Genomic DNA, 57,671 nt, shown 5'->3' on the forward strand with positions numbered 1-57,671 from the left:
TTGGGCATGTCGAGGGGGGAGTGGGATTCGGCGGCGTGGGGCATGGCGGGTCCGATGGCGACGGCCTGGTTGTGGCCTTCGAACCAGGCGAGGAAGGCGGCCTGGCCGGAGCCGGGGAGGCGCTGCTGGTCGATCCATTGATACCAGGCGCCCATGTCGCCGTCGAGGAGAGAGCCGGTGGGATCAGTTTCGGCTTCCGACTGCTTGCCGGCGATCAGCTCGTTCATGGGGCGCTGGCGCTGGCGCGGGGCGTAGCGGACGAGAAGGGTGAGGGCCTGGGCGCGGCGCAGGATTTCGCGGGCGGTCCACTGGGCAAAGGTGGTGCTGTAGATCTGGGTGCCTGAGCCTTCTGTGAAGAGACGGATCTGGAAGCGGCTGAGGACGGGGTCGGCGGCGTTGCCCATGTCGAGATCGGCGGGAGTGATGCGGGCGAGACGGGTGCGCAGCTCTTCGGGGCCCATGCCGGGGCGGGCGATGTCGGACTGCATTTTCTTGAGCAGGGTTCCGCGAAGGGGCGCGAGGGCGTCGTACGAGACAGACGTGATGCCGGGGGGGTGCGGCAAGGAAGGGCCGCCATCGACGTACCAGTGCGCGAAGGGGAGGGGGTGGGCGAGGGCGCGCTGCTCGACGGTAGCGAGCAGGGATTGGAGTGCGCCGTCGAAGCTGACCTGGGTGAACCAGGTTCCCTGCTTGCGGAGATTACGGAAGAGGGGGGCGTCGCATTGGGTGACGCCTTTGCCGATGACGGCGATGCCGAGGCGCTGGAGGGGGGGAGGGGGGGGCTGGGTTTGTTTGGCCAGCTTGTCTCCATAATCGACGGCGGCTTTGCGGAAGGCGTCAAGCTGGTGCGTGGACCAGAGCCAGGCGGCCTGCTGTTCGACGAACTGGGCGGGCTGGTTGATCCAATCGGATTCCTGGAGGGGGGTGGGGGTGGAGATGGCGGTAAAGGCACTGAACCACTGGTCGCGCTGCGCGGGGGTGAGGGTGGCGAGGGCGCGCAGTTCCCTTTCGAGGACGGCGCGCTCGGCCGGGAAACTGTAGTCGTAATCGATGAGCTGGCGGAGGAGGCTGGGGACGAAGGCGAGGGGGAGGGGGCGGACGCCGTCGAGTTGCGAGGTGATGAGCGCCCGGGCCTCGTGGGGCCAGGCGGCGAAGCTTTCGGGTTTGAGATCGACTGGCAACATTGGCTACACCAGATCCCGCACGAGTTGTCCGCTGGATTGCGCGGCGGAGAAGCCCATCATGGCGCCGATGGTGGGGACGAGATCGACGGATTGGACGGGATCGTTATAGACGACGCCGTGGCGGGCGCCGGCGCCGAGGACCATCATCCAGGTGGTGCGGCTGGCGGGGTCGCCGGTGCGGTGGTGCTGGAATCCGTTGCCGCCGGGCTCGAAGTCAGAGTCGCGGCCGAAGTCGGGGAGGACGAACATGGTGGTGTTGCCGGCGTATTCGGGGTCGGTCTCGATGGTCTTCCATAGCTCGGCGCAGAGGCGGTCGGTGCGGCGGATGCCCTCTATATAGAGGGAGTAAGCGCCGGAGTGGGCGACATCGATGTCGTGCATGGTGATCCAGAGGAGGCTGGGAGCTTCTTCGCGCATGAGGCGTTTGGCGATGTAGAGGGAGAGCTCGTCGGGGCTGGAGAGGGTGCGGGCGTGGGCTGCGAAGTCGTCAACGGAAAGCTTGAGGATGGATTCGAGCTGCTGGAGTTCGACTTCACCGCCGGCGAGGGCGGGGGTGTAGAGGGGGGTCTCGTAGTTGTCGTGGAGGAGGTGGTCGAAATCCGCGGTGGAGCCGGAGCTGGCGAGACCGAGGAGGCGCTTGGGAAGGAGCACGCGCGCACCGAGGCCGGGGCCGAAGCCGCGGACGGTGCTTTCACCGATGTGGTTGAAGCCATTGCTGGGGGCGACGACCCAGGCATCGGAAGAGGGGCGGCGGAGGTCTTTGCGGAAGTACTCGAAGACGGTGGGGTGCTCGGGGGCGACCGCGGCGAAGTTGTTGAGGGTCTCATAGACGCCGGTGGCGAGGCTGGCGGTGGCGACGTAGTGGCCGAGGATTCCCCCGTTGGTGACGTGGGTGAAGAAGCTCGACTGGGGGGCGAGCTCGTTGAGCATGTGAGGGATGTTTTCCTGGCCTTCGGGGGCGAAGGTTTCCTGATCGCGGGCTCCGCCGCCGAAGGTGACGACGACGACTTTGCGTTTTTTGCGGGCGGACTCAGCGTGGATGAAGGGGCTGGCGGCGGCGAGGCTGCTGCCGAGGGCGAGGCCGGCGGCAGAGCGGAGGAAGTCGCGGCGGGAGCGGCTGACGTGCAAGGCGGTTTGGTGCTGTGGGTTCACGGTCAGGGCCTTTCCGTGTTGCCGGATTGCGCGGAGATGACGAACTGGCGGACCTGGTCGTGTTCCTTCTGGACCTCTGCCAGCTGGTCGGCGCGGAGCTTCTGGTAGATGGCGAACTCCTTCTGGGCGGTATCTTTCCGGCCGGTGTGCACGAGGTCCGTCGCGAGGCGGTAGTGGGCGTCGGTGAGATTCGGGTTTAGCTCGAGGGCGCGCTGGAGTTCAGGGATGGATTTGTCGTACTGGTGCTGATCGGCGTAGAGGGTTCCGAGTTGCACGTGGGCGTCAGCGAGGGAGCCGTCAAGGGCGATGGCTTTCTGGAAGAGGGCTTCGATGATGTGGGGATCGATGGAGGAGTTCTGGATGCGCTTGCCTTTCCAGAGGCTAACGGCATAGTAGTACTGCGCGAGGGCGTTTTTGGGCTCGAGCTCGGCGTAGCGCCTGAAGCGTTCGACGACTTCATCGGCCTGGAGGGGCGAGCTGTTGTAGGCCTTGGAGAGGAAGAGATAGCAGCGGGCGTCCTGAGGGTTGAGGTCGGCTGCCTGGATGAGGGCGTTGACGGCTTTGTCATAAATGCCGCGGGAATAAAGAGCGAGGCCGAGGCCGATGAGGATGCGGGGAGATTTGGGGTAGAGCTCCGCGGCCTTCTGGAAGATGGCGATGGCGGGCTCGTAGGTGCGGTGGAGGAGCATCTCGCTGCCCCAGGCGAAGAGGTTGTCGTCGCTGGGTTCGAGGTGAGCGGCGGCTTCGAAGTCGTTGGCGGCGGCAACGAACTGGCCGTCCTTCTCGTCGATCTGGCCGAGGAGGTTGTGCAGCTCGCCGGTGTTTTTCTGCTGGAGCAGGGCATTGACGACGGTGCGCGCGGCGGCGAGGTTACCGAGGAGGAAGTGGGACATGGCGAGATCGTAGCCGTTGTCGTACGCGGCGGGATTGATCTGCCAGGCCTTTTCGAGCCGGGGCTGGGCGTCGGCGACTTTGCCGGTCTGGATGAAGTATTCGCCCAGGTTGTGATTGGCGTTGTAGCTGTTGGGCTCAAGGGCGACGGCTTTGCGGAGCTGCTCGCCGGCGGCGTCGAGTTTGCCGAAGCGGAGGAGGGTGGCGGCGAGATTGTTGCGGGCTTCAGGGGAGTCGGGCTTGAGATGGACGGCGAGGTTGAGGTGCTCGATGGCCTTGTCGCCGTTGGGGAGGGAGGCGTAAGTCATGCCGAGGAGCTCGTGGATTTCGAAGCTGTTGGGAGCGAAGGGAAGGAGGGGCTCGAGGCGTGCCGCGGCCTGCGCGTAACGTCCGGCATCGTAATCAGCTACGGCGGACTGGTACTGCTGGTCGAGCTTTTGTTTTTGCGTATCTTGCCCGGCACAGCAGATCCACGCCGTGAGGACGGGGATCAACAGGGAACGCCGGAACTTCATGCTCACAGATCGCCTCCGCGTGAGCGGGATGCGCAGAATGAAAAGCACCCCGGCCCGGTTAGGCCGGGGTGCTTTTCATGTTAGCTCAGTAGTACAGCTTGAGGGCGAACTGGATCTGACGCGGGTCGTAAGGATTGTCGCGTGTGGATCCGACTTCGCCGAAGTGCGAATCGGTGTAGTTGCCCGAACCGCCGATGGCGACTACGCCGTTGCCGCCGAAGTTGGGAGCGTTGAAGTTGGGATGGTTGAGGATGTTGAAGAACTCCGACCGGAATTCCATGCGGAAGCGCTCGCTGATGGGGAACTGCTTGAAGACGGAGAAGTCGAAGCGGTGGAAGCCGGGTCCGACGACCTGTCCTGGCTTGGAGCCGAGGGCTGCCGCGCCGTTCAGCGGGATGCAACCGGAGATTGATGCGGGATCGGGGGCGATGGCACCGGAGACGTCAGACAGCTTGCAAGGCTGGCTGAAGGCGCCGGGGTTGTTGATCCAGAACGGCCGCGGAGAACCGTCAATGGACTTGGTTTTGATGCCGAGTTGCGGACTCTGCCCGGCGACCAGAACGTCGTTGCAGCCTGTGCCCTGGGTGGTTCCCGTGGGGCAGCCGAAGTTGAGTGGCTGGCCGCCCTGAAGGGTGACGATCCAGTTGGTGGCCCATCCGCCCAGAACGGCGTTGGCGATGCCACCGGTGTTCATGTATTTCATCCCCTTGCCGACGGGGAGCTGGTATCCGCCGCTGAAGTGGAAGACGTTGCGGATGTCGAAGTTGGCCGGGGCCCAATCGAACCTCGGTCCAAGACCGGGGACGTTATAGGCACGGAGGCTGCCGGTGGTGCCGCCATTGAGGAGGTCGCCGGCGTCCGACATGGCTTTGGACCAGGTATAGGTGAGGAGGAAGGTGAGGCCATTGGACATCTGATCTTCGAGCTTTGTCTGCAGGCCGTGATAGGTGCTGTCGCCATAGGTGGCCTGATAGCTGCCGCCGCCGAAGTCCGGGAAGGGCACACAACTGTCGTCCGGGAAGACGCCGTAGTCGTGGGTGCTTGTCTGGCAGCCGCTCTTGGTGCTGCTGACGTTGTTGGGGAGGATTTGGGTAACGTTCTGGTAGCCGACGCCGCCCTGGAGGTTGGAACCCTGGGTGAAGACGTAGGCGACCTGGCCGGAGATGGTGCGGGTGATGGAGTACTGGACGCTGAGGTTGGCACTGTAGGTGCGCGGCGTCTGGTAGTTGAACTGCAGTCCCTGGAGGCCCAGACCGAGAGCGTTAAACGTGCTGGGGTCGAGGCTGAAGCAGGAGAAGCCGGCTTCGAAGCTGGCGGTGCCGTGGCCTGAAGCGGGATCGCCACCTGCGGAGGGACAGTGAGCGTAAGCGGTGTTGTAACTGGTGGGGGCGACTCCGCCCGAAGGTCCCTTGAATCCCGGAGGGGCCTGGGTGCTGGGAGTCAGGTTGAAGACGAAGGGATAGTTTTCGCCGATGTTGGGGCCGTATCCCTGGTTCTCAAAGGAGTTGTAGAACAGGCCGAGTCCGCCGCGCACCACCAGCTTGTGATTGACCTGGTAAGCGAAGCCGATGCGGGGAGCGATGTTGGTTTTCTGTGTCTGCAAGAGACCCTTGCCCCAACGATCGGTCTCGAGCAGGGCGATGCCGTCCTGGGCGAGCAGGTCAAGGAATCCGGTACAGCTGGCGAAGACCGTCAGGCAGTCGGCGGTGGTGGACAGGGTTCGATTGTCCTTGCCGTGTGCGGGAAGGAGGAAGGTGGGAGCGCCGATCGCGGTTCCCGGGACGGGGTAAGGAACGAAGTTGGCCTGCCCGCCGTTGGTTTCGTTGATGGGACCGAAGTAATCCCAGCGCAGGCCGAGGTTCAACGTAAGGCTTGGAGTCATTTTCCAGTCATCCTGGAAGTATCCGGCGTAGTAGACCTTCTGGTCGTAGGTTTTGTTGATGTTGGAGGCGTAGGTCTGATTGGAGCCGCCGGAGTAATCGAATCCGCCTTGTGCCGCCGTGATGGGAGTTCCGGAGGTGGTCATGGCGGCAGTGGGAGGCAGGAGCATCTGGGCGATGCCGCCGCCGGTCTGGCTCTGGTTGGGAATGTCGGTGAATGTGCCGTTGTAGTCGAACTGACCGTGAGACCAGGCCGGCTGCAGCGTGGAGAACTTCACGTTCTGAATCTCGACGCCCATTTTGAAGGCGTGCTTGCCGTAGACCTTGGTGAAGTCATCGGTGACCTGGAGGGTCTGGCTGATTTCGTCAGAGGGCAGGAACGAGTTGCTGCCGAGCTGGGCAAGGTTGGCAACGCTGAAGGCGGGGAGGCCGCCGTTTTCCGGGCCATCTGTAGGGGGCTGAGGAATACCGGTGATGTTGTACTGATCCGGAATTCCAGCGGTTGTAGCTTCCGGTCCGAAGCGCGTGGTGTGGAGATGGGCAAAGCCGGCGCGGACCTGGTTGATGGTGTTGGGGGTAAAGATGTGGGTATAGCCAGCGACCATCTGGTGGGACCGGGCGGTCTGGTCACCCTGATCGAACGAGCCGCCGTCAGCGATGCCGCCGAAGATGCCCGGGATAAAGATGGGATCGTCGGAGAAGCTGTAGCGGGCGAAGATCTGGTCTTTGTCAGTGGGGTTGACATCGCCGCGGATGTCGTACTGGTTGCGGTGCTCAAAGAGGGCCGGGCTGCTGCCGAAGACCTGCAGGCCGGAGTTGGGCGCCGGGAAGAGATTCAGGATGTTGACCGCATTCGGATCGATCCGATTTGCGGGGAGCTGGTTGAGACCGTTGCACGAGGCGGCGGTGATGTTGTTGGCCGACGAGCAGGTGGAGTAGCCGAAGGGATCGCGGACGTAGCTATCCGAGCCTGAGTTGTTGGCCAGTCCGGTGACGGGATCGATGTGTCCGGCAGCCACGTAGCGAGTGGTGGCCGGATCAAGGACCGTACCTTTCTGGATGGCGCGGTTGAGGGCGTCGGTCCGGGTGGTGCCGTCGTTGAGCGCGAGCTCATCGGAGAGGTCGGTGTAATTGCTGCTGCGCATCAGGGCGGTAGGCACGTTGCCGCTCTCGGGGGTGCCCTGGACGCGGCGGAAGCCTTCGTAGTCGCCGAAGATGAATGCCTTGTTTTTGATGATGGGCCCGCCGAAGGAGGCGCCGAACTGGTTCTGACGCAGCTTGCCGCGTCCGATGCCGGTGTTGTTTTCGAAGTAGTCGGCGGCGTCGAGTTTATCGTTCCGGAAGAACTCCCATACTGCGCCGTGAATGGAGTTGGTGCCGGACTTGATGGTGGCGTTGAGGACAGCGCCGGCGGCGCGGCCGAGTTCGGCGCTGAAGTCGGCGGTCTGGACTTTGAATTCCTGGATGGCGTCGACTGGTGGGAGGATCACGTAGTTGGTGCCGTTGAGGAAGTCGACTGCGTTGGAGTTGTTGTCAATGCCGTCGAGGAGGTAGTTGTTCTGGGCGGGGCGCAAGCCATTGGCGGAGAAGGCGCCCGAGGCGGCGTTGCCACGGGTGTCAGCCTGGGGCGTTTGCATGCCGGCGCCGAGCTGGGCGAGGAAGGTGAAGTTTCGGCCATTGAGCGGCAGGTTGTTGACCTGTGCTTCGCCGATGACCTGGCCGACGGAAGCTTCTTCGGTTTGGAGCACCGGAGGCGCGGTGTTCACCTCGATGGTTTCAGTAGCGCCGCCGGGCTTGAGGGAGACGTTGACCAACAGGGTCTGTGCGACCTGGAGGGTCAGGTTGGTCTGGGTGGTTTTCACGAAGCCTCGTGCGGTCACGGTGACGGTATAGTGGCCGATGCGCACGGGAGAAAACCGGTATGAACCGCTGGGGTCACTTTTGGTTTGCAGGGTGAATCCCTGGTCAGTGTTTGTGAGTGTGACGTCGGCATTGGGCACGACAGCGCCGGTTGTGTCTTGAACCGTGCCGGTGATTGCTCCTTCGTCGACCTGGCCATAAGCGAATCTGCTTTGGGCGAGCAGAATGCACGAGCATGCCAGAACTGCGTATCTGAGTGCTCTTAGCAACTGCGATTTCCTGATAACACGCCCCATGAGAATAACCTCCGATGCTTTCTTTCTTTCGGGTTGCGTCACACTTCTCGTATGGGTACAGCAGCTTGAAAGGGACCCGGGGAAAAAGGGGGTTCGTTGCGGTTCTGTAAACGATTTCAGGTTCGGCCTGCAAAGTACGCGATTCGCAAATCGTTTGTCAACCAAAAGTTGTAGTTCCATCTAAGACGGGGCTGAAGCGGCAGCGATGAAGCGATTTAGGAGTGGGTTGTGCCCGAGGGGAGGATATACGTTTAAGTCCTTTCTTTATAGGTTGTTAGACATAAGTTTGAGGGAAGATTAGCGAGGCGCTGCGGTTTTTTACGGGAAAGCAAACAACTTCCATCCCATCGACAAATCCGGTCGACTTGTCAGCTCATAAAGGGATTGCACTATGATTCGGAGCAATGACGCCGCCCCATCAAAAAACTGCGCCGCTGCCGGTGTCCCGGCGAGCGGTTTTGAAGGGGCTGAGCTTCGCCCCGCTTTTGCTCAGGCCGGCCCCGATGCTGGGGCTCCGGGGATTCGGGCCTGGGGGGGAGAAGGCCGGGGATTTGTCACTGGCCGACGTGCACCTTTCGCCTCACTACCCGTCGCAGTCACCCCTGGTCGACATCTTCAAGCTGGTGCAGCCCGGCTCGGATGAATTTCCGCTGGAGAAGCAGGCAGTGGAAATTGAAGGGGTATTGAACCGGTGGGGGGAGGGGCTGCGACGTTCCGTCGAGAACCTGAGGGGTGTGGTGGAGTTTGCTGCGCCTTCGATCGAGTATTCAGGGACGGAAGGGGTCGCTGAAAAGGCGGTGCGCAAGGGTTTCGGGATCGATACATACAAACGCAGTTATGGGGCTGGGGGGTCGGGAGGGCCGAAGCGAAGCCGGGAGCAGTTCCTGCGGGGGATGGGGGAGTGGCTGAAGACGGCGGCGACGGTGGAGACTGCGGAATTCGAGATTTTTGGGATCGAGCCGCTGGATGCTTTGGCGTCGACGCTGCGGGTGGAGATTCGATACGACGTGGTTTCGACTATGGCGGGCGGTCATCGGGAGGAACGGGTGGGGACGTGGCATACGGAATGGTCGCGGGACGAGGCGCAAGGGTGGCAAGCGCGCGTGTGGCGATTTGGCGAAGAGACCAGTTCGATTCTCCAGGGGCCGGGATTTGCGGATGTGACTTTGCAGGCGTTGGGCGGGATTGAATCTTACCGGTCGCAACTGAGCCATGGCGCGGACTACTGGCGCACGGTGATGGACGGCGCTGTGGGCGTGGATGTGTATGGGAACAACGGCGTGGCTGTGGGGGACTTTGATGGGGACGGCCGGGACGACATTTACATCTGCCAAGCTGCGGGGCTGCCGAACCTGCTGTATCGCAACCGCGGGGATGGCACGTTTGAGGATGTAACGGAGAAGGCCGGTGTGGGTGTGCTGGACCGGACGGCGTGTGCCCTGTTTGCGGATTTTTTGAACCGCGGACGACAGGATCTGCTGGTGGTGGGCGGTACGGGTCCCATGCTCTTCCTCAATCAGGGGGACGGTCGCTTTGCGCTGAAGCGCGACGCGTTCAAGTTTGCGCGGCCGCCGCAGGGGTCGTTTACGCACGCGGCCATTGCCGATTATGACAACGATGGCCGGCTGGATGTGTATTTCTGTCTTTATATGTATTACCTGGGATTGGAGCAGTACAACTATCCGGTTCCTTACTATGACGCGCGGAACGGGCCGCCTAACTACTTATTCCGGAACCAGGGGGATGGCACGTTTGTGGAGACGACGGAGGCCGCGGGGCTGAACGTGAGCAATGATCGCTATAGCTTTGCGTGCGCGTGGGGGGACTCGACTGGCAATGGGTCGCCGGATCTGTTTGTCGCCAACGATTTTGGGAGTTCGCAGTTGTACAGGAACAATGGGGATGGCACGTTCAAGGACGCGTCAAAAGAAGCGCACGTGGAGAGTGTGGGCGCAGGCATGGGGTGCTGCTGGGCCGATTTCGACAATGACGGACATCAGGATGTGTATGTGCCGAGCATGTGGGAGGCCGCCGGGCAGAGGGTTTCCGAGCAGGCGCAGTTTCATGCGGATGCGAAGGAGAACGTGCGCGCGTTGTATCAGCGCCATGCGCGCGGAAATGCGTTGTATCGGAACCAGGGGGACGGCACGTTCAAGAATGTGGGTCAGGCTGCGGCGGTGGAGATGGGGCGGTGGTCGTGGTCGTCTGATTTCTGGGATTGGGACCACGATGGATATAGCGACCTGTATGTTTCGAATGGCTATTTGACCGGGCCAATGGAAGATGAGCTGGCGGGTTTTTTCTGGCGGCAGGTGGTGGCGAAGTCGCCGGAGGATACGACTCCCCTGCTGGCGTACGAACGCGGGTGGAACGCGATTAACGAGTTGGTGCGGGCGGACCACACCTGGCATGGGCTGGCGCGGAGTGTGGCGTTTGTCAACAATCGGGATGGGACTTTTACGGAGGCTTCAGGCACGCTGCTGCTGGATTTCAAGGATGATGCGCGCGCGTTTGCGCTGGCTGACCTGGATGGAGATGGGCGTTTGGAAGTGATCCTCAAGAACCGAAACGCGCCGCAGGTGCGGGTGCTGCACAATGCGTTGCACGCGATTGGAAATTCGATTTCATTTCGGCTGCGGGGGACGCGTAGCAATCGCGATGCGATTGGTGCGTGCGTGAGTATCACAGCAGGTGGCACGACGCAGACGAAGTATCTGCAGGCCGGGTCAGGATTTCTTTCACAGCATGCGAAGGAGATCTTCTTCGGAGTTGGAGCGGAGCAGGGGAAGCTGCAGGCGACGGTTCGCTGGCCCTCCGGGCTGAAGCAAACGTTCGAGAATCTGCCGGTGGGCCATCGGATTGAGATTCAGGAGGGCGATGCGGCGTTTCGAGCGGTTGTGTTTGGGGAGACGCACTATGTGCAGAATGCGGGCGCGAAGGCAACCGAACGAGAGCCTCTGCCGCTGCAGGCAGAGACGTGGCTGGTTCAGCCGCTGAAGACGCCTGCGTTCAAGCTTGCGGATCTCGACGGAGTGGAGCACGAGATAAACTCCTGGAGCGGCAGACCGGCGCTGCTGACGTTCTGGGGGACGCGTTCTGCGGAGAGTGTACGGCAGCTGAATGAGTGGAAGGCGAACGCAGCTGAGTTGCAGCGCAGCAAGGTGAAGGTGGTCGCCATCAACGTGGATGAGCCAGAAGACGTGGCGGCCGCGCGCAGGGTGGGTGCGCAGTTCAAGCTGACTGCGACGGTTCTGTTTGCAACGGAGGAAGTGGCGGGAATTTATAACCTTCTTTATCGGCATCTGCTGGATCGGCGCCGCGATCTGCCGGTTCCCTGTTCGCTGCTGGTGGACGACGATGGCATGATCGTGAAGCTGTATCAGGGGTACGCGCGGGCGTCGCGTGTTGCCGAGGACAGCCAGTCACTTCCTGCAGACCAGAAGGCACGCATGCGGATGGCGTTGCCATTTGCAGGCACGCTTGTGCAGGACGCGTTTGAACGCAATGATTTCAGTTATGGAGTGGCGCTGTATCAGCACGGTTTTTTGGAGCAGGCGGATGAGTCGTTCAGGCAGGTGGTTGCCGCGAAGCCGGACAACGCAAATGCTTATTACAATCTGGGCTCGTTGAATCTGCGACGGAACCGACTGGATGAAGCGAAGAAGTATCTCGAAAAGACAGTGGAGCTGCGACCGGACTTTGCGGAGGCGTGGAACAACCTGGGTATGTTGGCTGCGCAGGGCGGGAACGCAGACGAGGCTATCCGTGACTTTCAGCACTCGATCAGCATTCGGCCGGGCTACTACACCGCGCATCTGAACCTGGGCAACGTGTATCGCCGGCAGGGCGCCCTGGACAAAGCGGAGGATTCACTCAGGCGAGCGCTGGCGCTGCGACCGGACGATCCGGAGATTCAATACAGCCTGGGGATGCTGTTTGTGCGGAAGAATGACTTTGACCGCGCTGCGGAGTATCTGGAGAAGGCAATCACATTGCGGCCTGACTATCCTGAAGCGCTCAACAACCTGGGCGTGATCTATGTACGCCGGCAGGATTACGGCAGAGCTGAAGATAAGTTCCTCACGGGAATCAAAGTGGCGCCCAAGTTTGATCAGTCGTATCTGAACCTGGCGCGGCTTTACGCAATGCGGAATGATCGAGAAAAGGCGCGCGACGTGCTTCAGCAACTGCTGCAACTGGAGCCAGACAATGCCAACGCGAAGCAAGCTTTGGAAGTGCTACAATGAGCGCCTCTACGGATCACAATGCAGTTACAGGTGTCGAGACGATGGTTCCCCGCGTCGCATCACAGTCTATGCTCGCGATGGTCAGGGCTTTCGCTCGCCGGTGTGCGGCGGTGTTGTGTTTAGGCAGCGCGGCAGTCTGTTGGGTTTGTGCACAGCAGAAGCCGGCCACTTCGCCGTATCACGACGCGCAGGCGCTGCTTGCGCAGCATAGGCTTGCGGAGGCTCGGACAGAGGCGCTTGAGCAGTTGAAGCAGCACCCGAGTGTGGAAGGATACAACCTGCTGGGCATCATTGAATCGAACCGCCAGAACTATGACGGCGCGATTCAAGCATTCGAACACGCGCTGAGCCTGAGCCCGCGTTCAACCAAGACGCTCAACAATCTGGGTGACGCATACGCAGCGCAGAAGAGCTGGGATCTGGCGCAGAGCGAGTTTCGCAGCGTGCTGCGCATTGAACCGGGCAACTCCGATGCGAATTACAACCTAGGTGTCCTGCTGATGATGAAGGGCGCGGCGGGGGAGGCTATTCCTCACTTCCAGCGAGTGCACTCGGCGCAAGCTCAGCTGAACCTGGTGCGCGCCTATTTCCAGACACACCACGCAGCGGAGGCACTGCGGACCGCGGATGCGCTTGCCGAGAGCAAGAAGGACGACGTGCAGGTGCAGTTTTCCTTGGGCGTGCTGCTAGCCGCGGAGCACCAGTACAAGCCGGGGCAGCGCCTGCTGGAGCGGGCAGACGCGCTGCAGCCTGAGAACTTCGAAATTCTTTTCAATTTGGGGCAGGTGCTTTTGCGCACGGGCGACAATGCGCGCGCAGAACTGACGCTGAATCGAGCAGTCAAGCTGCAGCCTGACAGCCATGAAGCGCTATATCTTCTGGCGCAGAGTTATAACGCGCAGTCGCGACCGCTGGATGCGCTTGATGTGTTGATGCGGGCGCATAAGCTTGCGCCCCGCGACGCGGACATCATCTTCCTGATGGCGCGGGTGACGATGTCGCAGAACTATTACGAGGATGCGATCCCGCTGCTGGAGTCGGGGCTGGAGATCGCTCCGCAGCGGCCGGATCTTCTGGCGGCATTGGGCGAAAGTTACTTCATGGCGGGAAAGACCGAGAAGGCGATTGATAAGTTCAACGCGTTACTCGATGTGGATAAGTCAGGCCGCCCGTACGCGTTTCTCGGACTGTCTTATCGCAATCTTGGACGGTTCGATGAGGCGACAACGTATTTTCAAAAGGGACTCGCGATTGACCCGCGGAACAGCACATGCCTTTTCAACCTTGGTTTTATCGCCGAACGGCAGGGCCAGGCGGAGGCGGCGGAACATTACTTTGAGCAAACACTGCAATATGTTCCTGATTTCAGTGACGCATTGCTGGAGTTAGCCAATTTACGCATTGCAGCGAAGAGGTTGCCGGAAGCAGAGGAGTTATTGCGCCGCTATGTGAAGTCGGCGCATGACCCTTCCAACGGCTATTACAAACTGGCGATGGTGGAGCGCAGCCTGCATGAGACGGAAGCAGCGAATCGCGATCTGAACGTCTTCAAGACGATGTCAAAGAACGCGTCTTCCGGACCCTACCCGTATGAACATTTGTTTGACTATCTGGATAGTCGTTCGCAATTGGCTGCGGGTGCCCGCCAGCAGTCGGATATCGAAGAACTGAAGAACGAGATCAAGAGGCATCCAAATCAGCCTGAAAACCTGTACATGCTTGCGGAGGCGTATCTCAAGGCGAACAAGACGGATGAAGCTCGAGATGCGGTTCAGCAGCTGGATACGCTGAGCGCCAATGATTTCCGCACGTTGAACGGGGCTGGCGTATTGCTGGCGCGTTATCACCTGTATGACGATGCGATCAGGCAGTTCCAGTCTGCCATGCAGGCGAATCCCGGGTCCGACGAGGTGAAGTTCAACCTGGCGAATGCATTGCTGAGGAAAGGCAGTTATGCCCAGGCGCTCGAGATCGCCGGACAGATATCCGAAGCAGGACGCAAGGATGATGCGTGCCTCACGCTGATGGGAGATATCCTGGGACACACGGGGGATGCGACACAGGCAGCGGGTATCTTCCGCGATGCGATTGCGCGCAATCCCGATGATGATCAGAACTATCTCTCCCTGGCGCTGATCGATCTACGGTCGAATGATGTGGCGGCGGCCCAGCAGACGCTGGCGAAGGGGCAATCGCGCATTCCTTCGTCCGGCAAGATTTACTGGGGCCTTGGGCTAGCGTCCGCCCTGGCAGGAAACATCGACCAGGCAACGGCGCGCTTTGAGCGCGCCGTCGACTTGCTGCCGGAGTGGCCGGGAGCTTATTCGACACTGGGGGTTTTCTACTTCCAGATTGGCCAGGTGGACAAGGCACGCGAGGTTCTTAAGCGATTCAGAGATAGCAGCGTGGGCCCGAGTCTGGATATCAGCCGCATTGAGCAGGTGCTTGATCGGGCGCCTGCATCCGAAGCGCAGACTACCGGGACATTGAGTGCCGAGAACAAGCAGCAACTGCTGCAGTTCGCGATTGCGCTGGCGGATAGAACGCTATGAGGTTGCGGTGTGCCGCACTGCTGCTGGCGCTGTGTGGGCCGGGATCCAGGTTCACCGCGCGCGCCCAACAGGCGGCGCATGCACCGAAAGCACAGGCTGATGTACCCGCGGCGGCCGCGGTGAAGTTCAGCGATATACGGAAAGCTGCGGGCATCACGTTCGTTCAGGACTCGACGCAGACGGAAGAGAAGTATTACCTGGAAACGATGGGGACGGGGGTGGCGTGGGTTGACTATAACCAGGACGGACTGATGGATTTGTATTTCGTGCAATCCGGCGCGACAGATGCTTACAAGCCTCAGCACCCTCTGCGTTCCGCGCTCTATCGAAATAACGGGGACGGCACGTTCACCGATGTTACCGAGAAGGCCGGCGTTGGCGGCGAGGGACATTACGGGCAGGGCGTGGCTGTGGGCGACTTCAATAACGATGGCTATCCCGACCTGTATGTGACGGGGTATGGCCGCGCGATTCTTTATCGAAACAAGGGGGACGGCACATTCACCGACGTGACGACCCAGGCGGGCTTGAGCGATGAAGGCAACTGGTCTACAAGCGCCGGGTGGTTTGATTACGACAAGGACGGCTGGCTCGACCTGGTGGTGACTAACTACATTGACTGGTCGTCGAAGAACAATATGTGGTGCGGGGATCGGAAGCCAGGGTATCGGTCGTACTGCAATCCCAACAACTACCGGGGGCAGAAGACGAAGCTTTACCACAACAACCGCGATGGCACGTTCACCGACGTAAGCGATAAGTCCGGCGTGGGGACTCCTGAATCGAAGGGCATGGGTGTGGTGCTTGCCGATCTGAACGGCGACGGCTGGCCGGATATCGCGGTGGCTAATGACACATGGCCTAACTTCCTGTTCCTGAATAATCATGACGGAACGTTTACGGATGCGTCGCTTATCTCCGGGCTCGCCGCCAGCGAGGATGGGCGGTACGAGGCCGGGATGGGCATTGATGCTGCCGATGTGGATGGAGACGGGATACTGGACATCTACATTACGCATTTGGATTTCGAGTTGAACCGGCTCTACCACAACAATGGCGATGATACGTTTACCGACGCCACTTACACGGCGGGTATTGGAAACAAAGCGTATCTGCTCAGTGGGGTCGCTGCCAAGTTTATGGATTATGACAATGACGGGTGGCCGGACATTCTGCAGGCGAATGGAGCGATGGTGGATAACGTGCAGCTCTATCATAGCCTGGTGAGTTACAAGGAACCGCTGCTGATGTTTCATAATCTGGGCCACGGCAAGTTCGAGAAGGTATCAGAATCGCTTGGTCCCGACTTCAATCGTCCCATGGCCGGGCGCGGGCTTGCTACCGCCGATTTCTTTAATGATGGGCAGGTGGGGATGGCAGTGAATTGCCGCGGCGAAGCACCCGTGATTTTGCGCAACGAGGGAACTGCGAATCATTGGGTGGAGGTGCTGCTGATCGGCACGAAGTCCAACCGCGACGGCACGGGCGCGGTTCTCAAGCTGACATCGGAGGGCGTGGTGCAGGTGGATCAGGCGAAAGGCGGGACGAGCTACATGTCGGCCAGCGATCCACGGATTCATTTCGGGCTGGGGAAACGAAGCAAGATCGATTCGCTGCAGATCACGTGGCCGAGCGGCCAGGTGGACAAGCTGGCGAATGTACCTGTGGATGCGATTATCGCAGTCAAAGAGGGTGCGGGGATTGTGCCTCGCATGTTTCCCAAGGTCAAGGCGCGATGATCTTTGTTTATAACTGTTCGAATCACCCGTGCAGTTCTTATAATCACTGAATCCTATGCTCATACCTCGTCGGCGCTTTCTCGGATCTGGTTTGTTTGTGCTCGGCACTTCCCTGCTCGACCGGTTAACGACGCCGGTGTGGAAGCTGGGGGCATTCGCCCAGGTGAAGCCGGCGGTCGCGTATACGCCTGCGAGCGCGGTGCAGTTTATCGATGTGGCGGAGCAGGCCGGACTGAAGGTGGCGAACGTGTGGGGCGGCGTGGAGCACAAGCGGCTGATTATCGAGACGAAGGGCAGCGGCATTGCGTTCTTCGACTACGACAATGACGGATGGCTGGATATCTATATCACCAACGGCAGCCGGCTGGACGCGCATTGGGCTCCGGGGACGGCGCCGACTACGCATCTGTTCAAGAACAACCGCGATGGAACGTTCAGCGACGTAACGGAGAAGTCAGGGCTGGGCCGCAGGGGATGGCAAACCGGCATATGCGTGGGCGACTACGACAATGATGGATGGGACGATTTGTTCTGCACGTTCTGGGGACATAACATTCTGTTTCACAATAATGGGAACGGGACGTTCGAGGATGTGACGAAGAAGGCGGGGCTCACGCAGAGCAAGGGGCGATGGGGGACCGGGTGCAGCTTTGTCGATTATGACCGTGACGGGCATCTTGACCTGTTTGTGTGTAACTTCGTCAAGCTTGATCCGGACAATCCGCCGTCGATCAATGATGCCAGTTTCTGCCAGTGGAAGGGCGTACCGACAATGTGCGGTCCGCGCGGGCTGGCGGGCGACACGAACATTCTGTATCACAACAATGGGGACGGCACGTTTACCGATGTTTCAGAGAAGGCGGGCATTCTGAAGCCGGGGCCGCGGTATTCGATAACATCCGTGTGCTGCGATTTCGACAATGATGGCTGGCCGGATATCTATGTTGCGGTCGATTCGATGCCGAGCATTCTTTTTCAAAACAATCATGACGGAACGTTTACCGACGTTGCGATCATGGCGGGGTGCGCCTACAACGCGGATGGGCACGAGCAGGCAGGGATGGGCCTGGGGGTTGCGGATTATGACTGCGACGGGTGGTTCGATATTTTCAAGACTAACTTCGCGGATGATACGAGCAATCTATATCACAACAACGGTGACGGTACGTTCAGCGATTTGTCATTTAACTCAGGGGTAGGCATTAACAACACCTATGTGGGATGGGGATGCGGGTTCATCGATTATGACAACGATGGATGGGCCGACATTGTGCAGATCAACGGGCATGTGTATCCCGAGATCGATAAGTACAATTTTGGCGAGACATTCAAGAATCCGCGGCTGGTGTACAAGAATCTGGGCAATGGGAGCTTCAAGGATGTTTCAGCTTCCATGGGGCCGGGCGTGACGGCGCGCTTTTCAAGCCGGGGCGCGGCGTTTGGCGATTATGACAACGACGGCGCGATGGACATGCTGATTCTTAACATGAATGAGCCGCCGTCGCTTTTGCGGAATGTGGGCGGAAACAAGCAGAACTGGATCAAGCTGAAGCTGATTGGGACTAAGTGCAATCGCACGGCGATTGGCGCACGCGCGCGGGTGATCACGGGCAAGCACGTGCAGATGGCCGAAGTGATGAGCGGGGCCAGCGTGATGTCGCAGAACGATCTGCGGCTTCACTTCGGGATTGGCGGCAGCGCGACAGTGGATGCGATTGAGGTGAAGTGGCCGACGACGCAGAAGGTGGAGCGGTTCACGAATGTGAAGGCGAATCAGATTTTGAAGATTCGGGAAGGCGAAGGGATTGTGCGGGGGTGAAGGCGGAAGGGTCGGGGGTTAGCTGGTTAGGGTTAGCCTTCGGTTTCAGGGTGGATGGGCGGGAGGGGAAAGCGAAAAGCGGGTCCTTCGCTGCGCTCAGGATGACAAGGGGTTAGTGGAGCGGGGCCTGCGCTGCGCTCAGGATGACAAGGGGTGGGGTGGGTGTGCGTCGCGATGGTTGGGTGGGTGTGGGTTGCTATGGTTGGGCGGGTTTGTCCTGTTCGCCCACCTGCACCAGGAACTGTTTCACTTCGCGGCGCTGGCGGTCGACGGCGGCGGCCTGCTGCTTTTCGAGTTCGTCATGCAGCCTGAACTCCTCGGCGGCTTTGTCTTTTTCGCCGAGGCGGTCGTAGGCGACGCCGAGTCGGTAGTGGGCTTCCGTGGAGAGGGCGTCGGCCGCGATGGCCTTGCGGTAGAACCCGGATGCCTGCTGGTAATCCGACCGGGAGGCCTGCAGGATGCCGAGTTGCAGATACGCGCTGCTGCATTGGGGGTCGGCCCGTACGGCTTTGTCGAGTAGTGCCTGGACCTGGGTGAATGTGTCGGGGTCGGTGGTCTTGCCGTGCTGCTTCCAGTAGGCCATGGCGTAGTAGTAATTGGCGAGGGCGTTGGCCGGCTGCTGATCGACGAAGCGCTTCAGCCTGGTTTCGACACAGGGTAGGGGATTGGGCGCGGCGATCTCGACTTTGCCCATGAAGAGGTAGGGCTCGGGATCGTTGGGGCTGAGGTCGGATGCTTGGCAGAGGCGTTCTGCGGCCTGCTCGTAGAGGGCGCCGCTGAAGAGAGCCGTGCCGAGGGCCGTCAGCAGGCGAGTGGAGTGCGGGTGCGCCTTGATGCCGGCTTCGAGAACATCCCTGGCTTGCCAGATGGCGCGATGGGCGAGCAGTTCGGTTCCCCAAGCGAAGTAGTTTTCTTCGCTGGGATCCTGCTTGACGGCCTGCTCGAAGGCGCGAACCGCGGCCAGTGAGTCGCCGAGCTTTTCTTCGAGCTCGCCGGCGAGGCGGTGGTATTCGGGGCGATCGTTCCCCGCGAGGAGGCGGTCGAGGTGTTCACGGGCCTGGCCTGGGTCGCCACTGCGGACGAGAGCCAGGGCGAGCGCGTATTCGTTGGCCTGGTTTGAGGGGTCGAGGGCATAAGCCGCCGCCAGCGGGGGGACCGCGTCGGTGTAGCGTCCGGCATTCAGATAGAAGCGGCCCAGGCCGGCGTTGGCATTGACGTCCTGCGGCGATTGAGCGAGGACTTGCTTCAGGCGGCGCTCGGTGGCGTCGGTGTCGTGGGACGCCGAGCCGTTCGGCTCGGCTTTGAGGCGGAGGGTGTCGCGGGTGAGGGATTCGCTGGTGCGAAGGCTTACGTCGGAGCCGTGGCCGCCGGCGGCGGTCCAGTCGGTGACGGCGGCGACGGTGAAATTCGGGGTATCGGAGAACTGCATGTCCGTGGCGTTGCCGGTTCCTGCGGCAGCCGTTTCGAGGGTGAGTTCGACGCGTTGTACCGTGCCGGCGGATCCCTGGACTGAGGCCGCGGGGCTGCGTTGATCGAGCCGGGTGGCGGTAATGACGTAGGTGCCTGGCTTCAATCCTGAGAAGGCGAATTCGCCGGTGGAGCCGGTTCTGTGCTGGTCAGCGCGGTCGGCGCCCTGAGACTGGAGCCGCACGGTCGCATCGGCGGCAGGGTGGCCGGCGCGGTCGCGGACTGCTCCGACGATCTGGAACGTGTCTGGCTGGGTCGCGGCTGTCAGGGGGTACACGAGCGACAGAGCCAGGCTCAAGATCAGGAATCTGATTCTCATCAGAAATCGATGATAACGCGGACCGTATGGGGTGGGTGGGGTCATCGTTCGTGGCTTCCCTGGTCTCAAAATCGAGACCGGGGGCACCCGGCGTGGCGGAACGGGCACGAGGGCTGGGTGGGGTTCGTGCTTTCCACCCTAGCGACAAGAACAAAGACGTCGCGAGGATGGGGCACCCGGGTTCGTGGAGGAGCGTTCGGGGGGCGCGAGCGCGAGTACCCAGCGGATTATTTCTTGTAGCGTTGCTGGTGCCAGGTCCAGGCGGTGCGGAGGATGTCGTCGAGTTGGGTGTAGCGGGGTTTCCAGCCGAGGTCGCGGATGGCTTTTTCGCTTCCTGCTACGAGGACGGCGGGATCGCCGGGTCGGCGGGGGTGGAGCTCGGCGGGGATGGGGTGGCCGGTGATGCGGCGGGCGGAGTCGATGACCTCTTTCACGCTGAAGCCTTTGCCGTTGCCGAGGTTGAAGATGAGGCGGCTGGCGGACTCGAGGGCGCCGAGGGCGAGGAGATGGGCCTCGGCGAGATCCGATACATGTATATAGTCGCGGATGCAGGTGCCGTCGGGGGTGGAGTAGTCGTCGCCATAGATGCGGATGGACTGGCGGCGGCCGAGGGCGACGTCAAGGATGAGGGGGATGAGGTGCGATTCGGGCTCGTGTGCCTCGCCGCGGGTGATGCCGCTGGGACCTTCGGGGGCTCCGGCCACGTTGAAGTAGCGGAGCGATGCGTAGCGCAGACCGTGGATCTGGTTCATCCAGCGCAACATGTGCTCTACCAATAACTTGGACTCTCCGTAGGCATTGGTGGGCTGGAGGCGGGCGTCTTCCGGGATGGGCACGGCCTCGGGCTCGCCGTAGACGGCGGCGGTGGAGGAGAACACGAGCCGTCGCGGGCCATGGGAGAGCATGGCTTCAAACAGGCTCAGGGTGGAGGCGGTGTTGTTGCGGAAGTAAATTTCGGGCCTGACCATCGATTCGCCGGCTTCAATAAGGGCGGCGAAATGGAGGACGCCATCGAAGGGTTTTCCCTTTTCTTTCGCTTCCGTGAAGGTGCGTTCGAGGAGCGGGCGGTCGGCGAGGTCGCCTTCGATAAGTTCAACACCCTGAGGCAGAAGGTCGCGGGTGCTGTGGCAGAAGTTATCGAAAATGACGGGCTGGTGACCGCGCTCTGCGAGGAGGCCGGCGACGGTACCTCCGATGTACCCTGCACCGCCTGTAACGAGAATCTTCACGAAAACCTCTCCCCCGGTTGAGCAATTTTGCGTTAATCTGAGTCTATTAAACCAAACAGGCCGGCTACCAGGACCCTAGTGTCCGCTTCGTTTATACCTCGTTGACAGAATACGAAGTGAAGGCCGGCCTTTGATGCCTTTTTGCAACACTGTTGCTCTTGCCCCTCAGACGCCTTGGACGAACGAAAGCGGAGCGCCTGATGTTTGTTGAACTTGCCCGGACCGCCTTAAGGCATGGCGGGCGCAAAAGTCGGTTCTACAACTATTTGGTTAGGCGCACCCGTGACTATTTAGGGACGCGCAAAGGGCTTCCCCGAATCTACACTGGGTACAACAAATTTCCCGGTTTACCACTCAAAACTTGTTGGGGAAGTGTCGGACATCGGACGCGGCGACCCGGTTTGCTGACCGAGGCGGGCCACCCGGTGCAGGACAGCAGTATAATGCAAGTTTCGAACTGGGGTAGACACAGGAAGTTTTATATATTGCTGCCGGTTGACCGGCTGCATTCTGTAGCTACCGCTTTCGGTTTCCGAGCCAGCGGGTGTCAACTGCACGCGAGAATGCATTCACCGGTGACCGGGTTTTCTGCCGCAGAGCGGGGATATCGCTCTGTTGCCAAGATTGAATACCAAGAGGATTAGAACGATGTCCACCAATGGCTACCCCATCCGGGCTGATTTTGGTCTTTTGCCTGAACCGCAAAAGAGCCCGGCATCATTTGTAACGAGTGCGGCTATCAACCTTTCGATTCTGGGAGCTCTTCTTTACGTTGGCATAACGACGAAGCGGGTGATGGAGACGCACAAATATGAGCAGACGGAGTTGATATTCCCTACGACGCCTCCGCCGGCTCCGATGAAGCTGAAGATTCCGCCTCCGCCGAAGATTGAGCAGCCGAAGATGCCGGAAGTTAAGTTGGAGGCGCCCAAGATCCATGTTCCCAAGCCGGAGCCGAAGCCGGAGGTGAAGCCGATCCAGATGGAGGCCAAGGTGGCGCTGCCGGTGGTGAAGCAGGCCAAGCCGGCGATTATTCTGGCGCCCCAACCCAAAGCGGCGTTGACGGCGGCAGCGCCGGCACAGGTGGCGCAGGCTCACCCCTCTACGACGCCGGTTCACCTGGGCGAGACGTTCGGAGTGACGCCGAATCCGAACGCGACCCGGCCGGCAACGGTGGCCGCGATCGGGAACCCTTATGGCGGAATGAACGGTCCGGCGGTTGCGCCGCGCGGGGTGGTGGGTTCAGCGGGCATCGGGAACGGAACCAAGTCCGGGTCGAACGCGGGGGTGGTGGGACATGTCGCCTCGGCGGGCATTCCGGGAGCGACCGGCACCGGGACAGGCAATACCTATGGCGGAGGCAAAGTCGCCTCGGCAGGAATTCCGGCGGTGCAGCAAGCGGCTACAGTGACGCCGGCGCCCAATGCCGTGCCCAAGTCGACCAACCTGGAAGTGCTTTCGAAGCCGGCGGTGCAGTATACGGCGGAGGCGCGGCAACTGCGGGTACAGGGAGACGTGGTGTTACGGGTGACCTTTACGGCCGCGGGCCAGGTGATCATTCAGGGGGTGGTGCACGGTCTCGGCCATGGTCTGGATGAGGAGGCGCGACGCGTAGCTCAACTGATCCGGTTCCGGCCGGCGACCCGCAACGGGCAGGCCGTCGATCTGACCACAAACATTACGATCACATTCCAACTTGCTTGATATCATTTGGATACAGAAAACAGCCGGGCCGCATGGCAGGCCGTCGGGACGCTGCGGCGCCACGGGCTACGGCAGGAGCATGAAATGACATTTCGGAAGTTCCCCCTTGCCTTCCTTGTTCTCGCGCTGTGCACTTCTTCTGCGTTTGCGAAGAAGCAGCCCAAGTACGAGCAGGCGCACCAACTGACGGCCGAGCAGGCCGCGCTGGTGCAGCGTGCGATTGCACGCGAGAAGGTTCTGATCAAGAGCATCCAGCAGCACACACCGCTGGTGGAGACCTACATTCAGGACACGCGGCCGGATCAGAAGCTGTACACGATTCCCGTCAGCGACACCTACATGCTGAGCCGAGTGGACTTTGGCAAGGGGTTCTTCGATCGTTCCTACGAGCCTCGCGAGAACAAGAAGAAGGGGGGCTTCTTCAAGAACTCGATCGGCTCCATTGCGGGACTCTCAAAGGCGCTGGGGCTGGACACGAAGTTTACTTACAATTCGCTGGGCTTTACCGAGATGATGTTCCTCGACCCGAGCGGCTTTGACCAGCAGCACTATCAATTTAACTATGTGCGCCGTGAATTTCTGGGTACTGTGCGGACCTGGGTGTTTGACGTTCACCCCAAGACGAACGGACAGGGCCGCTTCTACGGCCGGGTATGGATTGAGGACGAAGAAGGCAACATCGTCCGGTTTAACGGCACATTTACGCCGCCCACCAATGAGGACTCTTCGAAGTATTACTTCCACTTCGATAGCTGGCGCATGAACCTGCAGCCGGGCATCTGGCTGCCGGTGGCGGTGTATGTAGAAGAGTCGCAGCGGACGGAGGGCGACAAGGCGGTTGGTCTGAAAGCGCAGACGCACTTCTGGGGCTACAGCCTGAAGCTGCCGACGCGCGACAGCGAGAACGTGAGCGTGAAGGTGGATGAGGCCGAGGACAAGAGCGACGACTCGCAGGATGTGAGTCCGCTGCAGGCGCAGCGCGAGTGGGTTCTGCAGGCGGAGAACAACGTTCTTGATCGTCTGACGCAAGCCGGACTGCTGGCGCCTCCGACGCAGGGTGGTTATGAGCAGACGGTGCTGGAGCAGATTGTGACGAACCTCGCGGTTCCGAACAACCTGGCATTCACGACGCCGGTGCGTTGCCGGGTGATGCTGACCGACACGGTGGAAATGACCACGGTGGGCAACACGATCATTGTGAGCAAAGGGCTGATCGATTCCATGCCCAACGAGCCCACCATCGCGTCAGTGATTGCGATGGAGATGGCGCACATCGTGATGGGTCACCACATCGACACGCGGTATGCATTCAACGACCGACTGCTCTTTCCGGACGAGTCGACGTTCCAGCGCATTAACATGTATCACACCGATCACGACAACGAAGAGGCGCAGAAACGGGCTTACGAGTATCTGCAGGCATCGATGTACAAGGATCAGCTGCCGCAGGCGGGACTTTTCTGGGCACAGCTGGCAGACCGCGGCAAGGTGCTGAAGCAGCTGAATACGCCGAAGCTGGGCGACAGCCTGCTGCGCGCGGATGGCTCGCCGTGGATGAAGGATCTGGCTCACCAGGCTCCCAAGATCAACTGGGATGATCTGACGCAGATTGCGGCACTGCCACTGGGCAGCTGGCTCAAAACGGATCCGTGGGATGATCGCGTGCACATGCTGAGCGCGAAGCGTTACGCTCCGATGAATCCGCGTGACAAGATGCCGCTGGAGGTAACGCCGGTGTACTTCAAGCTGCAGCGTTACAACGCTTCGGCAGTGCCGCCTTCGTCGGCGATGCCGGGCATGGCGCCGGCCCAGCAGGGGGATCCGACTCAGAATCCAGCAGCGGGGCAGCCCAGCGATGGCCAGCCCGCCAATCCCGGGCAGCAAACGCCACCTCCCAGTGCGGCGCAGCCTGCGGGAGGTGACAGTTCCGCGCAGCAACAGCCACCGGCTTCTCCGCAGTTGCGCTGAGTTCGCTAACGTTCGGCAGAATGGCCGGGATAGCAGTCCCGGCCATCTTCGTTTGAAGGAACGATTATCCAAGGTGTGCGCAGTTTGCACCGACTACGCTTGCAAAAAGGCTTACCCATGAGACGATCTGCAGCCGTAATCTTTTTTCTCCTCTTTGTGTTGTTGACCCTCGATCAAAACGGCAGAGCCCAGGCGGTGGAATCGGGGGATGAACGCGGCTTTCATGTCAGGGCCGGTGCAATGGCCTCGGGCTTCATGCCGGGGGATGTGAACCAGGGAATCGTGGGGGCCGGCACTTATGTGGACCTCCACTTCACGCACTGGTTCCAAGTTGAGGCAGAGGGCCGGTGGATGCCATGGCATGGATACTTTGGCGAGACGCAGAGTAACTATCTCATCGGCCCGCGAGTGCCTGTTTACCGTGTGGGCCGTCGTGGGCAGATCTATGGGAAGGCGCTGATCGGTCTCGGCAAGATGGATTTTCCGTTCGGCGGATATGGAACGTTCACGGCTACGGCGTTCGGCGGATCATTCGATTACAGGCTGAGCCGCAAGCTCACGCTGCGTCCCATCGACTTTGAGTATCAGTACTGGCCGGTGTGGGTGCGCAATCAGTCTCTGGAGCCTTATGGCGTAAGCGTGGGCATGTCTTACCGGGTGTTCTGATCGATCCACGATTTCATCAGGCGCCGCATGATCGCATGATCGTGCGGCGCTTTTGTTTTGCGTCACACCTGGCCGGATAGAATGCTGACACTGCACGATGAGGGCCTTGGATGAAGAGATGCTTGAGCGGCGCGCTGTGTGTGGTTGTGGCTGTGGTGAGTGGAATCGCGCGGGCACAAGCGCCGCGCGTGTTGCCGGTAACTGTTCAGGGCGACCATTTTGTCCGCGACGGAAAGCCTTATCAGATCATCTCCGGCGCGATTCACTACGCCCGTGTTCCGCGCGAATACTGGCGCGATCGCCTCAAGAAGGCGCGCGCCATGGGGCTGAATACTGTCGAGACGTACGTGTTCTGGAACCTGCATGAGCCGCGGATGGGCACGTTCGACTTTAGCGGCCAGCTCGATGTGGCGGAGTTTATCCGCACGGCGCAGGAGGAAGGGCTGAACGTGATCCTGCGGCCAGGCCCTTATGTGTGCGCGGAGTGGGAGGAGGGCGGGCTGCCGTGGTGGCTGCGTGTGTACACGCGCGAGGTACGCACGCGTGATCGGACGTTCCTTCACTTAGCGGACGAGTACCTGATGCGTGTCGGCAAGGAACTGGCTGGCTTGCAGGCATCGCATGGCGGCCCGATCATCGCCGTGCAAATCGAGAATGAGTACGGCTCGTTTGGAAGCGACAAAGAATACATGGAGCATATTCATCAGTCGCTGATCAAAGCGGGATTCGGCGAGTCGCTGCTCTACACATCCGATGGCGCGGACCAGTTGTCGAACGATGCGCTGCCGGGAGTTCTTGCGGTAATCAACTTTGGTCCCGGCGAAGCGCAGCGCGATTTCGCGAAGCTGGCAAAGCTGCGGCCGGGCCAGCCGATGATGACCGGCGAATACTGGGATGGATGGTTCGACGCCTGGGGCAACAAAGAGCATGTGCACACCGATGCGGAGCAACAGGCGAAGGAGGTTGAGTGGATTCTGGGACAGGGCTACTCCTTGAACCTTTACATGTTCCATGGCGGTACGTCCTTCGGGTTCATGAACGGCGCGAATTGGGAGGAAGGGCCGCAGGGGCACTATGCGCCGCAGACAACGAGCTACGACTATGACTCGCCGCTCGATGAGGCGGGGCGGCCGACGAAGAAGTTCTACCTGCTGCGCGATGTGATTCAAAAGCACACGGGTATTACGCCTCCGCCGCTGCCGCCGGAGTTGCCGCTGGTTGCAGTGCCCGCGTTTCCTCTGACGGAGTGGGCCTCGCTGTGGGACAACCTGCCCTCGGCACCGGTGCTCAACGGTACGATGACGTTTCCCCAGCCGTGGGAGTCAATCGCGCCCAGTCCGATGGAGGCCCTGGGACAGGGATATGGGTACATTCTCTATCGAGTGCAGATTGCGGGGTGGGGGAAGGACGTGCTGAATCTGGGCGAAGTACGAGATTTCGCGGCAGTATATCTGGATCAGGATTTTGCGGGCACGGCTGATCGGCGGCTGAAGCAAACGTCCATTGCAATGAACGTGCCGACGGGGCGTCCACGCACGCTCGACATCCTGGTGGAAAACGACGGGCGCATCAACTTCGGATCGCACCTGTCAGATTCTTTAAAGGGCCTGACGAGCACCGTTACGTTGGGTGGCCTACCAATCGTAACGAAGAAGCACGGTGGCTCGCCGCCATGGAAGATCTATTCGCTGCCGATGACCTCGCCGGCGTTCATCGGCTTCTGGGAGAAGGATGATGGTGTGTATCCGACGGCGGGGCCCGCGTTCCACCGCGGCAGCTTCACCCTCGAGAAGCCGGGGGACACCTATCTCGATACCAGTTCGCTGAAGAAGGGATTTGTGTGGGTGAATGGGCACAATCTGGGGAGGACGTGGGATATCGGTCCGCAGAAATCGCTGTTTGTGCCGGCGCCATGGCTGCGCGCAGGGACGAATGAAGTGGTGGTCTTCGACTATTCCGATCTGGGTTCCATTTCGCTGCGCGGAGTAAAGGAGCCGGTGTGGTCGCAGGGTGGGAAGTAATAGTCAGCGAGACCGGTGGGCGCCAGAGCTTCCGTCAGTGCAGGTGATCGGAGATTCGTTTGCTGCGGCGCAGCAGTTACTTCCGTTTTTTGCGTGAAGCTGTTTTGCGAGCGGCATGCTTGCGCGTGGCTTTTTGCACGGGGCGAGCTGTTTTCTGCGGGGCGATACCCGACATGGCTTTCTCCAGTTCGGCCAGGCGCGCCTTCAACTGGCTCATCTCATCCTGCGTTGGTGCTTGCGCGGCGGAGGAAGCCTTGTCCTCGCTTTCTTTGGCCGGTGAGGCGGCGGTCTGCGCGGTAGCGCTGCCGGAAGCCATCGGATTCTGCAGAAATTCAAACGGATTGATGGTGGGGACCATGGCGCGGTAGGTGCTCTGGTACAGGTCCAACATGGCCTTGGTGTAGCGGATAGCGCTCTCCTGGCTGGCCCGGCCGGAGGCGATGACCATCTGGCGCAGGATGTCGAGCGGGAAGTTCGAATCCGAAGTTTTCGCGCCTTCCGCAATGATCTGGGTAAGTACGACGCGCGTAATGTCCTCGCCCGATCCTGCATCGACGACGCGCACGTCGTAGCCCTGCTGCACCAGTTGCGCAACCTCCTCCAGATTGACATAGCGGCTGTTGGTCGCATCGTAGAGGCGGCGGTTTTCGTATTTCTTGATGAGAACGCTTTGTGCGGGCATAGATGAAGCTCCATTTTAGACCTTGACAGCGGGAGAAACGGGAGTAATATCTGCTTATGCTGCATTGCAGCATACGCTGCAGCATAAGCCAATTTAAGAAGGAGGGAGCATCATGAGCCCGATACCGCCCAAGCCCGTACGCGAGGCCGTGGTTGAAGACGCGCGGCAGGCTGTGAACGAAGCCAGCGAGGCGAGGAACAACTTTGCCACACTTTACATCCGCGGGATCGACCGCGTCGCGGAGATCCAGAAGCGCAGCATTGATATTGCGGTGCAGCACAATGCCGAGATGATCGAGGCATGGAAGAAGCTGGCGCAGAAGATGCCGGGTGGAGCCCGCGTGCCGCTGCTGGATGTAGCCGCCAGCATGTTCGAGCGTTTTGCGGACACGCAGAAGCATGCCATCGACCTGGCGGCGGAGCAGAGCCGCGCGGTTATCGATTCCGTGAAGGATCGTGCAGCGGTCGCCAACAAAGCCACCGAGGCTGCTGTGCAGATGACTAACCAGGCAGTGGAGCGCTCTGTGGCTGCGCAGAAGAAGGTGGTGGAGACCACCGTTGCGCAGACCAAGGCAGTACTGGAAGCAACGCGTCAGCAGATGGGCGCGGCCGGCATGCCCGCGGATTCGGCGGTGAGTTCGTTCCAGCGCGGTGTGGACACATTCGTTGAAGCGCAGAAGGAACTGCTGGATTTGGTGGCTCGCTAAGCGTGGGGTCTCCCGCGGACAGGGAGGGCATGCCTGCGGGAGACTGTTGCGCGCGTCACAGACAAGGCGCGCGCGGTTGAGTAAGCTTCGCCTAATTTGAGGTGTAGCATGGCAGATGTCAAAGACGAAAAAGCGAAGACGTATGATCCATTCGAGCCATTCCGCGACATGCGGGATGCGTATCTCGACGCCATGTCGAAGGCGATGGTCGAAGCAGTGAACTCTGAGGCGTATGCGAAGACCACGGGGGCGATGCTCGACTGGTCTTTGACGGCTAGCACGCCATTCCGCGAAGGGATGGAGAAGTCGATGCTGCAAGCCATGCAGCAGCTTTCCGTGCCCTCGCGGCAGGATGTGATTTCGCTGGCGGAGCGGTTTACGAATCTGGAACTACGGGTGGACGATCTGGATGCGAAGCTCGATCGCGTGCTCGGCCTGCTCGCGCAGCCGCGAGCGACGCCACCCGCGGGGCAAACGGAGAGCCGCGAGCGGCCGGTCGGCGGGCCTTCAAAACACTAAGACCGCGACCGGGGTCCCGTTTGCTCCTTAAGCGCAGGGGCGTGCGCCCGTGAGCGCGCAACCGTATTCGCATGGAGGAAAACATGCCAGACGCAGGGTCTCTGGTAGAAGAGCTTGCCGCGTTTGAAGATCGGATGCGAAGGTTCAATCGCATCGTGACGACGAAGGCGCCGATCGCACAAACTCCCAAGACGCAGGTGTGGGCGTTAAACAAGGCAAAGCTGTACCGCTACGACTCCACCGCGGAATCAAGAAACCGCCATCGTATTCCACTTCTGCTTGTGTTCGCGATTATGAATCGGCCGTATATTCTCGACCTGCGGCCGGGAAACAGCTTTGTGGAATTCATGCTGGACCGTGGCTACGACGTCTACCTGCTGGACTGGGGCACGCCAGGCTTTGAGGACCGGAACATTCGGTTTGATGATTATGCTCTGGATTATCTGCCACGAGCCATCCGCAAACTGAAGCAGGTCTCCGGTTGCAGTGAGTTCAGCATGCTGGGCTGGTGCATCGGCGCAATTATTACGACGATTTATGCGGCGATGCGGCCCGCTGAGGGTCTGCGGAATCTGCTTCTGCTCACCGCGCCGCTCGACTTTACTGATCGGCAGAGCCTGACGTTTGCCAAGTGGACAGACGAGCGTTATTTCGATCTGGAGAAGGTGCTCGACACCTACGGGAACATGCCGGGCGAGATGATTGACTACGGGGCCAAGTCGCTCAAGCCGATTGAGAACTGGGTTGGCAATTACTGCAAGCTATGGGACAACCTTGACGACTCGCGCGTGGTCACGTCGTGGCAAGCCATGCACACGTGGGTCACGGACAACATCCCCATGACGGGCGCGGCATACCGTCAGCTCATTCAAGACTTTTATCGAGACAATCTGCTGATCCAGAACCGGCTCAAGATTCGAGACGAGTTCGTCGATATGAGGCGGATCCAGGCCAACCTTCTTACCGTGATTGCCGAGGGCGATCACATCACGCCGCCATGCCAGTCCGAGGCGATCATGACGAAGGTGTCAAGCAAGGACAAGCAGCTCTACCGGATTCCCGGCGGGCACATTGGCATTATGGCGGGGAGCGCGGCGCATCGCACCACTTGGCCGCACATCGAAACCTGGCTGGGGGAGCGATCGCGGGGAAACTGATTTCGCTTGATGTGAGCCGACACGGGCGTTAGACAGACAGAGGAAGAGCGCAACCGACAAGGGCTTACGCCCGTTACCAGGGCTGGCAGGCGAATCCCAGATTCTGTTCCCAGGCTCACGCCAGGGGCTATCCTCTTCAGCCCGCTCCGCGGGCTGAGCTCTTGCGAATGCAGGTGAGGCATGCGCGTGTTGGCACTCCCCCATCTGCAGCCGGGTTACATGTAGATGCCGCCGTTGACGTTGATTTGCTGACCGGTGATGTAGTCGGCATCGCAGACAAGGAAAGCTACTGCCTTTGCTGCCTCTTCCGGCAGGCCGAAGCGCCCCATAGGAATGCGCGCCTTGATCTGGTCCTGAACGTTTGGCGGTACGCCCGCGAGCATGTCGGTATCGGTGAACCCCGGCGCGATGACGTTGGCTGTGATGTTGTACCTGGCTAGTTCAAGCGCCAACACTTTGGTCATGGCGATGATACCGCCTTTGCTTGCTGCATAGTTTGCCTGGCCGAAGTTGCCGGCTTGTCCCACGAACGAGGCGATGTTCACGATGCGGCCGAACTTCTGTTCAATCATGGTGGGCAGTACGGCGCTGGTGCAGTAGAAGACGCTGTTGAGATTGGTTTCGATGACTTCCGCCCAATCCTCGTCGGTCATCTTGCGGATCGACTTATCACGCGTGATGCCGGCGTTGTTGACCAGGATGTCGATGTGGCGATAGCAGTCGAACACATCGCGCACCAGCGCGCGCGCCTGCAGGCGGTCGGAGATGTCGTTCTGGAACAGCTCGCACTGGCCGCCGCCTTCAAGGATGGAGTTGCGCACCTCCTCGGCAGAACTAAAGTTGTTGCGGTAGTTGATGGCAACGGCCGCTCCGCGATCGGCCAGCTCGCGGGCAATGGCGCGCCCAATTCCCCGCGATGATCCGGTGATGAGTGCAACCTTGTTTTCAAGAGGACGATGATGCAATGAAAGTTTCGATCCGATAAGTACTTCGGTCGCCATTCCAGGCCTCCTTTCTAGTTGATGGATTCGAAGATAGCGGCAATTCCCTGCCCGCCGCCGATGCACATGCTGACCAAAGCGAAGCGTCCGCCGATGCGGCGCAGCTCGTAGAGCGCCTTGACGGTGAGGATGGCGCCTGTTGCTCCAATGGGGTGACCCAGGGAGATGCCGCTGCCATTGGGATTGGTCTTATCGAGCGGCAACTGCAACTCGCGCTGAACGGCGAGGGCCTGCGCGGCGAATGCCTCGTTCAGCTCGATTACGTCCATGTCGGAGATGGAGAGGCCGCTGCGGTGCATGACGCTTCTGATAGCTGACACGGGGCCCATGCCCATGATCTGGGGATCAAGCGCGGTGACGGCGTAGTCAACCAGGCGCGCCATCGGCTTGAGACCGGCGGCCGTTGCGGCGCTGCTCTCCATCAGCGTGACGGCAGCCGCGCCATCGTTGATGCTGGACGCGTTGCCGGGAGTGACGGTGCCGTCTGCTGCAAAGGCGGGCTTCAGCTTTGCCAGGCTTTCGCGCGTGGCGTCCGCGCGCGGCGACTCGTCCCGTGCGAACTGCGCAGTTCCGCCTTTCACCTTCACTTCAATGGGAACGATCTGCTCAGTGAAGTAGCCGGCGGCGACGGCGGCGAGAGCGCGTTTGTGGCTTTCGACGGCGAGGCAGTCCTGAGCCTGGCGGGAGATGTCGAATTTGCGCGCGACATTTTCCGCGGTGATGCCCATATGCACGTTTTCGAAGGGATCGGTGACGGCAGCGACGAGCACATCGATAGCGGTGGCATCGTTGAGACGCGCACCCCAGCGCATGGCGGGCATCCAGTAAGGAGCGCGGCTCATGGCTTCAGCACCGCCGGCCACCGCTGTATCGCAATGCCCGCATCGGATGATGTCGGCGGCGGTAACGATCGCCTGTAGTCCGCTGCCGCACAGCCGGTTGAGCGTAAGAGCGGGTGTGCTTACAGGCAGGCCGCCGTGCACCGCGGCTATCCGGGAGAGGTACATATCTTTCTGATCGGTGTGTATCACATTACCGAATACGACGTGACCGACGGACTCCGATTCGATTCCGGAGCGCTTCACAGATTCCTGAACGACCTTTGCCGCGAGTACGGTGGGAGGAACGTCTTTGAGACCGCCTCCGAATTTGCCGATGCCGGTACGCACGGCGCTAAGGACTACGACTTCACGCTCTGCCATGGGGCTCTGCTCCTTCGCCCTGATGCTCTGTGATTACAGCGACGGCTTTGCACACTGCGACTGAGGCAGGCATCAGTTTGTTGGGGGTGCCGGAAGAAGGATCAAAAGGGCACGCTGCCGCGTGGATGCATACGCGAAGCGCGGGCGATCATAAAACGCGACACATCGCCGGCGCGCGAGGTGCGCGGACCTGGAAAGTGGACGGGCGTGTCAGATTGAGCGCCTGCGGATCGAGCGGTATCACACGCGTTCCTAACGTGCGTGCCATTGAGGCTAACCCAGAATACGAATAAGCCTGGCAGCACGAAGGTCGTGATGATCCTGCCATCCGACAACACCAAACCCGGGGTCTTCCACGGCAGGGCTGGAGAGATCCAGTAGGAATGAGTGCGAATGACCTGGCGAGCGGACCAGTCCTTCTTTTGTGGAAATCATTAACCTAATTCCTTCCCATAATGATCCAATGCAAAAGTTCTGCAGTGATGAACGTCACATGCTCCTCGCCTAATGTACTGATAGGCACTTTGGCTCGGGTATAACATGCGCTTCAAGCGCCGCCGCGTTCCACAGCAGTTCCTGCGTTGCGCAGGATTCGGCGCACTTTTTTGGGGGAGATGGAGAGGCGTGCCGCCACGCGAGAGATCTTCTTCCCTTCCCGCATCCACACCTTGGGAATGACGATCTCGGCGAACTCTTCACTGATCTGCTGGAATGTTTTATTGCCGAGCATGCCCTCTGACCAGCCTCGCAGCGTGTCGTTGATGCCGGATGCCTGCACGATGCGCGACTTGAGCAAGGAGAGGTCCTCCACCAGGTGGTCGTTCTCGCCCGGGCCGATGAGGCTGGTGGCTTCCGCGGCCCGCTTGCGTGCCTCTTCCCAGTCCTGGAAGAAATCGTTGGCCGCGGTCATGCCACGCGCGATGCTTGCGCCGGCGAGCAAGCGCAGGTTCTGGGTTTCGTGCGCGAGCTTCAGCGCCTCGTCGCTGTACTCGCGTGCGCGATTAGCGTGCACTGCCACATCGACGTCCTCGCCAGTCTGCTCTTCGACGTGCGCGTTTTCGATAGCGGTTTCAAGAATGCGGGCGCGTGCCATGAGGATGTGATCGCCCTGTTCCACGCCTATGCGGTAGGCCTCGGCTGCTTCGGGCGTTGCGCGGTCAATATCTCCGCGATCGAGATGAAGGTAACCGAGGTTCAGGGCCACCTTGCCGATGCCGTCCATATGGCGATGCAAATCGTAGATGGAGCGCGCGCGATCAAGGTCCTGCATAGCCTGCTGGGATAAGTCCTGGTAGCGAAAACGCAGAGGCTCAGTGGAAGCCGGCGACTGCCTTGAGGGAATGGTCCGCGCTCTTCCGGACTGCGCCTGCCGATCGATTCGCTTGCGAATCTGCAAGGCCAGCAGCCTGCGGACGTAAGCGGCATTCACGAGGGCGCGCGCAAGATTCAGATGATTGGCATCGCGCCGGGCGTAGAACTCCATGGCGCGGGTGAAGTGATCGAGGGCGCGGGTGTATTCGCCGAGCCTGCGCACAATGCGCCCGCGGGCCGACTCTATATTGCCCAGCGCGACGTGGTGATCCGATGCTTTGAGCACGGCTTCGGCACTGGTGAGGACCTGGAGGGCTTCGCGCGTCATGCCCTTCTGGAAGAGCAGCCAGCTCTCGTGCACCTGCGCAACGGCCGTGAACATCTTGTCGTTCTGGGCCTGTGCCATTTCACGCGCACGCGCGATGTGGTCTAACGATTTTTCGTATTCGCCTTTCTTACGATGCGCGCGGCCGATCCAGAAATGCGCGAGCGCCGAGTCGGAGTCTTCACCCAGGTCCTTGAGGGTGTTGAGCACCAGCTCAAGTGCCTGCACGGACGCTTCACTTTCGCCGCGCGCCAGAGATGCGAAGGCCTCGGCCATGCGCAAACGGAGGTAGTCATCTATGCTGAGGTGCTTTCGAGTATCGGCGTGAAAGTGCTCGAGAAGGCTGTCGAGGAAGTGGTAGTCGCGATAGCCCAGATCGACCCATTGTGCGATGAGCAGCAGCAGCCGAGCCGCGTTGGGAGTGTCCGGGTTTATCCTTCGCACTTCGTTTTCGGCGGCATCAAGCATCGCGATGCCGTGCTTGATCCGGCGATGACGCAAAGCCAGCGCGAGTTCATCGGCAAATTGTCGGCTTAGAGGCACTGCAGCATCCTCCTGCGGAATCGGGCCGAATCGGTCGAGGGCGAGAGGACATGGCGGACACCCTGAACGGCTTGCGCAGATTGGCTCGACTTCGCCGGTATTATTGCTCCATCCGGGATATAGTGTCCACCCGTCCGTTTTGGACTAGTGGAGCTTGCCGACCCAATTTTTCTGCGATCTACTCTTCTTCATGATGCTGCAACGCGGCATAGCAGTTGAGATAGAGGAGTAATCGCGATGGAAGATCAAACCACGAGCATTAGCGGCTGGAATTCCCCCCGCTGGCATGGAATTTCCCGGACCTACACATCCGAGCAGGTCAGCCGTTTGCGCGGCACCGTTCAGGTGGAACACTCACTGGCCCGTGCCGGCGCCGAGAAGCTCTGGCGGATGCTGCATCGCGATTCCTATGTGCCGGCGCTGGGCGCCCTCACCGGCAATATGGCAGTGGAGATGGCCGCGGCGGGACTCAAGGCGATTTACCTGAGCGGCTGGCAGGTGGCGGCCGACGCCAACCTGAGCGGGAACATGTATCCCGACCAAAGCCTCTATCCCGTTAACAGTGTGCCGACCGTGGTACGTGCCATCAACAACGCGCTCATGCGCGCCGACCAGATTGCACACGCGGATGGCCAGAGCTACACCGACTGGATGCTGCCTATTGTGGCCGACGCGGAGGCCGGCTTTGGCGGCGTGCTGAACGCCTTCGAGCTGATGAAGGCGCTCATTGAAGCAGGTGCAGCCGCCGTCCATTTTGAAGATCAGCTTTCCTCCGCGAAGAAGTGCGGCCACATGGGCGGGAAGGTGCTGGTGCCCACGCGCGAGGCGGTACAGAAGCTGATCTCGGCGCGCCTGGCAGCCGATGTGATGAACGTTCCCACGATTCTGGTGGCGCGCACCGACGCGGATGCGGCGCAGCTCATCACCACCGACTGTGATCCTGCAGATCGGAGCTTCATCAGCGGCGAACGCACGGTGGAGGGCTTTTACGGGTTCCGCGGCGGACTGGACGCGGCGATTGCCCGCGGACTGGCATATGCGGCCCACGCCGACATGATCTGGTGCGAGACCTCCGAGCCGAACATTGAAAACGCACGCCGCTTTGCCGCTGCCATTCACAGCGAGTTCCCGGGCAAGCTGCTGGCCTACAACTGCTCGCCCTCGTTCAACTGGCGCGCCAAGCTCAGCATGCCGGAGATCGCGTCGTTCCAGGCGCGGCTGGCAGGGCTGGGTTACAAGTTCCAGTTCATCACGCTAGCCGGTTTCCATGCCTTGAATCTCTCGATGTTTGAACTCGCCAGCGAATACGGCCGCACGGGAATGCTGGCGTACTCTCGCTTGCAGGAGCGCGAATTCGACCTGGCGGAAAAGCACGGCTACGGCGCTGTGAAGCATCAGCGCTTTGTGGGCACCGGCTACTTTGACCAGGTGGCCACGACCATCGCTTCCGGCAACATTTCAACCTGCGCGCTGCCGGGTTCAACAGAAGAGGAGCAGTTTGAAGATCCGTACGATCACGAGCTTCCACAGCAGCAGGCAATGGCGTAGGGCGCGGGCGCAGATTCGATAATAGAAATGAAAGCGAGGAGCTGATGACAACGATTGCCGCATTTTCAGAAGCCGCCCTGTCACTGCAGGAGCGCGAACGCGAGATTCTCACGCCGGAAGCGGTTGCGTTTCTGCGTGGACTGGACGCGCGGTTTGAGACTGCGCGTGTGAGGCTGCTGGAACAACGCAGGGAACGGCAAGCGTTCTACGATGACGGCGGCTTCCCCAGCTTTCTCGCCGAGACCGAACACATCCGCAACGCGGGGTGGAAGGTCGCGCCTATGCCGGAAGAACTTCTGGACCGCCGCGTAGAAATCACCGGGCCGACCGAGCGGAAGATGACGATCAACGCGCTGAACTCGGGGGCTAACGTCTTCATGGCCGATTTTGAAGACGCCAACTCGCCCACCTGGGCTAATTGCATTGAGGGCCAGCGTAATATGCGTGACGCAAACCTGCGCACCATCCGCTGGCTTTCGCCGGAAGGCAAGCAGTATGCACTGAAGGCTGATCCGGCGGTGCTGTTTGTGCGGCCGCGGGGCTGGCATATGGTGGAAAAGCACTTTCTGCTTGAGGGGCGGCCGATCTCCGCCTCGCTGTTCGATTTCGGACTGTATTTCTTTCACAATCACCGCATCCTGCTCGATCGCGGATCCGCGCCCTACTTCTATCTGCCCAAGTTGGAGAGCCATCTGGAGGCACGGCTGTGGAACGAGGTCTTCGTCTTCGCGCAGGAGTATGTGGGCGTTCCAGTGGGCACGATTCGCGCAACCGTGCTGATCGAGACCATCTCGGCAGCGTTTGAGATGGACGAGATTCTCTACGAGCTGCGGGATCACTCCGCCGGGCTCAACTGCGGGCGATGGGACTACATCTTCAGCTTCATCAAGAAGTTTCGTAACCATGCCGACTGCGTCCTGCCGCAGCGCGGCGATGTAACGATGACGCAGCCTTTTCTTGCCTCGTATGTCGAGCTGCTGATCCACACGTGTCATAGAAGGGGCATACACGCCATGGGCGGCATGGCAGCGCAAATTCCCATCCGCAACGACGCGCAGGCGAACGAGGAGGCCATGCAGCGCGTGCGGGAGGACAAGCTGCGGGAAGTGCACGCCGGCCACGATGGCACGTGGGTGGCGCATCCGGGGCTGGTGGCGGTGGCGAAGGCCATCTTCGACCAATTCATGCCCGGGAAGAACCAGATCCGCCCTCCTGCTGAACCGCGCTCGCACATCACGGCTGAAAACCTTGTCGAGATACCGAAAGGCAAGATCACAGAGGCCGGACTGCGGCGCAATATCGACGTCGCTTTGCAATACCTTGAATCGTGGCTGCGGGGGAACGGCTGCGTGCCCATTTACAACCTGATGGAGGATGCCGCCACTGCGGAAATTTCGCGTACGCAAATCTGGCAGTGGATCCGCTATGGTGCGAGGCTCGACGATGGCCGCGCCATTACAGCCGAGATGCACGATGCGCTGCTGGGCGAGATCCTGGAGAAGGCCCGTAATGCAATGAGCAGCGAAGGTTTTGGGGCAAGCTGTTTTGCCCGTGCGGCAGAGCTGCTGCAAGAGCTCAGCCGCGGGGATTTCCGGGAGTTCCTCACCACCACGGCGTATGGAGATCTGGTTTAGATAAACCTAAAATAGACCTATTGCGTACGGCGAAAGCGGCGCGAACCTGAGAAGGTCACTCCAGGTTCGCGCCGCTTTCCTTTCTTCTCACTCAAATCTCTTCCTGGGGAACCATGCGGCTGTCTGAGTGTACCGAAGCCTTGATAATTTACGTCCAAATCAGGCAACTTCGTGGGACGATTATGCGTTCTTAGCGTTATACTGCACTGCAGCATTGCTTCGCTGCAGTGCACATCTTCCCTGGAACAGGATCTGTGCGAGCTTATGAGCATCACTGAAACCGTAACCGTCCGGGCCCTTGAATCGCCTTTCTCACTGGAAGGCAAAACCGCCATCGTCACTGGCGCGGGCCGCGGCATTGGCAAAGCCATTGCGGGGCGACTTGTGTCCGCCGGCGCGTCCGTCATGATCTGCGATCTGGATGAGAAGATGCTCGTTCAGACGGCAGAAGATCTGGGCGATCCGTCTCGTATCTGTCACTTTCAGGGCGATCTCACCGATCCTCTGATTCCCGGCGAGCTTGTAGAGGCAACAATTGGCACCTTCGGCGGGGTGGATATCCTCGTCAACAACGCCGGCTATAGCTGGGACAATGTCATTCAGAAGACGACCGACGAACAGTTCCAGGCCATGCTGGAAATCCACCTGGTGACGCCTTTCCGGATGCTGCGCGCGGCCTCTGCGTACATTCGCGATGCGGCCAAGCGCGAGATCGGCTCGGGCCGGCGGGTGATGCGGAAGGTGGTGAACATTACCTCCATTTCCGGAACGGACGGGAACCCTGGGCAGGTGGGCTACTCGGCCGGCAAAGCTGGCGTGATTGGCCTGACGAAAACCATGGCGAAGGAGTGGGGCCGCTACAACGTGAATGTGAATGCCGTCGGTTTTGGATTGATTGAGACGCGCATGACGCAGGCTCTGGGAGCGGAAATGGCCTCCATGGAGATGCACGGGCACCAGATCAAGCTGGGCGTGCAGCCATCCATGCTGGATTCAGTCAAGAATGCATGCCCCCTGGGGCGGCTGGGAACGCCGGAAGAGGCCGCCGGAGCTGTGCTTTTCTTCTGCTCGCCGCTGTCGGACTATGTGACCGGCGAGGTATTGATCTGCGGAGGAGGGCTCCACTTCTGATCAGGGGTCAGGGCTCAGGGGTCAGCGCTCAGATGAAATGCAAAGAGGCATTCTCGCAGGAGAATGCCTCTTTGCTGCGTGGGTTGGCTTCCGGTGATCGAGCAGGCCCGTTCAGTTCCAGGCAGCGGGTTCCAGGTCGGCGATGATCTCGGTGTCGTTCCGTTCTCCGGAGATTTCGCCCTCGTCTACAAGCCTGCAGACATCCATCCAATGCTGGAAGCTGCACTCTTCTCCTGAGTCGAAGGACTCGAGGACAAGGCGGACGTGCACGGTCGGGTGTGTTGTAGAAGCGGTTTGTATAAGTTCTTGCATGATAGCCCCCGGTGAATGAGTGTTCAGGGCCCCAGGGAAGAGAGATTAGCACAGGCTGGCGCGGGTATTCAGTGACGAGCGGAGAAAAAACAGCCGCTCGCGGAGGCGAGGCCGAATTCCGTCCGAAGTGCCTCGCCTGTTACGGATCGAGCCGACCGCCTCGGGCTGGTTTTGCGGACGAAATCGGTCTGGAAAGCGGCGGGGGAGTTGTTACGACTCGGGATTCGCTGGCGCGACGTAAGCAGGATTGGGCACGGAGAGATGCTCATGGAAGAACATAGCCTGGTGGGTTGCGAGTCCTACACGCGCGAGTTCTGAAGAGAGAGCGGGGCCGTGATACAGGCAGAGTACGGTGAATTGCGGATGGCTTTCAACGAATGCGTCTAAGCGCTGTTCGTAACTGCGTACCATGGCGTGGTCGCAGTCGGGTCCGAGTTCCCAGGCCATATCGCCCGTGGCGAAGAGGCCTGCGAATCCGTCGTTCAGGGCGCGCTGAAGTTCGTTTACGGCGAAATTCATACCGAGTTCTGGGTCGAAGCGCCCACTGTCACTGCGGGGAAGATTGGAGAAAAGGACCAGGCTCCCGTTGCGCTCGGCGCGACTCACGTCCACCCCAACCTGCGAAAGCTGGCTCCTCATTTCAGCGACGAGAGGCTCGGAGTTGCCGTAGAGGCAGCGGTAGTTCTGGTTGAGATAGCGGCGCAGCATCATCGAGATGGGCCGCAGGTGCCGGGACGGCGGTCCACCATAGGCGAGGCACTGATGGCGTCCACACGAGTTCACAGCTACATAGCATAGGCGCATTCTGGAGCTACGCGCCACAGGGATTCGATGGCGTGAAACGGCAGCTTTGCAGGAGCAAAAAAGGCCCGGAGCGGGGGCTCCGGGCCTTTGACAGGTGCCGAGCTTATTCGGCTGCGGTTTCAACGGCTCTGGTCTGCGCGACGGTCCAATCCGGTGCGCCCACCTTGAAACGGGCGAAACGGCGGACGGTGATGTTCTCGCCGAGCTTGCCCACCTTCTGGGCGATCAGCTCTTTGATGCTGATGGACTGTTCCTTAATGAAGGGCTGCTCGAGCAGGCAGACTTCCTCGTAGAACTTGGCCATCTTGCCTTCGACGATCTTTTCGACCACGGGAGCCGGCTTGCCGGTGGCAGTAGCCTGGGCACGGTAGATCTCTTTCTCGCGATCCATGTCGGCGGCGGTCACGTCCTCAGACTTGACGTAGCGCGGGTCAGTGGCTGCGATGTGCATGGCGATGTCCTTCATCAGCTCGCTGAAGTCGTCGGTGCGGGCCACGAAGTCGCTCTCGCAGTTCAGCTCAAGCAGCACGCCGATTTTGCCGCCGGCGTGGATGTAAGTACCGATGGCGCCTTCATTAGTGGAGCGGGCAGCCTTTTTCTGGGCCGATGCCATGCCGCGCTTGCGCAGCACGACGATAGCGTCCTCGATATTGCCGCTGGCTTCGTCGAGGGCCTTTTTGCAATCGCCCATGGGAGCACCGGTCATATCGCGCAGCTCTTTCACCAGCTTTGCATCAATCTTCTTCTCGCTCACAGTCGTCATTCCTCTTCTCGTTTCCCGATCTTCTGATGAGATCCTTGCCCTCGAGCCATGCGGGCTCCGGAGGCGCAATTGGCGCAGCGCAGGTGCCAGAAGAAAAGCGTGGCCTCGAAACTGCGCGGCCACGCTTCTGATCATGCACGCGTCACGCGCAGTTTGTATTAATGACCGCCCTCTGCTACCTCGGCCTCTTCAACCACGGCAGCCACGGCTGCGGGAGCCTTGCGGATACCGCCGCCAAGAGCCGACTCGAGGTCGATGTCTTCAGTGGGGGCGACTTCAGCGGGCGCGGCCTCTTCAGCAACGGCCACCGGCGCTTCTTCTGCGAACAGCTTGTCGTTCACCAGGTTCACGCCCTCAGCCGCCGAGTCGGCGATCTTGGAGGTGAAGAGGCGAATGGCGCGCAGGGCGTCGTCGTTGCCGGGGATGACGTAGTCAACCACCGTGGGATCGCAGTTTGTATCGACAACGGCGACCACCGGGATGCCCAGCTTGCGAGCTTCTTTGACGGCGATGGCCTCGTTGTTGGAGTCGACGACGAACAGCGCGTCGGGCAGCCGCTTCATGCTCTTGATACCGGCCAGGTTCGCCTGCAGGTGCTTGCGCTCGCGCTCCAGGCGGATGACTTCTTTCTTGGTGAGGAGTTCGTAGCGGCCATCGGTAGCCATGTCATCGAGTTCCTGAAGGCGCTTCACCGACTTCTGCACCGTCACCCAGTTGGTCAACAGGCCGCCCAGCCACCGGTTATTGATGTAGGGCATGCCCGCGCGGCCAGCTTCTTCCGCCACGGCATCCTGGGCCTGGCGCTTGGTGCCGACGAAGAGAATCGTCTTACCACCCGCGCACAGATCGGTAACGAATTTGGACGCATCCTTGAACAGCTTGAGCGTCTTCTGCAGGTCGATGATATAGATCCCATTGCGCTCGCCAAAGATGTATTCCTTCATCTTCGGATTCCAGCGCTTGGTCTGATGCCCGAAGTGAACACCAGCTTCGAGCAGCTCCTTCATTGTGATCGTGGCCATTGGCCTCCTTCGTGGATTGCATTCCGGCCGGACCGGAATTGATGCCCCTTGCGGGGAGATTTGGGACTTTAGCTCTCAGTTCGCAGTTCGTAGCTCACGGCAACCAGCCGGGAACCAAGAACTGCGAACCAGGAACTGTGAACTGCAAACGACTAGCGCTTGCTGAACTGGAAGCGCTTACGGGCGCCCTTCTGACCGTACTTCTTACGTTCCTTGACGCGAGCGTCGCGGGTCAGCAGGCCTTCGGCCTTGAGTGCCTTACGCAGTTCGGGATTGAATTCAATGAGCGCACGGGCGATGCCCATCTTGACGGCATCGGCCTGGGCAGCGACGCCGCCGGAGCGAACCGTGGTGAGCACGTCGAAGTTGGCGGACATCTCAACGATGGCCAGCGACTTTTTGGCGGCTACGCGCTGCTGCTCAGTGACAAAGTACACGTCGAACGCTTTGCCGTTGACCTTCCACTCGCCCGTTCCGGGGCGGAGAAAGACACGGGCGATCGCCGATTTGCGCCGCCCTGTTCCGTAGTACTGAACCAGATCTGCCATTCTTCTCTCTTAGCTCCTAGCCTCTGGCTTCTAGCATTTAGCTAAAAGGCCGAAAGGCGTGAATCTCAGTGGTCTGGCTAGCAGCTAGTAGCTAGCAGCTAGCGGCTGCCTTTTAGGCGACTTCCATGGCCACGGGCCGCTGTGCCTCGTGGGGGTGCTTGTCGCCGCGATAAACCTTCAGCTTGGTGCCCATCTGGCGACCGAGCTTGGTTTTGGGCAGCATGCCCTTGATGGCCTCTTCAAGGATTTTCTCGGGCTTGCGGGCGAGCAGGCGTGTGAACGACTCTTCGCGCAGGCCGCCGGGGAAACCGGTGTAGCGGCGATAAACCTTGCTTTGGCTCTTGAGGCCGGTGAGGCGAACCTTGTCCGCATTGATGACGATGACGTGATCGCCCATATCGATGTACGGCACATACTGGGGGTTCAGCTTGCCGCTGAGGATGCTGGCTGCCTTGGTGGCCAGCCGGCCCAGAGTCTGGCCGTTGGCATCTACGACATACCACTTGCGGTCAATGTTTTTGCCGCTCGGAACAAAGGTCGACATTTTTCTCCTGCCTCTAACACTTCCTGACCGAGCGCAAAGCCGGCCGCGAAATAAGTCGCGCAAAGCGCGTAATCCCATGCCAAAAGCACGGGCTTGACTCCACCCACTCGCCAAACAAACCTGTTCGGGTGAGGATTGCCGGTTTTCACCGGATTGCCGGTTCACACCGGATTGCCGGTTTTCACCGGATTACCGGATCACCCCGGATAGCCGGGCTAACACCGGATTGCCCCGGGTACGCCCGGGGTGCGGGGCCTGCCCTTCCTGGGCTCCTGAATCTGCTGAGTCCCGAGATTCGCGGACCTCGCAGAAGGTGGCCTGCGCTGATCGAACTTCCCCTGGAGGGGTCCTATCAGCAGGGTCTGGGTACCATACACAGACCCCAGGCGCAACTCCGCACAAGGACTCCAGAATACGCGATTTGCAACCTGGAGTCAATGAAAGCGCACTCGCGACTTCGAGGAAACCGACGGGCCGCAGTTGCCGAGGTGCAGGCTTACCATGGGGAAGCATGCTCCCGGAGAATTCCCCCGCAAAATCAGGCCGCAACGCTGCGAATCAACCAGCCGGAACGACGGGTGGCGGCACGCGGCAGTCGCCGCTGCGCAAGCTTGCCGCGGCAGGGATCGTGCTGGCCGGCATTGCTTATGTTCTGACGCTGTTCGTGATGGGATTGAGCGACCGCAATGCGGCGGAGCGGGATTTTATCTCTTACTGGGCGGCGGGCAAACTGGCCGTTTCCCGGGGCAATCCCTACGATCCGGCGGCGGTGCGCGGACTTGAGACCGGCGCCGGCCGGGAGGCGAACGCGCCGGTGCTGGTGATGAGGAATCCGCCTGTCGCTTTGCCGCTGGTGGCGCCACTGGGGTTTCTCAGCGCCAAGAATGGCCTGGTTGTTTGGCTGGCAGCGCTGATTGGCTGCGTGGGGGCGTCGATCTGGATGATCTGGCGCATGCAGGGGAGGCCGCAGAGTTCCTGGCACCTGGTGGCGATTGGGTTTGCGCCGACGCTGGCGTGCCTGATGGCCGGCCAGTTCGGGATATTTCTGCTGCTGGGCGTGGTTCTGTTTTTGTATTTCGGGGAGTCGCGTCCGGCGCTGGCCGGGGCGGCTCTGCTGCTCTGCGCGTTGAAGCCGCATCTGTTTGTGCCGGTGGCGATTCCGCTGGTGCTGTGGATTGTAATCGGGCGCAGAGTGCGGCTGGCGTCGGGATTCGCCGGCGCTTTGATTGCGGCGCTGGGAATGGCATGGCTCATCGATCCGCAGGCGATAGCGCAGTACGTCGGGTTCATGCGCAGCGGCGAAGCGACGGCCGAGCGCATTCCGGCGCTCAGCGTGGCGCTGCGATTTGCCATCAGCCCGCCGAGCACGTGGATCCAGTTTGTGCCGCTGGCGCTGGCGTGTGTGTGGGCTGCGTGGTACTTCTGGACTCGCCGCGAGGGATGGAACTGGCGCGATCATGGGCTGCTGGTGCTGCTGGTTGCGGCGGTGTGTACGCCTTACGGCTTTCTCACGGACGAGTCTATGCTGCTGCCGGCGGTGCTGGCGGGGGTTTATGGGGCTGAGGCGCGGGGGCGATCGCTGATTCCGATCGCAGGGATTGCGGCGGCTGCGCTGGTGGAGCTCCTGGCGGGAGTGGAGATCAAGACGTTTTATTTTCTGTGGACCACGCCGGCTTGGTTGGGTTGGTATCTGTACGCGACGCGGGGCGGTAGAGAAAAGGAAGGCCGGAGCATAGCTGCTCCGGCCGGGTGAGTTGGTCGCGCTTGCTTTAGCGAATCAGGCGACTGCCGTTCCTGTGGGGCGAACGCGGAAGCGCTTCATCTGGATGGCGAGGGTCTTCTCGATCTTCTGCAGATCGCGGCGCTCCTCGGGCATGGCAAAGGTGCTTGCCACTCCGCGCAGCGAGGCGCGACCGGTGCGGCCGACGCGGTGCACGAAGTCCTCCGCCAGCTTGGGCATGTCGTAGTTGACCACGTGGCCGATGTTCTTGACGTCGATACCACGCGCGGCCACGTCTGTGGCCACCAGCACGCGATGCTTGCCGTCAGTAAAGCTGCGGAGAGCGGAGTTGCGCTGCGACTGCGTGCGGTCACCGTGAATTTGCGTCGCCGAGTGGCCGGAGCGGCTGAGGCGGCGAGCCAGACGATCGGCGCCGTGCTTGGTGCGCACGAAGACGAGGAAGCTGCCCTTGTCCTGTCCGAGCAGGTGCTCGAGCAGCTCCGCCTTGTTGTCTTTGCTGACTTCAAAGGCGCGCAGGTCAACGCTCTCGGCCGGCTTGGAGACCGAACCGATCTCAATCCGCACCGGGTTGCTGAGGTACTGCTGCGCCACCTGGCGCACCTGGCCCTCGAGGGTGGCCGAGTAGCACAGGGTCTGGCGCTGCTTGGGCAGCTCCGCGCAGATGCGGGCGATGGCGGGCTGGAAGCCCATGTCGAGCATGCGGTCGACTTCGTCGAAGACCAGGAGCTTGATGGTTTCGAGCTTCACGAGGCGGCGCTTGATGTAGTCCTCAAGGCGGCCAGGCGTGGCAACGATGAGGCGCGCGCCGCGGCGGATGGTGTCGAGTTGCGGGCCTTCCGCCATGCCGCCGACGACCAGCGCGACCATGTCGTTCTGATTGGGACGGATGGAGCGATACGCCTTTTCCACCTGCATGGCCAGTTCCCGCGTGGGCAGCAGGACGAGGGCGTTGGCTTCTTTACGTGCGCCGAGGTTCTGGAGCATTTCCACAATGGGGAGGAGAAAGCTGAGGGTCTTGCCGGTGCCGGTCTGGGCGGTGGCGAGCACGTCTTTGCCTTCGAGCGCGGGCGGAATGGCCGCAGCCTGCACGGGCGTGGGCGTGGTGAACTTGTTGTGATTGAGCTTGGCCAGTAGGGCCGGCGAGAGATTGAACTGAGAAAACTGATTGGACAAGATAGAACTTTCCTGAGTTCCGGCGGCCCATTTCCCTGGTGGCCTTGCCTGGAATTCGAGTGATGGCATACACGATGAGGGCACGCCTGCACACTTTAACTTGCGTAAGTGAGGACTAATGCAGCGTCCAGAGGCTGGAGCTGAAACAAACCCACGCTATGCAACCGCCGGACGGCACGTTGCCGGACCGGCTACCCCGCTCCGCTGTCACAAAGCGCTGAAAGCACGCTGTGCGGAGAACACCGCCGGAACGTCACCGGCTGCCTTGGGGTTACGCTGTAGGGGCTTGGGGGAAATTCTGTGCTGAGGCGCAAAGTCCACCCCTGCGACGAAGACCTACCGCCGGGGACCCTGGAGCGCGCCGCTCACGACCAAACAACTGAGCGTAGGTCTATGGTAGCACGGATCGGGTGAATGGGGGGCTGAAGTCAGCAAGTTAGCGGGTTAGCAAGTGAGCGGGTGGTCAAGTGATCAGGTTGTCAGGTGATCGTTGCGCGAGAGATGGCGGCTGCGGTGAGCACGTCACTTGAACACCTGATCACCTGCTCACCTTTTTAATCCCTTGTTCTGCTCCTTCTGCGCGATGAGCGATAGCTTGAGCGGGTGGGTGGATTGTGTCTGGATCCAGAGGACGAGCTTGGTGCCTTTGAGATCGGGAACGAGGCCGTAGCGGTAGTCGGCGCCCCAGGCGACGGGTTTTCCGTCCACCTTGAGGGAAGGAACTCCGTTTCCCCAGTTCTTCACTACGAAGGCGGGGTTGACGATGGGAGTCTGGGGAGAGCCTTCGAGGGTCAGTTCAACCTCTGATGGGCCGCGGGATTCGGGGCGGGAAAGTATGTAAGCTCGCTCGGCTGCATCGTAGCCGTCGCTCTGGAGGCCGGTTCCCGCCACTTCGAGTTTCGCGGGACTCAGCCAGGCTTTCGCGATGGGCAGCAACTCCGTAATCGGACTGCTGGTGAGGCCGCTCATCAGGATCTTGCTCTGCATGCCTTCGCCTGTTTTGTAGGTGTCCCAGAAGAGGTGCGAGAGGGAGGAGTGGGAGGGGCGATCAGGGGCGACACACGGGCGGCCGCTGGAGACGATCTGCGCCACCGGCCAGTGGTTCCAGCACTCGAAGGTGTAGAAGGTCTTTTCCTGGTTGTAGACCTCGATTTTGGCGTGCTCCGGCGGGATCACTGCAAACGGTTTCCAGTTCGCCTTGAGATTCACGATCTGGATGTTGGGATGGTCGGGTTTGTCGAAGGTGCGGGGACCCTCCGGAAAGGTGAACTCCCACTTCTTTTTGAGCGGCCAGGTGTAGGTCGCGGTCTGGCCCTGCATGTTGGCGAGGGTGATTGCCTCGAGGTTGATGTTGTCTTCCGGGCGCTGGCCTGCTGCGTGGATGACGATGCTCTCCTGCCACTCGTGCGGCTTGGACACATCGCTGGTCCAGAGAACCTGGCGGCGAATAGCGACGCCGTCGGGATAGACGGTCCAGTATTCGTCCGCCCAGTCGAACCAGCCCATCGCGTCGGGGTTGGCACCATGGTAGTACTCCACTTCAGAGAGGGCATAGCGCCAGTGCACGATGGCGCGCGCGTTGTTGCTTTCAAGGATGCGCACATGCGAGTAGCGGCTCTGCTTGTCTGACATGGGCTCGCAGTCGCCGCCGTCGGGGCAGCCGGTTCCGTAGGTTTCGAGGAACTCGTCGGTGTACCACTTGTTGTTTTCCGTGACCCAGGCGGGGATGTAGTTGGTGCCCTGCCAGAAGACGAGGCGGATGGGCGATTGATCGAAGCGGACGATGACGTCGGAGTCGGGGCCGAGGCGCCTTTGCCTGTCCCACACATCTTCGTATTTCAGGGTGGTGTAATACGCGCCGAAGGGGCCCGGGCCGGAAGGTCCCGCAGGGAGCGCCGGCCAGGGGAGGACCTCGCCTGCAGGCGCATGGGCTGAAGCAAAATCCTTTTGCACTTCTTCGGGGCGCAGGCCGCGGTTGTAGATCTTGACCTCGTCGAGCAAGCCGTCAAGCGAATACATCACGGCGAACTTGGGGTTGTCGCGCTCAGAGGGAACGGGAACCATGGGCTGGCGCACTCGCCCGATGAGGAGGTCGTCCTGGCCGTACCAGGCGTCGGCAAGGGGCGACATGTCGCCGTGGATGTCGAGGTTGCCGGCCGGTTTGCCATCGATAAAGATGGTCAGGCCGCTAGTGCTGTCAAAGACGCCGACGAGGTGAACCCATTTCTTGAGCGGAAGCTGGGCGGTGGTGGTCACGGTGCGCCAGACTCGGTCGATGGAAACGCCGAGGGCAACATGGCCGAGAGGGTCGATACCGAATTGATAGCCGACCTGCTGGTCGGCCTGGTGGTCGACGATGGGGACAAGGTTCCAGGGATAGGTGTTCAGCGCGACCCAGGCTTCGACCGTGAAGGCGTTCTTCAGGCGGGGAGCGGATTTTCCATCGCGAACGATGCCGGTGGTGTAGCCGTCAAAGCGCAGCGCCGTGCCTGTGATTCCGGGGACGTAGGCGGTGAAACCTTCCAGTTTGTCGTCGATTGCGCCGGCACTGTCGTGGGTGGTGTTGGGCCGGGCCTGATCGAAGGACCATTGTGCGACCGGGCCCTGATCTTGCGCGAAGGACCGCGGAGCAATGACTGAGGTGAGAAGCAGGCACGCTGCGGGGATTGCTCGGCGAAGAGCGCTCATGAAGGGGTCCTTGTCTGGCTGTTTCGGTACTACCGGCAAACCGTCGGGTCCTCCTGAATTCCAAAAGCGGGTTGTTCGCCTGCGGCTCAGGATGACAAGTTGTTGTTGAGGACGAAGGAAGGCAAAGCCCGACGTATTGGAGAGCCGGGCTTTGCGGCATGGGTTTGCGCTACGGGGTGACGGTGAGGTCCGCGTGCAGGGAGGCTGTGGAGTCCTCGCCGGCCCAGACGTCGAAGGCGCTGGGTTCGACGGCCCACTGTTTGGTTTGCGGGCTCCAGAACTGCAGCTCCTCTTTGCCGAGCGGGAACGTCAGCGTTTTGGTCTCGCCGGGCTGCAGGGCGACGCGCTGGAAGCCCTTGAGCTGGCGGACGGGACGGGAGGCGGAACCGTAGCGCTGGTGGATGTAGACCTGCGCCACGGCATCGCCGGCGACGGAGCCGGTGTTGGTCACGTCGACCGATACCTCAGTCTTGCCGTCGGTGCCGATGCTGGCCTGGCTGAGCTTGAGGTTCGCGAATTTGAAGGTGGTGTAGCTGAGACCGTAGCCGAAGGGATAGAGCGGCTTGGACTGAACGTCCCAGTAGCGCGAGGTGAACTGAGGGCGATCTTCAGGCTCATGGGTGAGGGTGTGGTTGTAATAGAGGGGCTCGGCTCCGGCCACGCGCGGCCAGCTCACCGGCAGCTTGCCGCCGGGGTTTATTTCACCGAAGAGAACGTCAGCGATGGCGTTGCCGCCCTCGGTGCCGGGATACCAGGCTTCGAGGATGGCGGGGACGTGCTCGGAGGCCCAACGAATGTCGAGCGGGCGGCCGGCGAGGAGGACGAGCACGACCGGTTTGCCGGTGGCGGCGACGGCTTCAAGCATCTGCTGCTGAACGCCGGGCAGATCGAGAGTGGCGCGGGATGAGGCTTCGCTGCTCATGCTGGCGATTTCGCCCATGGCGGCGATGACCAGGTCGGCATTGGCAGCGGCGGCTTTCGCCTTGGCAACCCAGTCGGCGGTCTCCTGCGGCGTGGGTGGCGGAAGCACCTTCTTGCCGGCAAGCTGATCGAGGAGTCCGGGGAAGACGCGGGACAGCTCAGGGCCGGAGACGGTGGCGATCTGTGCGTTGGGGAGTTTGCTCTTGAGGCCGGCGAGCAGCGTGATGGGGTGGTTCTTGGCGCCACCGCCGAAGAGGCCTTCGACAGTCCAGCCGCCTTCAATGTCGTGGGTGGAGTCACCGAGCGGGCCTATGAGGGCGATCTTTTTGATGGTGGTCTTGAGAGGCAGGGTGTGGTTGTCGTTTTTGAGCAGGACCATGGAGCGGGCGGCGAGCTTGCGTTCAAGGGCGAGGCCTTCCGGGCGGTTCAGGGTGGCTTCGACTTTGGATTCGTCGAGGTAGGGGTGATCGAAGAGGCCAAGCTGGTATTTGCTGGTCAGGATCGGCAGAACGGCCTGGTCGATCTGCGCCTCAGTGATTTTGCCGTCTTTGACGAGCTGAGCGAGGTTTTTGGTGTAGGTCTGCGAAGCCATATCCATGTTGAGGCCGGCGGTGAAGGCTTTGTATGCAGCGTCGGAGGGGTCTTTAGCGTAGCCGTGGGTTTCAAGGCTGGCGACGGCGAAGGCATCGGAGACGACAAAGCCTTTGAAGCCCCACTCGTTGCGCAGGATATCGGTAAGGAGCCAGTGATTGCCGGTGGCCGGGACCGAATTCAGATCCATGTAAGCAGACATGAAGTTGCCGGCACCTTGTTGTTCGGCCGCGTGGAAGGGCTCGAGGTAGACGTTGCGGAAGAGCTCCTCGGGTATGTAGGAGGAATCATAGTCACGGCCGCCGTCGGCGGCGCCGTATCCGGCAAAGTGTTTGACGCTGACGAGAACGGAGTCGGGGCCGAGCTGGTCACCCTGGAAGCCGCGGACCTGGGCGCGCGCCATGGCCGAGCCGAGGTAAGGATCCTCGCCAGCGCCTTCGACGATGCGTCCCCAGCGGGCGTCGCGCGCGATGTCAACCATGGGGGTGAAGGTCCAGAGGATGCCGGCGGCGCGGGCGTCCTGCGCGGCGAAGTGCTGCGCCTGCTCCTCGACGCTGGGATCCCACGACGATGCCATCGCAAGCGGCACCGGGAACACGGTGCGGTAGCCGTGGATGACATCGAACGCGAAGAGGACAGGGATGTGCAGCCGCGATTTCTCCACTGCGATGTGCTGCAGGCGATTGATCTCCTTCACGTCGGTGAGCCAGAGGACGGAGCCAACGCGGCCCTGCGCGATGAGGTCATCGGGCTTCTGCGAGCCGAGAAATGGCATGACCACGCCGGAGGACTGGTTAAGTTGGCCGACCTTCTCATCGAGGTTCATCTGCTGCAGGAGAGTCCTGGCTCGCTGCTCGGCTTCATCGCGGGTGGATTGGCACAGAGTTGTGGCGACGGATGCGAGCGCAAGGAGAGCAAGGGCGAGTTTTCGGTACATAGGATGGCCTCACGAATAGTGACGGACAAGGATAGTAGGTGCGGGCCGGAATTGTCGTCAGCTTCAGCGGATGGGTGCTCGAGGGTTCAGGCGATCAGGTGGTCAGGGCCGCGGAGGGCTGCCTTTCTATAATCGTTGTTTGAGCGAGACCTCCACTTTTTCCACTTCAGGTGCAGCGCCGAAGCCGGCGGGGCGCGGGCATTCGGCGGCTGTTGCGTCGGGCATTCTGCTGAGCCGCGTGATCGGGCTGGTGCGCGACCGTGTGTTTGCGCACTACTTTGGCAATACGGACGCGGCGGACGCATTTCGCGCGGCGTTTCGCATTCCCAACTTCCTGCAGAACCTCTTTGGCGAGGGCGTGCTGTCGGCGTCGTTCATTCCTGTCTATGCGCGGCTGAATGCGGAGAACCGGCACGAGGAGGCATCGCAGCTCGCGGAGGCGATCTTCGCCGTGCTGGTGGTGCTGACCAGCGTGCTGACGGTGGCGGGAATTTATGCGACACCGTGGCTGATCGACCTGATCGCGCCGGGGTTCCATGGCGACAAGCGGCTGCTGACCATCAAGCTGGTGCAGATTCTCTTTCCGGGGGCGGCGCTGCTGGTGTTGTCGGCGTGGTGTTTGGGAATTCTGAACAGCCACCGCAAGTTCTTTTTGTCGTATGCGGCGCCGGTGATGTGGAACGTGGCGATGATTGCCACGCTGTTGTGGGGCGGGCGGCTGCATCGGGGCGCAGAGCTGATTGTGCTGCTGGCGATGGGGTCTGTGGTGGGCAGCGGACTGCAGTTCCTGGCGCAGGTGCCCACGGTGACGCGGTTCCTGTGGCCGCTGCGGCTGCAACTGCATGCCGGCCAGCATGTCCGCACGGTGTCCAAGAATTTCTTTCCGGTATTTCTGAGCCGCGGCGTGGTGCAGATCAGCGCCTATATTGACTCGTGGCTGGCGAGCTTCCTGGGAACGGGCGCGGTGTCGGCGCTGGGGTATGCGCAGACGCTGTACACGCTACCGGTAAGCCTGTTCGGGATGGCGGTGGCGGCGGCGGAACTGCCGGCGATGAGTGCGGAACTGGGGACGGAGAGCGAGATTGCGCAGGCGCTGCGGAAGCGGCTGACGGGGGGGCTGCAGCAGATTGCGTTCTTCGTGATCCCGTCGGCGGTGGCGTTTGTGCTGCTGGGTGACGTGATTGTGGCTCTGATTTACCGGTCGGGTCAGTTCCAGCGCGCGGACGTGCTGTTTGTGTGGGGAGTGCTGGCGTGCTCGGCGGTGGGGCTGCTGGCTTCGACGTCGGGGAGGCTCTATTCTTCAGCGTTTTACGCGCTGCGGGATACGCGGACGCCGCTTCGGTTTGCGATGGTGCGGGTGGCGCTGACGCTGGGGCTGGGGTATGTGTGCGCGCTGCCTCTGCCGCGGCTGCTGGGGCTGGATCAGCGGTGGGGGACGGCGGGGCTGACGCTGTCGGCGGGGATTGCGGGGTGGCTGGAGTTTCTGCTGCTGCGGCGGGGGCTGCACAGGCGGATTGGTGAGGTTCCGGCGGGAGCGGGGCGGATTTTCCGGCTTTGGGCGGTGGCGATCGGGGCGGGGCTGGCGGGGTTTGGGGTGAAGCGGGTGCTGCCGTTCCAGGGGCCGCTGCTGGTGGGGCCGTGCGTGCTGGCGGTGTATGGGGTGATCTATCTGGGGGTGACGCAGATGATGGGTGTCGGGAATATGAGGGCGCTGAACCGGCTGCTGGGGAAAAGGCGGTAGCTGTTTACCGATGGATCAACATGGCGGGTGGGAATCGAGGGGGCGGTCCGGTGGTTTTCGATGGCCGCTGGAGGGTTCGAGGGGGGTGGGGGTGCTGATATTTTGTGAGATAGATCACCAGAGCTAATCGTATAACATCTCTATTTAGAATAACTTATATAAATGCGAGGCGGAAAAGGCAAAAAAGGAGGAACTTCGTAACTTTCTGGTCAACATTGCGATTGGATGATGCGATTACGAAGCTGCTGATTTTTGGCAAGCTGCGCCCGAGGCGGCATTGTGCAGCCGTGAGCAGTATGGCGGGAATTGGTTTGCAAGGATGTGCGCGCCGTCACGGGTGGGTGTGAGGTGTGTGGGTGCAAGGGGTCGAAGCAGCTGGCGGGGATTCAGTGAGCATGAAAACAGGAAGTGAGACCTTTGGGCGCTGCAGACTTTGGCAGGGGCTAAAGCCCAGATGCATCATAACGAGCGATTTATCGGCCCGACTGAAGTCGTGCCCTTGTTACAAGGCCTAGAAGTCTGATTTCTTCTCCAGCCTTGAAGTTGTACCCGGAGACACAGCGTACAACTCTGATTTTTGTGCCGGTTAAAGCCGTGCCGTTGTTACAAAGCCTGAGCTTCTTCCGCAGCTGAAGTTGTGCCCGGACACAAAGCCTACAACCTGGGCGTCTGGCGCGGCCTGTGAAGCCGTGCACGGACAGCAATCGCTCCCCGACACAGAAACGTCTAGGCGCGGGTGTTGAGGCGGGCGAGGACGCGCTCTACTAAGCGGTCGAGGTCGGGGGAGTTGGAGGGGGAGGGGGGTGGGGTGTCGGTGGAGGGGGCGAGGCGAGCGTCGGGCCAGCCGAGGCGGCGCTTGGCGGCGAGGAGTTCGTCCATTTTGGCCTGGGGGATGGGGTGGAGCGGTCGGCCGACCTGCTGGGCGAGGAGGTACATGGTCGAGTAGGTTTCGAGGATTTCGGCGAGCCATTCGGCATGGGTGACAGTGTCAGACCAGCAGACGACGCCGTGGTTGGCGAGGAGGATGGTGTTGTGGTTGGCGATGAAGGGGCGGATGGTTTCGGCGAAGGCGGGAGTGCCGGGGGTTTCGTAGGGGGCGACGGCGACGGGGCCGATGAAGAACTCGAATTCGGAGAGGTAGCCGTTGGGCGGGGCGGTGCCGGTGAGGGCGAAAGCGGTGGCATGGGGGGGGTGGCAGTGGACCACGGCGCGGGCGCGGGGGTTGGAGCGGTAGATCTCGAGGTGGAGCAGGAGCTCGCTGGTGCGGAGGCGGTCGCCGGCGAGGATGTTGCCATCGAGGTCGGTGAGGCAGATGTCGGCCGGCTGGAGGTCTCCTTTGGAGAGCATGGTGGGGGTGCAGAGGACGTACTCGGAGTTAAGGCGGGCGCTGATGTTGCCGCCGGCGCCGTCGACGTATTTGCGTTCCCAGAGCTTGCGGCCCACGGCGATGATTTCAGCGCGGAGGGCGTCGGCTTCGAAAGAGTTGACGGCGGCGGAGGGGGAGATGGGTGCGGAGGAGGGTTCGCGCAGGACTGCGAGGGCGGCTTGGACCACTTCCCTCACCTTGACGGTATCCGGGGCGTCCAGGAGATAGGCCCGTTCCATAGGAGACCTCGCTTTTCAGATCAAGTTGGGGCCGCGGCCGGAAGGGCGACGCCACCATACAGGTATACGGCGGAACGCATGCTGGAGGACGTGATTTGGATCACGGATGAAGGGGGGTGGGGGGAGCGCCAGGCGGAGTGCTGATCCCCAGCCTCGATGAGTGCGTTGGGGATTGGGCGCTCCCCAAGCATTGATTCACCAAAACGCAATTGTCTGGATAGTACCCGCCCACATCAACTGGGTGAGTTGCGCCATGATGCTCTGGTAACGGCATCGTGTATCTGAGCCTGTTTTCGGCAATAGAATTCGAACAGTCGTTGCACAGTTCGGAAAGCTGCTGTAACTTCGGCCTCGTGTTGACTGAATTGGCTCATGTCTTTGATGGCTGGTACGCCGCAACGGAGAGAAGTGCTTTTACCCGTTTGCTCAATCGTCACGCCGGCTTCGACGACAGAACTTAAATCCCTTTTTACTTGCTCGGCATTGGTATCCGGAAACGTGAGATCGACGATTCCTCGCGACGCCCTGTGAGTGATATAGCCGCTTCCCAGGAGCGGACTGCTGACTCTGAACCATTGTTCGCCAGGGTCAAGAGGCGCCGGCGGACGCAGCGAAAGCGTCTGGAGCTGACCAGAAAAGAACTGTTGGAAAGCCTCATAATACCGTGCGTAGAAGGCCGTGTTAATCGGGTCAACTACTTTGACTCCAGTGATACTAGCCTTCCGAATGGACATCTCGATAATCCGTGTTTTGAATTCCGTCCGACCCGGGTCCGTGCTTCCAAACCAGGGCTTGATCTGCTCAAGATCTACCGCAGAGTCAAAACCGTGTCCACGTTTGATATAAAAGTCAGGCGCAACCAGGCACGTCCAATGATTATTCCATTTTTTAGGCTCATTCTTTTCTCCCGAGACGCCGCGTTCCTTGTACCGTTCCGCTTGAAGATGCTGGAAGGGTGCATGGATCTTGTCCTCAATTAGAAGCGCGATTAGGTCAGCAGAGCCCCTCAGCTTGTATAGGACAATGAGGTCTGATTCCCCATTCAGGTCCGAGATGGAGCGCTTAACCCGAACCGAATCGATTCGTGAGTTTGGACGGAGAGTGGCTTGAATGAAATCCGGCGACGACGCAAGGCCTATCCCGGACACTTTTACGAAACTTTTCGCCGCTGCCCGTACAAAGTTATGAAGAAATTTGGAGCTCACCTGCAATTCTTCCTGAAGCAGGAAATCAATGTGACGCTCCTTCACGACCGGTCCGAGGTCTTCTTCATCGAGAAGTTCCACAGGCCGATATTCCTCGGGATCGGACCCTCCTGTCAGGACGTATCCTTCATCCGCAGTGTTGCGGTCATCAGTGCTCAACCACCGTGCCCAGCGATCTATCGCTCTCTGCGTACCCCGTTTCCGCACTTCAATCACGATGCTTTCTCGAAACTCGGGATGAATCTTTAGCGGGGTTAAATCACACCATGGGTATCTATCGAGCAGTGAAATGCCGTCAGAAAATGATCTAACAAGATTGCTTTCCTGGACGGCGCTTCCCAATCCTTGTCGATCCTCTTCATCAAGCAGATCAAACGCTGCGGTCTCGTCAGAACGAGTCCAGAACTCCCATGACTCGCCCTGATCCTTCCGGCCCCACAACGTTAACGAACCTCCATCGGCTCCAACTTCAACTATGACTTCCGCGGTCATACATGGCCCCTGTCTTGGGTGTTTGAGAACCAGCATACCGCAGCGAAGCTCCCAAGCCGATGGCTAGGTGGGACGAAGTGCCTCTTGAGCAATTGGAATTGAGAGTTCCTGATTGCTCATTTGGAGCTTGGGGGCACTCAACAACAAGGTTGGAAGAGAAGCCGAGACAATTTCGTTGGCCCGCTACTTGACGATTTCAGGCCAATGCATTCTTGAACGGGTTAGAGCAAACGCGGTCGCAGATGGCGACTCATTGCCACCCGGGATCATGAAAAGGAAGGCGTATTCATCGGGTTGAGGATGTTGATCTGGCGGAGATGGGAGGAGCAACTGCGGATCCCTCCGTGCGCTGAAGAAAGCGCGCGGCCTGCCGGGATGACACATCAGAGGGGTTATCCCTACCACAATTCATCGAAGTCACGGCCAGGATTGTCGCTGTCAACGAATTTTGACGGCAGATCGTTCCACTCCGCTGCGCTTCGCTTGGGATGATCGCGCGGAGGGTGTGGAGTGTGCGGGTCTGGAGACCGGCACGACAGCCGGACCGGATACCGGCGCCAGGTTGGGTTTACCCCGGTGCTGTCAGTGGAAGTGGACGGCGGAGTGGGCGTCGCGGATCTGCTGTAAGAGCTGCGGGTCCAGGTGTTCCTCGAGGCTGGGGGCTGAGAAACCGGACAGCATGCGCAGGTTATAAGGGCCGGCGATACGGTTGCACCAGAGTTCCAGTTGGAGAGCCGCTTCGGCGTTTCCCTGCGCGCAGAGAATGGACGAGGACTCGCCGAAGGCGGAGACGCGCCGCTGGGAGCCGCGCGATGCTTCAGAGGCTCTCTTCAGGGGGGCGGCAAAATGGGCCAAGCACCCATCGGGATCGAACCTGCCGTTGCGCGTCATTGCCGCCACCGCTTCCTGCGCATGCATAAGGGTGCATCGACCCTGCTGGAGCAGGCTGTCCACGTCATGGCGCGCAGAAAGGCGGCTGAGAATGCCGCTCAGGTGCGATTCAGTAGCGACCACCAAAATGGAATCGGCGGCGATGAGGGAAGAGGACAGGAACGCGGAGGCGTGATCGACGAGCCCCTGGCTGCCCGAAAAGAACGCCGCTTCGTGAAAGCGCGGGGAACGGGCCGGGGCCGGCTCGACGGCATCACGATCCTCAATGGAGGAGCTTATATATTTCGCTCCTTTGAGGACGGCGTCGATGGCGGGAAGCAGTTCGCGGGGGGCATCGGACTTGACCACGTACCCGCAGGCTCCGGTGCCGAGAGCCTCCTCAGCGAAGCTGAAGGCGCGTAGTTCGGTGAGGAAAATGATGCGGG

Annotated in this window: 38 protein-coding genes (1 of these 38 running past the window's edge); 17 read left to right on the top strand and 21 right to left on the bottom strand. The window is 60.7% G+C overall.

Translation table 11 applies throughout. The features are described 5' to 3' along the window. The 4 genes from VGL22_RS17100 to VGL22_RS17115 form a co-directional block, all read right to left on the bottom strand. Positions 1 to 1,184: hypothetical protein (locus tag VGL22_RS17100; RefSeq protein ID WP_465268158.1), on the bottom strand; the 1,184-nt coding region annotated here is incomplete at its 3' end. Positions 1,185 to 1,187: 3 nt separating this feature from the next. Beyond that, positions 1,188 to 2,336, bottom strand: coding sequence for an alkaline phosphatase family protein (locus tag VGL22_RS17105; protein ID WP_465268159.1), 1,149 nt, complete (start codon positions 2,334 to 2,336; stop codon positions 1,188 to 1,190). 2 nt (positions 2,337 to 2,338) lie between these two features. Next, positions 2,339 to 3,742 carry a tetratricopeptide repeat protein gene (locus tag VGL22_RS17110; RefSeq protein ID WP_465268160.1) on the bottom strand — a complete coding sequence of 468 codons (1,404 nt, stop codon included), beginning with the start codon at positions 3,740 to 3,742 and terminating at the stop codon, positions 2,339 to 2,341. Positions 3,743 to 3,827: 85 nt separating this feature from the next. Beyond that, positions 3,828 to 7,778 (bottom strand): carboxypeptidase-like regulatory domain-containing protein, encoded by a 3,951-nt coding sequence (locus VGL22_RS17115; protein ID WP_465268161.1) that lies wholly within the window; start codon positions 7,776 to 7,778, stop codon positions 3,828 to 3,830. A gap of 551 nt (positions 7,779 to 8,329) precedes the next feature. On the opposite strand from VGL22_RS17115, the gene VGL22_RS17120 reads away from it, so the two are divergent. The 4 genes from VGL22_RS17120 to VGL22_RS17135 are packed head-to-tail and all read left to right on the top strand — an operon-like array spanning position 8,330 to position 18,135. After that, entirely contained in the window at positions 8,330 to 12,025 is a 3,696-nt protein-coding gene (locus tag VGL22_RS17120; protein WP_465268162.1) for an FG-GAP-like repeat-containing protein, read from the top strand. After that, positions 12,022 to 14,577 carry a tetratricopeptide repeat protein gene (locus VGL22_RS17125; RefSeq protein WP_465268163.1) on the top strand — a complete coding sequence of 852 codons (2,556 nt, stop codon included), beginning with the start codon at positions 12,022 to 12,024 and terminating at the stop codon, positions 14,575 to 14,577. Before VGL22_RS17120 ends, VGL22_RS17125 begins: the two co-directional genes overlap by 4 nt. Beyond that, entirely contained in the window at positions 14,574 to 16,316 is a 1,743-nt protein-coding gene (locus VGL22_RS17130; protein WP_465268164.1) for a CRTAC1 family protein, read from the top strand. The genes VGL22_RS17125 and VGL22_RS17130 overlap by 4 nt, the downstream gene beginning before the upstream one ends. A 55-nt stretch (positions 16,317 to 16,371) precedes the next feature. Next, positions 16,372 to 18,135 (top strand): CRTAC1 family protein, encoded by a 1,764-nt coding sequence (locus tag VGL22_RS17135; protein ID WP_465268165.1) that lies wholly within the window; start codon positions 16,372 to 16,374, stop codon positions 18,133 to 18,135. A gap of 196 nt (positions 18,136 to 18,331) precedes the next feature. Here the strand turns inward: VGL22_RS17135 and VGL22_RS17140 are convergent, their stop codons facing one another. Then, on the bottom strand, positions 18,332 to 19,921 hold the full coding sequence (locus VGL22_RS17140) for a tetratricopeptide repeat protein (RefSeq protein ID WP_465268166.1): 1,590 nt from the start codon (positions 19,919 to 19,921) through the stop codon (positions 18,332 to 18,334). Positions 19,922 to 20,148: 227 nt separating this feature from the next. Beyond that, positions 20,149 to 21,150 carry a UDP-glucose 4-epimerase GalE gene (gene galE, locus VGL22_RS17145; RefSeq protein WP_465268167.1) on the bottom strand — a complete coding sequence of 334 codons (1,002 nt, stop codon included), beginning with the start codon at positions 21,148 to 21,150 and terminating at the stop codon, positions 20,149 to 20,151. 648 nt (positions 21,151 to 21,798) lie between these two features. Here galE and VGL22_RS17150 point away from each other — a divergent pair. From VGL22_RS17150 to VGL22_RS17165, 4 genes are all read left to right on the top strand, one after another. Beyond that, entirely contained in the window at positions 21,799 to 22,854 is a 1,056-nt protein-coding gene (locus VGL22_RS17150) for an energy transducer TonB (protein ID WP_465268168.1), read from the top strand. Positions 22,855 to 22,938: 84 nt separating this feature from the next. Then, positions 22,939 to 24,822, top strand: coding sequence for a M48 family metalloprotease (locus tag VGL22_RS17155; RefSeq protein ID WP_465268169.1), 1,884 nt, complete (start codon positions 22,939 to 22,941; stop codon positions 24,820 to 24,822). Positions 24,823 to 24,939: 117 nt separating this feature from the next. Next, positions 24,940 to 25,488 carry an outer membrane beta-barrel protein gene (locus VGL22_RS17160; protein ID WP_465268170.1) on the top strand — a complete coding sequence of 183 codons (549 nt, stop codon included), beginning with the start codon at positions 24,940 to 24,942 and terminating at the stop codon, positions 25,486 to 25,488. A 110-nt stretch (positions 25,489 to 25,598) separates the two neighbouring features. Continuing rightward, positions 25,599 to 27,509, top strand: coding sequence for a glycoside hydrolase family 35 protein (locus VGL22_RS17165; protein ID WP_465268171.1), 1,911 nt, complete (start codon positions 25,599 to 25,601; stop codon positions 27,507 to 27,509). Between the two features lie 76 nt (positions 27,510 to 27,585). On the opposite strand, the gene VGL22_RS17170 is transcribed toward VGL22_RS17165, so the two are convergent. Further along, positions 27,586 to 28,191, bottom strand: a complete 606-nt coding sequence (locus VGL22_RS17170; RefSeq protein WP_465268172.1) for a polyhydroxyalkanoate synthesis regulator DNA-binding domain-containing protein — start codon at positions 28,189 to 28,191, stop codon at positions 27,586 to 27,588. A gap of 112 nt (positions 28,192 to 28,303) precedes the next feature. On the opposite strand from VGL22_RS17170, the gene VGL22_RS17175 reads away from it, so the two are divergent. The 3 genes from VGL22_RS17175 to VGL22_RS17185 all read left to right on the top strand — a co-directional run bounded on the left by VGL22_RS17175 (position 28,304) and on the right by VGL22_RS17185 (position 30,573). Continuing rightward, a complete protein-coding gene (locus VGL22_RS17175) occupies positions 28,304 to 28,897 on the top strand; it encodes a hypothetical protein (RefSeq protein ID WP_465268173.1) in 594 nt (197 codons plus the stop codon). Positions 28,898 to 29,005: 108 nt separating this feature from the next. Next, positions 29,006 to 29,416, top strand: a complete 411-nt coding sequence (locus tag VGL22_RS17180) for a hypothetical protein (protein WP_465268174.1) — start codon at positions 29,006 to 29,008, stop codon at positions 29,414 to 29,416. A gap of 83 nt (positions 29,417 to 29,499) precedes the next feature. After that, positions 29,500 to 30,573 (top strand): alpha/beta fold hydrolase, encoded by a 1,074-nt coding sequence (locus VGL22_RS17185; RefSeq protein ID WP_465268175.1) that lies wholly within the window; start codon positions 29,500 to 29,502, stop codon positions 30,571 to 30,573. A gap of 215 nt (positions 30,574 to 30,788) precedes the next feature. Here the strand turns inward: VGL22_RS17185 and VGL22_RS17190 are convergent, their stop codons facing one another. From VGL22_RS17190 to VGL22_RS17200, 3 genes are all read right to left on the bottom strand, one after another. Beyond that, positions 30,789 to 31,574, bottom strand: coding sequence for a 3-oxoacyl-ACP reductase family protein (locus tag VGL22_RS17190; RefSeq protein WP_465268176.1), 786 nt, complete (start codon positions 31,572 to 31,574; stop codon positions 30,789 to 30,791). 14 nt (positions 31,575 to 31,588) lie between these two features. Beyond that, positions 31,589 to 32,776 (bottom strand): beta-ketothiolase BktB, encoded by a 1,188-nt coding sequence (bktB, locus tag VGL22_RS17195; protein ID WP_465268177.1) that lies wholly within the window; start codon positions 32,774 to 32,776, stop codon positions 31,589 to 31,591. A 547-nt stretch (positions 32,777 to 33,323) separates the two neighbouring features. Beyond that, positions 33,324 to 34,955, bottom strand: a complete 1,632-nt coding sequence (locus VGL22_RS17200; RefSeq protein ID WP_465268178.1) for a tetratricopeptide repeat protein — start codon at positions 34,953 to 34,955, stop codon at positions 33,324 to 33,326. A gap of 237 nt (positions 34,956 to 35,192) precedes the next feature. On the opposite strand from VGL22_RS17200, the gene aceA reads away from it, so the two are divergent. The 4 genes from aceA to VGL22_RS17220 all read left to right on the top strand — a co-directional run bounded on the left by aceA (position 35,193) and on the right by VGL22_RS17220 (position 39,505). Next, complete coding sequence (gene aceA / locus VGL22_RS17205; RefSeq protein WP_465268179.1) at positions 35,193 to 36,503, top strand: isocitrate lyase; 1,311 nt, start codon at positions 35,193 to 35,195, stop codon at positions 36,501 to 36,503. A 44-nt stretch (positions 36,504 to 36,547) separates the two neighbouring features. Then, positions 36,548 to 38,137 carry a malate synthase A gene (aceB, locus tag VGL22_RS17210; RefSeq protein ID WP_465268180.1) on the top strand — a complete coding sequence of 530 codons (1,590 nt, stop codon included), beginning with the start codon at positions 36,548 to 36,550 and terminating at the stop codon, positions 38,135 to 38,137. A 264-nt stretch (positions 38,138 to 38,401) separates the two neighbouring features. Further along, positions 38,402 to 39,268, top strand: coding sequence for an SDR family NAD(P)-dependent oxidoreductase (locus tag VGL22_RS17215; RefSeq protein WP_465268181.1), 867 nt, complete (start codon positions 38,402 to 38,404; stop codon positions 39,266 to 39,268). 63 nt (positions 39,269 to 39,331) lie between these two features. Next, entirely contained in the window at positions 39,332 to 39,505 is a 174-nt protein-coding gene (locus VGL22_RS17220) for a hypothetical protein (RefSeq protein ID WP_465268182.1), read from the top strand. 285 nt (positions 39,506 to 39,790) lie between these two features. Here the strand turns inward: VGL22_RS17220 and VGL22_RS17225 are convergent, their stop codons facing one another. The 5 genes from VGL22_RS17225 to rplM all read right to left on the bottom strand — a co-directional run bounded on the left by VGL22_RS17225 (position 39,791) and on the right by rplM (position 43,261). Beyond that, positions 39,791 to 40,384, bottom strand: a complete 594-nt coding sequence (locus VGL22_RS17225; protein ID WP_465268183.1) for an MEDS domain-containing protein — start codon at positions 40,382 to 40,384, stop codon at positions 39,791 to 39,793. A 103-nt stretch (positions 40,385 to 40,487) separates the two neighbouring features. Further along, positions 40,488 to 41,147: a translation elongation factor Ts gene (locus tag VGL22_RS17230; RefSeq protein ID WP_465268184.1), complete on the bottom strand. Its 660-nt coding sequence runs from the start codon at positions 41,145 to 41,147 to the stop codon at positions 40,488 to 40,490. 158 nt (positions 41,148 to 41,305) lie between these two features. Then, positions 41,306 to 42,169 (bottom strand): 30S ribosomal protein S2, encoded by an 864-nt coding sequence (gene rpsB, locus VGL22_RS17235; protein ID WP_465268185.1) that lies wholly within the window; start codon positions 42,167 to 42,169, stop codon positions 41,306 to 41,308. A gap of 152 nt (positions 42,170 to 42,321) precedes the next feature. Further along, the gene (gene rpsI / locus VGL22_RS17240; RefSeq protein ID WP_465268186.1) at positions 42,322 to 42,717 is read right to left on the bottom strand and encodes a 30S ribosomal protein S9; all 396 of its coding nucleotides are present in this window, start codon (positions 42,715 to 42,717) and stop codon (positions 42,322 to 42,324) included. A 112-nt stretch (positions 42,718 to 42,829) separates the two neighbouring features. Beyond that, positions 42,830 to 43,261, bottom strand: coding sequence for a 50S ribosomal protein L13 (rplM, locus tag VGL22_RS17245; protein ID WP_465268187.1), 432 nt, complete (start codon positions 43,259 to 43,261; stop codon positions 42,830 to 42,832). A gap of 511 nt (positions 43,262 to 43,772) precedes the next feature. Between rplM and VGL22_RS17250 the strand changes: the two genes are divergently transcribed. Beyond that, a complete protein-coding gene (locus VGL22_RS17250) occupies positions 43,773 to 45,014 on the top strand; it encodes a glycosyltransferase family 87 protein (RefSeq protein ID WP_465268188.1) in 1,242 nt (413 codons plus the stop codon). A gap of 24 nt (positions 45,015 to 45,038) precedes the next feature. Here the strand turns inward: VGL22_RS17250 and VGL22_RS17255 are convergent, their stop codons facing one another. From VGL22_RS17255 to bglX, 3 genes are all read right to left on the bottom strand, one after another. Next, positions 45,039 to 46,175 (bottom strand): DEAD/DEAH box helicase, encoded by a 1,137-nt coding sequence (locus VGL22_RS17255; RefSeq protein WP_465268189.1) that lies wholly within the window; start codon positions 46,173 to 46,175, stop codon positions 45,039 to 45,041. A 546-nt stretch (positions 46,176 to 46,721) separates the two neighbouring features. Continuing rightward, positions 46,722 to 48,863 (bottom strand): LamG domain-containing protein, encoded by a 2,142-nt coding sequence (locus VGL22_RS17260; RefSeq protein WP_465268190.1) that lies wholly within the window; start codon positions 48,861 to 48,863, stop codon positions 46,722 to 46,724. A gap of 169 nt (positions 48,864 to 49,032) precedes the next feature. After that, positions 49,033 to 51,312: a beta-glucosidase BglX gene (gene bglX / locus VGL22_RS17265; RefSeq protein WP_465268191.1), complete on the bottom strand. Its 2,280-nt coding sequence runs from the start codon at positions 51,310 to 51,312 to the stop codon at positions 49,033 to 49,035. A gap of 139 nt (positions 51,313 to 51,451) precedes the next feature. On the opposite strand from bglX, the gene murJ reads away from it, so the two are divergent. After that, the gene (murJ, locus tag VGL22_RS17270; protein WP_465268192.1) at positions 51,452 to 53,053 is read left to right on the top strand and encodes a murein biosynthesis integral membrane protein MurJ; all 1,602 of its coding nucleotides are present in this window, start codon (positions 51,452 to 51,454) and stop codon (positions 53,051 to 53,053) included. A gap of 726 nt (positions 53,054 to 53,779) precedes the next feature. Here the strand turns inward: murJ and VGL22_RS17275 are convergent. The 3 genes from VGL22_RS17275 to VGL22_RS17285 form a co-directional block, all read right to left on the bottom strand. Continuing rightward, complete coding sequence (locus tag VGL22_RS17275) at positions 53,780 to 54,658, bottom strand: class II aldolase/adducin family protein (RefSeq protein WP_465268193.1); 879 nt, start codon at positions 54,656 to 54,658, stop codon at positions 53,780 to 53,782. Positions 54,659 to 54,891: 233 nt separating this feature from the next. Continuing rightward, complete coding sequence (locus VGL22_RS17280) at positions 54,892 to 56,355, bottom strand: PDDEXK-like family protein (RefSeq protein WP_465268194.1); 1,464 nt, start codon at positions 56,353 to 56,355, stop codon at positions 54,892 to 54,894. 582 nt (positions 56,356 to 56,937) lie between these two features. Next, positions 56,938 to 57,671 carry the 3' portion of a response regulator gene (locus VGL22_RS17285; RefSeq protein ID WP_465268195.1) on the bottom strand. The gene runs 235 nt beyond the window's last position, so the window shows 734 of its 969 coding nt (coding positions 236-969); its start codon lies beyond the right edge, outside the window — the gene reads right to left on this strand; it ends in the stop codon at positions 56,938 to 56,940.

Source organism: Occallatibacter sp., assembly GCF_036502485.1.
Taxonomy (GTDB): domain Bacteria; phylum Acidobacteriota; class Terriglobia; order Terriglobales; family Acidobacteriaceae; genus Telmatobacter.

Bases quoted from the DNA above. Each gene is read 5' to 3' on its own strand.
- VGL22_RS17110 (WP_465268160.1), bottom strand. From the start codon at position 3,742: ATGAAGTTCCGGCGTTCCCTGTTGATCCCCGTCCTCACGGCGTGGATC.
- VGL22_RS17115 (WP_465268161.1), bottom strand. From the start codon at position 7,778: ATGGGGCGTGTTATCAGGAAATCGCAGTTGCTAAGAGCACTCAGATAC.
- VGL22_RS17125 (WP_465268163.1), top strand. From the start codon at position 12,022: ATGAGCGCCTCTACGGATCACAATGCAGTTACAGGTGTCGAGACGATG.
- VGL22_RS17130 (WP_465268164.1), top strand. From the start codon at position 14,574: ATGAGGTTGCGGTGTGCCGCACTGCTGCTGGCGCTGTGTGGGCCGGGA.
- VGL22_RS17135 (WP_465268165.1), top strand. From the start codon at position 16,372: ATGCTCATACCTCGTCGGCGCTTTCTCGGATCTGGTTTGTTTGTGCTC.
- VGL22_RS17140 (WP_465268166.1), bottom strand. From the start codon at position 19,921: ATGAGAATCAGATTCCTGATCTTGAGCCTGGCTCTGTCGCTCGTGTAC.
- VGL22_RS17150 (WP_465268168.1), top strand. From the start codon at position 21,799: ATGTCCACCAATGGCTACCCCATCCGGGCTGATTTTGGTCTTTTGCCT.
- VGL22_RS17155 (WP_465268169.1), top strand. From the start codon at position 22,939: ATGACATTTCGGAAGTTCCCCCTTGCCTTCCTTGTTCTCGCGCTGTGC.
- VGL22_RS17160 (WP_465268170.1), top strand. From the start codon at position 24,940: ATGAGACGATCTGCAGCCGTAATCTTTTTTCTCCTCTTTGTGTTGTTG.
- VGL22_RS17165 (WP_465268171.1), top strand. From the start codon at position 25,599: ATGAAGAGATGCTTGAGCGGCGCGCTGTGTGTGGTTGTGGCTGTGGTG.
- VGL22_RS17170 (WP_465268172.1), bottom strand. From the start codon at position 28,191: ATGCCCGCACAAAGCGTTCTCATCAAGAAATACGAAAACCGCCGCCTC.
- VGL22_RS17175 (WP_465268173.1), top strand. From the start codon at position 28,304: ATGAGCCCGATACCGCCCAAGCCCGTACGCGAGGCCGTGGTTGAAGAC.
- VGL22_RS17180 (WP_465268174.1), top strand. From the start codon at position 29,006: ATGGCAGATGTCAAAGACGAAAAAGCGAAGACGTATGATCCATTCGAG.
- VGL22_RS17185 (WP_465268175.1), top strand. From the start codon at position 29,500: ATGCCAGACGCAGGGTCTCTGGTAGAAGAGCTTGCCGCGTTTGAAGAT.
- VGL22_RS17190 (WP_465268176.1), bottom strand. From the start codon at position 31,574: ATGGCGACCGAAGTACTTATCGGATCGAAACTTTCATTGCATCATCGT.
- bktB (WP_465268177.1), bottom strand. From the start codon at position 32,776: ATGGCAGAGCGTGAAGTCGTAGTCCTTAGCGCCGTGCGTACCGGCATC.
- aceA (WP_465268179.1), top strand. From the start codon at position 35,193: ATGGAAGATCAAACCACGAGCATTAGCGGCTGGAATTCCCCCCGCTGG.
- aceB (WP_465268180.1), top strand. From the start codon at position 36,548: ATGACAACGATTGCCGCATTTTCAGAAGCCGCCCTGTCACTGCAGGAG.
- VGL22_RS17215 (WP_465268181.1), top strand. From the start codon at position 38,402: ATGAGCATCACTGAAACCGTAACCGTCCGGGCCCTTGAATCGCCTTTC.
- VGL22_RS17220 (WP_465268182.1), top strand. From the start codon at position 39,332: ATGCCTCTTTGCTGCGTGGGTTGGCTTCCGGTGATCGAGCAGGCCCGT.
- VGL22_RS17225 (WP_465268183.1), bottom strand. From the start codon at position 40,384: ATGCGCCTATGCTATGTAGCTGTGAACTCGTGTGGACGCCATCAGTGC.
- VGL22_RS17230 (WP_465268184.1), bottom strand. From the start codon at position 41,147: ATGACGACTGTGAGCGAGAAGAAGATTGATGCAAAGCTGGTGAAAGAG.
- rpsB (WP_465268185.1), bottom strand. From the start codon at position 42,169: ATGGCCACGATCACAATGAAGGAGCTGCTCGAAGCTGGTGTTCACTTC.
- rpsI (WP_465268186.1), bottom strand. From the start codon at position 42,717: ATGGCAGATCTGGTTCAGTACTACGGAACAGGGCGGCGCAAATCGGCG.
- rplM (WP_465268187.1), bottom strand. From the start codon at position 43,261: ATGTCGACCTTTGTTCCGAGCGGCAAAAACATTGACCGCAAGTGGTAT.
- VGL22_RS17250 (WP_465268188.1), top strand. From the start codon at position 43,773: ATGCTCCCGGAGAATTCCCCCGCAAAATCAGGCCGCAACGCTGCGAAT.
- VGL22_RS17260 (WP_465268190.1), bottom strand. From the start codon at position 48,863: ATGAGCGCTCTTCGCCGAGCAATCCCCGCAGCGTGCCTGCTTCTCACC.
- bglX (WP_465268191.1), bottom strand. From the start codon at position 51,312: ATGTACCGAAAACTCGCCCTTGCTCTCCTTGCGCTCGCATCCGTCGCC.
- VGL22_RS17275 (WP_465268193.1), bottom strand. From the start codon at position 54,658: ATGGAACGGGCCTATCTCCTGGACGCCCCGGATACCGTCAAGGTGAGG.
- VGL22_RS17280 (WP_465268194.1), bottom strand. From the start codon at position 56,355: ATGACCGCGGAAGTCATAGTTGAAGTTGGAGCCGATGGAGGTTCGTTA.